Consider the following 56,181-nt stretch of genomic DNA (forward strand, 5'->3'; position numbering starts at 1 on the left):
ATCGATGGCACGACATCGTGCGCTTTCGCAGACCGGCTTGAGCGACGCAACGGGAGCGCCGCGCTGACGCGCTACAGCGGGGCTTGGTCGGTCAGGTTGAGCATCACGTAGGCGAGGCAGAACAGGAAGTTCAGCACCAGCAGAATCATCCCGGCGAACATCAGCGAGCGGGTGCCCTGACGCTGGAGTTGCTTGCGCTTCGCGTTGCGCTCGTCGCGCTTGATCTGGGTGGCGATGAGGGCGAAATTGACGTCGGTCATTTCTCCTTCGGTGACCGGCATGCCCGCCAGCATCTGCTGCAGACGAACCGGACCGGTATCGACGCCCACGTCCGCGAAAGACCGGCACATCCGCCGCGCCCGCCGCTGACCGACAATCTGATACTGCATATGCAACCGGTGTGGCAGCTGCCCTTGTTCGTCACCACACGGATTCGACGCGGTCGTCACAAGCCGGAAGTCTAGACCCGTGGCGGCGCTTTCGGGGGGCGCTCGCCGATTAAATTGTCGACGCGAATTTACCCGGGTTCTCCTATGCCGCCGGTCATCCGATCGGATTCCGGTAGGCCGAGGTAGCGCTCCAGATTGCGGTGCATGTTGATCACCCGACGCTCCTCGCCGGAGAGCACCAGGTGGGTGAATCCGGGTTGGTGCATGCCCCGCTGCAAACCCGGCAGCACCCGGATGTCCTGGGTGAGTACAAGGCCGGGTTCGGCTTCCCCGGCGTCCACCCGAACGTCTGTCGGCTTGGTGCGCGGGGCGCCCGGCGGCATCCGCGTCATCAGGAACATCACCAACTCGCCTGTGTCGGGGGTCGAGCCGGGATCGGGGCCGGGGCGCGAGCACATGATCGTCAGGTGGTCGGCGTTGGCCAGCAAGGTCATGTTCGGGAACACGTTGTATTGGTGTAGCCGGGTAATCCGGTCGGTGTCGGCCCAGTCCAGGTTCACTCCCCGGCTGGCCGCGAAATCCCGGCTGCGGTCCGCGATCAGTTCCTGCACCGTCTGTCCGGGCCCGCGTTCGTCGGCGGGGAACGGGGTGCCTTCGGCCGCGCCCATCAGCGCACCTTGGGTGTATACGTAAGCGTCCCAGACTTCTTCGTCACTCAGCGTGCCGTCGAAGCGGGGGCTCTGCACGCCATAGGGCTGATCGGACTTAGCCGTGTGGCCCCAGATCTGTTGTGGCGCATGGATGTCGTCGATACAGCGCAGCAACTCCGGGTGCAGGGTCTGAATGTGGTAGGTCTCGCTGTACCCGTCGGCGATCGTTTTCCAGTTTGCCTCGACGTCGACCGTGAGGGTCGCGTAGCAACGGAAGTCCGCCAAATGGCACCAGGCGATGTCGTCGGGTATCGCCTCCAGATACTCGATCAGCGGCATCGCGCTCACGTCGAGATTGACGAAGACGAGGCCGGCCCAGCTGTCGACCTTGACCGGAACCAGCGGGAAGTCGGACATGCGCAGGGCGCCGAAGCCCTTGCGGTTCGGCACCCGCTTGAGCGAGCCGGCCAGATCCCAGGTCCACCCGTGATAGCCGCATTTGAGCTCGCGCAGTCCCGACCCTGAGCCGGTGCACAGCGAGTTGCCGCGATGACGACAGGCGTTCTGGAATGCCCGCAGCACGCCGTCGTCACCGCGGACGATCAGCACTCCGTAAGGGCCGCAGCGATATTCGAAGTAGTCGCCCGGTTCGGCGACGTGGTCGACCATGCAGGCGACCTGCCACACCTTCGGCCACATTCGCTCGATCTCGAGCTGAGCGAATGCCGGCGAGTAGTAGCGTTCGGCGGGCACCAGCGTCGGGCGCTCGGGCGGGGTGCCGATCGCATCCTCGTCCCGGGTGCGCGCCGGATTGCCGGCAGCCGCGGTCACTGACCGAGTCCTTAGCGTGCTCCGCGTACCAGGCGACCGGGCCGCGCTCCGGTGTCGACGTCCTTGCGACGGGTCACGGTCCCGCTGACGATCGTCGCCGCGTATCCACTGGCTCCCTGCAGGATCCGGTTGCCGCCGGCGGGCAGGTCGAAAGCCATCGCCGCGGGATGCAGCCGCAACGCGTTCATGTCGATGACATTGATGTCGGCCTTCTTGCCGCGCTCGATGGTGCCGCGGTCGGTCAGCCCGAAGAGGTGCGCGGTATCGCGAGACTGCTTGCGGATCACGTATTCCAGCGCCAGCTTGTCGCCGCGGTGCCGGTCTCGCGCCCAGTGCGTCAGCAGGAAGGTGGGATAGGAGGCATCGCAGATCATCCCGCAGTGGGCGCCGCCGTCGGACAGCCCCAGCACACCGGCGGGGTGCAGCAGCATCTCGCGGATCGCGTCGTGGTTGCCCTCGGCGTAGTTGAACAACGGCAGCATCAGCATCGCCGTCGTGTCCCGCTCGAGCATCAGGTCATACAGCGTCGACAGCGGATCCTCGCCGCGGGCTTTGGCGATGGCCGCGACGGTGCGGTCGGCTGTGGGCTCGTAGTCGGGTGGATCGCCCAGCGCGAAGAGCCGGCCCAGAGAGTGCTGCACCAACGCGAACATGCCGTCGAACAGCAGGCTCGGGTCGGCGGGCAGGTCGTCCTCGGACAGGATCGCGGCCTTCACCGCGGGATCGGCCAGCCGCTGCGCGAGCTCCTCGCGGCCACATTCGGCCTTCAGTCGGCGGTAGGTGGGCCGGTGGCTGAAGCCGTGGTGGCCCTGGAATCCGATCATCATGCCGAACGGGCGCGCCGCGACCTGTGGGTAAAGCCGGGCGCCGTCGGCGTGCGCCTCGGCGGACAGATCCAGCATTTCGCGCCACAGGTTAGGGTCGGCGTCGACCTGGATCAGCGCGAACGAGACCGGTCGGTCGATTTCGGCGCTGAGCCGCCGCATCCAGTCGAGTTCTTTCTTGGGCGCGACGATGTCTTCGCCCGCGGACCCCTGCGGTGCAAGCTCGAACACCGCCTGGCCGCCGGCCGCCATCGCCCGGCCGAGACCGAACAGCTCATCCTCGGCCGCGTAGGTGCCTGGGACCGGTTCGCCGTCCATCGCGCGGTGCCCCATCGTGCGCGACGTCGAGAAGCCGAGCGCGCCGGCCTCGATCGCTTCGGTCACCAGCCGTCCCATTGCCTTGATGTCCTCGGGTGTCGCCGGCTCGTTGCGGGCCCCGCGCTCGCCCATCGCGTAGGCGCGAATGGCGCCGTGGGCCACCTGGCTGCCGACGTCGATCGAGAACTTGTGCTTGCCGATCGCGTCGAGGTATTCGGGGTAGGTTTCCCAGCCCCATTCGATGCCCTCGGTCAAGGCGGTGCCGGGGATGTCCTCGACTCCTTCCATCAACTCGATCAGCCACTGCTCGCTGCCGGGCCGCACCGGCGCGAAACCGACGCCGCAGTTGCCGGTCACGATCGTGGTGACACCGTGGCCGCTGGACGGCTCGAGCAGGCCATCCCAACTCACCTGGCCGTCGTAGTGGGTGTGGATGTCCACGAATCCTGGAGCGACGACATGGCCTGTCGCATCGATGGTTTCGGCCGCCGGGGCTGTTGCCAAGCCGCCCGTCTCGGGGTCGTTGGCACCGCGACGGACGACGTCCACGATGTGGCCGTCCTTGATACCGATGTCGGCGGTGTAGCGCTCGGCGCCGGTGCCGTCGACCACAGTTCCGCCGGTGATCTTGAGGTCGAACACTAGTGCCCTCCGAGTCTGTTCGGGGTCGCCATGGGGCTGGCTGGCCGGAGATGGTGGACACGAGACCGGGGAACGCCCGGCCTCGGCCGCCCATTACGCTACGCCCCGGAGCGTAAATAGTGAAGGTCTTGGCACGAGTTGAACGAAACCTTGCGCCGTGTCGTGGTCCGGATTGTGCGTCGGCAATCCCTAAGAGTTGCGCACCTCAACAGCCCCTGGATTGAATTGCCTTCAGCGCCTTAGTTCCACGCTGCGGCAGACCGGAAAGGACGGTGGGCCATGGAGCCCGCTGATCGCGATCAGGAGCCGGCGAATCGGCCCGCTGAACCACAACCCAGTCAACGTCGTTTCGGTGCGCTCTCCCGGCGCGGCGCGCTGCTGGGGATGAGCGCGGTGGCCGGCGTCGCCGCCGTGGACGTCGGCGGCTTCGCCTACGCGGGCGGCTGGCTCGGCTTTTCGGGGCCCGACACGCTGACCCCGCCGCGCTTCGCCGATCGGTTCGAACACGTCTTCGGCCACCATGACGGGTTCCGGCGAAACCACGCCAAAGGGCTGAGCGCGACGGGGTCGTTCGCGAGCAACGGCGCGGGGGCGGCGGTCTGCCGGGCGACGGTGTTCCGGGCCGGAAACGTGCCGCTGGTCGGCAGGTTTTCGCTGGGCGGTGGCCTCCCGGACCAGAGTGACAAGCCGGACACCGTCCGCGGATTCGGTCTGATGTTCCAAGTGCCCAACGGCCAGCAGTGGCGCACCGCGATGGTGAATTTCCCCGTCTTCACCGACCGCACCCCGGAGGGCTTCTACGAGCGGTTACTCGCGTCCAAACCCGTCCCCGCGACGGGCAAGCCCGATCCCCAGAAGATGGCCGCATTCCTCGAGGGCCATCCCGAGACCGTGGCGGCGCTGAAGGTCATCAAACAGACGCCGCCCAGTGTGGGGTTCGCGGACAGCGCGTTTCACGGTCTGAACGCGTTTTACTTCACCAACAGCGCCGGTGCGACTGTCCCGGTGCGCTGGTCGGCGGTTGCGCAGCAGGCGGCTGCGCCGGCTTCGTCCGGCAAGGACTACTTGTTCGACGACCTCATCCGCGCGGTCGCGCAGCGGCCGCTGACATGGAAGCTCATTCTCACGATCGGTGAACCGGGCGACCCGACCAGCGACGCCACCAAGCCCTGGCCACAATCGCGCAAGTCGATCGACGCGGGCTCCATCACCATCGACGCGGTGCAGACCGAGCAGGCCGGCAACGCACGCGACATCAATTTCGACCCGACGGTGTTACCCGACGGCATCGCCGTCTCGGACGACCCGTTACTGGCCGCCCGGTCGGCCGTTTACGCACGCTCCTTCACTCGCCGTGCCGAGGAACCCAAGTCACCCAGTGAGGTCAATGTCGGCCAGGTGCGCTCATGACCGAGGAAGTCGAAACAACCAGCACCGCAGCACGTTTCACAATTCCGTCCCGGATACTGCACTGGACGATGGCGCCGATGGTCATCGTGCAGTTGCTCATCGGCGTGACGATGATCGCTTCGCTGAGCTACTACCCGTTGCTGCTGGCCATCCACCGGCCGTTGGGCGTGGCCATCCTGATCTTCGCGGTGGTGCGGCTGGCGAACCGGCTTACGCACCGCCCGCCGGCGTTTCTGGCCACGATGAGCCACGCCGAGCGCCGGATCGCGACGTGGTCGGAGTACGCGCTCTATGCGCTGCTTCTGACACAGCCGCTGATCGGATGGGCCACCGTGTCGGCCGCGAGACTCCCGGTGACCATGGTGGGGCCGATCCGCCTGCCGGGCATCGCACCGCAGAACCTCGATCTGTATGCGGTGCTACGCGAATGCCACGGGGTGTTCGCCTTCCTGCTGTTCGCCGCGTTCACCGCCCATATGTGCGCCGTGCTGTTTCACACGCTGGTGTTGCGGGATGGTCTGCTTGATCGAATGGCACTGTGGCCCAGCAGGTTCCGTGCCGCGGACCAAGACAGTCAGACCGGTTCGTGAGTCACGCTGTGGCGCAGGAAACCGGCCGCACCGGCCTTCTCGTGATCGATCCGTACAACGACTTCATCTCCGAAGGCGGCAAGGTGTGGGATCGCCTCAAGGTCGTCGCCGAAGCCAACGGATGTGTTCGGCACATGCGTGAAATCCTGGACGCGGCAAGGGCGGCTGGCATCCGCGTGTTTTACGCGCTGCATCGCCGGTACCGCCCGGGCGACTACGAGACCTGGAAGTACATCGCGCCTATCCAGCGGGCCGCGTGGTCGCGTAAGACCTTCGAGTACGGAACCTGGGGCGGCGAGCTACATCCCGACTTCGAGCCACGACCGGGCGACCTTGTCGCCCAAGAACATTGGTGCTCTAGCGGATTCGCCAACACTGATCTGGATCTCTTGCTCAAACAACACGGTATCCATAAATTGATCGTCGTCGGCCTGATCGCCCACACCTGTGTCGAGGCGACGGTCCGATTCGCCTCCGAACTCGGATACGACGTCACGGTGGTCAAGGATGCGACGGCGAGCTATTCGGATTTGGAAATGCGCGCGGCCCTCGAGGTCAATATCCCGAACTATGCCAGCGCGATTCTGACCACAGACGAAGTCGTCGCCACCATTTCGGGGCGCTAGCTACTTCGACCTGAAAAAGTCGGGGCGTGGCGGTCCCTGAGGTGGGTGTGTTTGGACGGGAGGATGGCCTCAACCCCTTGGGCAAGAAGGGATTGAGGCCATCGTGTTCAGAACTGTAAACGATCAGCCGACGTTGTGGGATTCGATCCTGCCGCCCGAGCTGTTGGTGCTGCCAGCCGAGTTGGGTCGGGTGGATGCGCTGCTGGACGATCCGGTGTTCTTCGCGCCGTTCGCCGGGTATTTCGATGCTCGGATCGGCCGGCCGTCGATCCCGATGGAGACCTATCTGCGGCTGATGTTTTTGAAGTTCCGCTACCGGCTGGGCTATGAGTCCCTGTGCCGGGAGGTGTCCGATTCGATCTCTTGGCAGCGGTTTTGCCGGATCCCGTTGGGCACTCGGGTACCGCATCCGACGACGTTGATGAAGATCACCACCCGGTGCGGCGACGACGCGGTCGCCGGTTTGAACGAGGCGCTGCTGGCTAAGGCGGCCGCCGCGAAGCTGCTGCGCACCGACAAGGTCCGCGCGGACACCACCGTGGTCGAGGCCGCGGTGGCCTATCCGACTGATTCGGGTTTGTTGGCCAAGGCGATCGGTTCGATGGCCCGCACCGTGAAGCGGATCAAGGCCGCCGGCGGCGCCAGGCGTACGCGGTCGCGGGACCGGCGACGCTCGGCCGGACAGCGAGCCCGCTCGATCGCCGCCAAACTGAAATTGCGCGGTGAGCAACACCGTGACCAGGCCCAGGCCGCGGTGCGCCGCATCACCGGGGAACTGGCCGGGATCGCCGAACAAACCATGCGTGAGGCCACCGCGGTGATCCGTAACGCCCGACGCGCACTGCGCACGGCAACCGGGCAGCGCAAAGGCCGGCTGCACCGGGCGATCAACGACCTGAACACGCTGATGGGATGCACCAAACGGGTGGTGGCCCAAGCCCGTAGCCGGCTGGCCGGGGTGATGCCCGAGTCGGCGAGTCGGCTGGTCAGCCTCCACGACGTCGATGCCCGCCCGATCCGCAAGGGACGTCTGGGCAAGCCCGTGGAGTTCGGCTACAAAGCTCAGATCGTCGACAACGTCGATGGGGTCATCCTCGACCACAACGTCGAGGTCGGGAACCCGCCCGACGCCGCGCAGCTGGCCCCGGCAATCACACGGATCGCCGTCCGAGCCGGACGCACACCCCGCGCGGTCACCGCCGACCGCGGCTACGGCGAGGCATCGGTGGAACGCGATCTCCACGACCTCGGCGTGCGCAACGTGGCGATCCCCCGCAAGAGCAAACCTACTGCGGCACGCCGCGAGTTCGAACACCGGCGAGCCTTCCGCGAGAAGGTGAAATGGCGGACTGGGTCGGAAGGACGGATCAACCACATCAAGCGCAGCTACGGCTGGAACCGCACCGAACTCACCGGCATCAACGGAGCCCGAACCTGGTGCGGACACGGCGTATTCGCCCACAACCTCGTAAAGATCGGCACCCTGGCAGCATGAAACGGACACCCGCGAGCTCCGAGTCGCACCGACCACCATCCCCACCCGCCCCAGGGGCGGCCATTAACGGTTTTTCAGGTCGAAGTAGCTAACGGCCGACCCGGCTGGCGACCGCACTGTCGAAGGTGACCCGCACGGTGTCGGCGCGCAACCACCGCTGCGTGATCGACACCGGCCGCAACGTGAGCTCGTCGACATTGAGACTCTCGATGTACCAACCCAGGCTGGACTGTGGCGCGTCGAGTTGGTCGGCGACTTCGCCTTCGAATATCTCGGTGCTGGCGTGCACCCACGACCGTCGCGGCGAAAGGCCGGCGTTGGTAAGGACTTCGTGTAGCGAGTCGTTGGCGCGCATCGCCAGTGCGAGGTCGGGAACCAGTGTGGCCGGCACCCATTCGATTCCCCACGCTGCGGGCAAATCGTTGACGTACGACAGCCGCACCAGGCGGTGACATGGATCCGAGGACAGCTGTTGCAGTTTGGCGGCGATCTCCGCGGGCGGCAGCTGCTGGACGCAGCTGCGTACCACGCTCCGGGGAGAGGCGCCGGCCGCGCGCACCGTGGCACTCCACGAGGGCGCACGTTCCGCGTCGATCGGGTAGTCGATGCGGTGGGTGGCGAAGCTACCGGCTCCGCGCACCCGGCGGATCACGTTGCGGGCGGTCAGATACTGCAGCGCGGCACGCGCGGTCGAGCGGGCGACGGTGAAACGCTGGGCCACCTCGTTTTCGCTCGGGACCCGCTGGCCGTCGTTGAATTCGCGAATCTCTGCTTCCAGGATTCGGGCGATCGAGCGGTATTTCGGGTCGGCGACCACAGCGCACCCTAACGCCGCGCGGATACTCCCGGTTTGCCAGCGACCGACGATCGTCGAGTTGTTCGGACAACTACGACGAAATCGGCCGTCAACGTTCACCTTTCGTACACCTACGCGAAGCCGTCGCGCCAGGGCTCAGCCAGACGGTTTCAGCAACGCTCGGTGCGGTACTCAGATGCCCGGCGCCGACCTACCTGCCCCACGCCGGCGCCCAGAGGAGACGGACATGATCAGACTGGCCTGCCTGGACATGGCGGGCACCACAGTTCTCGACGACGGCGCCGTAGCCGATGCGTTCGACGCGTCCCTGTCGTCGTCAGGGTTGTCTAGCAGCAGCCCCGACTATCAGGCGGCCGTCCGCTATGTCCACGAGACGATGGGGCAGTCGAAGATCGAGGTGTTCCGGACCATCTTCGGCGGCGACGTGCAGCGCGCGGAAGCCGCCAACGCCGCGTTCGAAGCGGCCTACGTCGAAGCCATCCAGAGCAACCGGGTGACGCCCATTCCGCAGGCCGCCGAGACCATCGAAAAGCTCCGCGGATCGGGCTGCGCCGTCGTGCTCACAACGGGCTTTGCCCCAACCACTCGCGACCGCATCATCGCGGCCCTGGGGTGGGGCGACCTGATCACACATGCGTTGTCACCGGCGGATGCCGGCCGCGGACGGCCCTATCCCGACATGATCCTCACGGCTTTGCTGCGCACCGGAACCGAAGCCGTCGACCAGATCGCCGTCGCCGGTGACACCACCAGCGACCTGTGGGCCGGTTCGCGAGCCGGAGCGGCGATCGTGGCCGGTGTCCGGACCGGGGCACACGGTGATGCCGACTTCGCGACCGTGCCGCACACTCACGTGCTGGACTCGGTCGCCGACCTGGTCGCCTGTATCGACGCCCATGACCAGGCGGTGTCGCGATGACGACGCCGGACACCACCGGGGTGCGGGCGCGGCTCGACGATGCGCCGGTCAGCCGTTTTCATCTGAAGGCCGCCGTTACCGCGGGCATGGGATTCTTCACCGACTCCTATGACCTCAACGTCATTGGCACGGTGACCCTGTTGGTCAAGCCCGAATTTCATCTGTCCGCCGGACAGGTCGGGGCGCTGACCAGTTCGACCCTGCTGGCGGTCGCGGTGGGTGCATTCCTGTTCGGGCGCCTTGGTGATCTGTTAGGCCGCCGGCGGGTGTACGGGCTGGAGGCGGTGCTGATGATCATCGGTGCGCTCGCCTCGGCCTTCGCCCCGAACTTCATCAGCCTGCTGATCGCCCGTGTCGTCCTCGGGATCGGTATCGGCGGCGACTATCCGGCGTCCGGGGTGATCATGACCGAGTACGCCAACCGGCGAAATCGCGGTCGGCTGGTCGGATTGACCTTTCTATTCTACGTTTTCGGACAGGTCGCGGCCTACGTGGTCGCGCTTGTCATCGTCGCTCTGGGCACGTCGCCGGGGCTGTCCTGGCGGCTGATTCTCGGCCTCGGGGCGATCCCGTCATTGCTGGTGCTGTGGAATCGCCGACACATGCCGGAATCCCCGCGGTGGACCCTGGTCGTGGCCGGCGATGCCGACCGGGCGGCGCAGGATCTGAGCGCGTTCTCCGGAAGCGCGGTAGAAGCAGCTGCTGCCGACCGCGCGTCCGGGTCGGTGACGTTGTGGAAAGCCTTGCGCTCCCGGTCATTTCAGCTGACCCTGCTCGGCACCGCGGGGAGCTGGTTTTTCTTCAATGTTGCCGTGTACGGAAATTCGGTGAGTCAGCCGCTGCTCATCAAAAGCATTGCGCCGCACACCAGCATTGTCACCAACATGGCGATCAACGCCGCGCTGGTGGTGTGTTTCAGCCTGGTCGCCGCGCTGGTCGGCCTCGCGTTGTTAGACCGAATTGGCCGTAAACCACTGCAGGTGCTCGGATTCAGCCTCTCCGCGTTGTCGATGGCGTTGATCGCCGCGATTCCGGGGCTGACGTCGACGGTGACACCGTTCGCGGTGGTCTTCGGGTTGTCGCTGTTCGGTATCGCCGTCGGACCCAACTACACGACCATGCTGTTGGCCGCGGAATCGTATCCGACCGCGATCCGCAGTACCGCACACGGGATTTCGGCCGGGACCGCGAAAGTGGGCGCCTTCCTGGGCGCTCTGATCACTCCGGTCGCCCTCGCCCACCTGGGGCTGCGACCGACGGTGCTGATCGCCGGTGTGTGCTTTGCGCTCGGCATCGTCGCCACCATGCTGCTGGACGAGCCCAAGGACGTCGCGCTGGATACCGTCGACGTCGAGTCAGGGCCACGGAAACGGGGCGCCCGCAAGGTGATTGCGCCGACGGCGTCGCAACCGGTGTCGGCATGACGACAGTCAACGGTGCCGTGGCCGCACGGTATGCACGCTGGGACGGGGTGGGGCAGCCGATCACCGTGGTGACGACCAGTGCGGCGACCGACCCGGGCCCCGGCCGGGTGCTGGTCGCAGTCGATCTGGCCACCATCTGCGGGAGCGACCTGCACACCGTGAATGGACGCAGGGACGCTCCGCATCCGGGCATCCTCGGCCACGAACAGGTTGGCCATGTGGTGGCCATCGGTTCCGGCGGGCGGCCCCGCTATCCCAACGACACCGAGGTGGCCGTCGGAGACCGGGTTGTGTGGTCCATTACGGCGTCCTGCGGACGATGCCGCAATTGCGTGTGGGGCTTGGAACAGAAGTGTCTGCATCTCAAGAAATACGGTCACGAGGCACTCGACAGCGCCTGGCCGCTCAATGGCGGCTTCGCCAGTCACTGTGTGCTGTTGCCGGGCACCACGATTGTCGAGGTACCCGATAGCGTGCCGGATGCCGTGGCCGCACCCGCGTCGTGCGCTACCGCGACGGTCGCGGCGGTGTTCGACGCAGCCGAACTCGATCGCCACCGCGATCCCGCCCGGATCCTGATCACCGGTGCGGGCATGCTGGGAGTCACGGCCGCGGCGATGGCCGATGCAATCGGTGCCTGGGTTGCGGTATGCGATCCGGACCCGGCGCGTCAGGAAACGGCGTACAGCTTCGGTGCCGACCTGGTTGTCGGTGATCCCGAGGACGTGCCGCCGGTGGACGTGGCGCTGGAATTGTCGGGAAGCCCGTCGGCCGTCGAAGCCTGCATCTCCAGCTTGGATGTGGGGGGCCGGGCCGTCCTCGCGGGATCGGTGGCCGCCAGTCAGCCCATATCGATCGACCCGGAGTATCTGGTCCGAAATCTCATGACAATCACCGGAGTACACAACTATCGCCCCCAACATCTTCGAGCTGCCGTCGATTTCCTCGCCGCTCACCACGACCGCTATCCCTTTGCCGAGCTCGTGTCGGCGGCGGCCGATCTGGATCACCTCGACGACGCGTTGCGCAGTGCGGCAGCGTCGCGATCCCTACGCCAATCGGTTTGCCCCACATAATGATTAGTCTGCGAGCTGCCCGGGTGATGACCGGGACTACGGAACAAGTAGACCGCGACGAAGCCGTCGGGCCCCGTTGGGTGACGATCGAAGACGGCTGCATCAGCTCCGTCGACACCCAGCCACCACCCCATTCGAACCAAGTCGATCTGCGCCCATTGCAGCTTTGGCCCGCGTTCACCGACCTGCACGCGGATTCGTTGCCACGCTTCGAATCACCCCGGCCGGGAACGGTGATACCGCTCGATGCCGCGTTGGAGGACTTCGCGACAGACGCGGTCGCCCACGGCGTCGTGCGTCCCTACTTGTGCATCTCGGTGGGCGAAGGGCCCGATACGGCCGACGGATATCGTCGTGCCCATTGCGTGCTGCAGACCCTGCACCGTGTCGCGGGTGATCTCCCGGTGACGGTGCCGGTCCATCTTCGCGTCGACGTCAGTGATCCCGAATCAGTGGACGGCACAGCCGAACTGCTGCGCCAGCACGGCCGCCGGATCGGGCTGCTGTCGGTGATGGATCACACCCCAGGTCAGGGGCAATATCAAACCGAACGGGCATGGCGCCCGGCGATGGGGACCAGGCTGTGCCTGGACGACGACGAACTCAACCGCTGGCTGGCGACGTTGCATCGGCATGCCACCGGAACCCCGTTGCGCCGCAGACAGATTGCCCGGTTCGCCGCAGCACACAACACGGTCTTCGCGACGCACGACCCGGACAGCGAAGGCGCTGTCATCGAGGCGGCCGCGATGCGGGCCAGCATCTGCGAGTTCCCCCTGACCTTGGATGCTGCTGCGGCAGCGCGCCATAACGGACTTGCCGTCGTCATGGGCGCACCTAACGCGTGGCGGGGCTCCTCGCATTTGAGCAACCTGTCCGCGCGGGATGCCATCGAAGCCGGCGTGGTGGATGTGCTGACCTCGGACTACCACAGCGGGTCACTGGCCCGGGCCGCCGTGGCGATCAGCGAAGCGGGGGTGGCGTCGATCGACTCCGCGGTGGCCATGCTCACCACGCATCCGCGCCACGTCGTCGCATCCTCGAGCTGCGATGCCGGGGGGCTGACACCGGGTCAACCCGCCGACCTGGTCGCGGTCCGCACCGAGCCGATGGCCGCGGTGGTGGCGACCTGGTCATCGGGCCGGCAGGTCAGCGGTCCAGCCCTTTGGTGACGTGCCCCTGCGGATTCGCGACCCGTCAGTACGGTGAGGACTGCTGGGCCAGGTTCAGCAGCGCGTAGGCCGCGCACAGCAGGAAATTCAATGCGAGCAGCGTCATGCCGGCGATCAGTAACGATCGCGCGCCCTCGCGTCTCATCTGGCGGTACTTCGCGGTGCGGGCTTCACGGTCGAGTTCGGCTGCGATCAAAGCGAATCGGAGATTGGCCTCTTCACTCGCCGCACACGGTGCGCCGGCCAGCATCGCGCGCAAGCGGGCCGGCGAAGTTTCGACGCCGACGCGCGCGAAGCGGTGGCAAAGCCGCCGCGCGTGCCGGCGGCCGAGATCCTCACCGCGCATGTCCAACTGATGTGAGAGTTTCGCTCGCTCATTCCCCCACGGACTCGGCCGGTTGGTCATGCTCCGAAGCCTAATTCGCTCGCGCGGGGTTTGGGGTAGCCGCGTGACTACCACCCTCGGTACCGCGCCAATCGGCGATGCAGTTGCTCGGCGTAGCAGTTTGCGAGTTCGGCACCCGCTGAATAGACAGATCCATTGCAGGACTCCTGGATAGTCGTCCGATCGAAGTACTCAACGAATCTTTACATCCGGCCGGATCGAGGTCCAATCCGAATTGGTGATACCGATAATCCGTATAGATGATGCTCTATGCCAGCCACTTTCGCGGCGACCGGCGCGCAGCCACGCAACGTTTGAACGAAGCCGCAAATCTCGCATTGGGCCGCGATATGGCTCGGCGATCTAGCTATTTTTCGGGGCTCGCGGACGGCATTTCAACATGGATCCCGATCACGCGATACCGCGTCTTCAGCGTTTGCGCTTCAAGGACTCGACGATGATTTGCGTGGTCAATTCGGCTCGGTGCCGTGAATACTGCCGCGCGTCCGAGAGGATCGGATAAACCACGCCGCCGACAATGGCATCGGCCGCCGACTCGGCGGTGGCGGCATCGATGCCGTCAGCCAACAGCCGGGTGCGAACGCTGTCGTGCAGCGGCAAACTGAATCCGGCGCGCAACTTGACCGCGGTCTCCTCGTGCTCCATGCAGGCGACGGTCAACGTCCGCAGCATCGCCGAACCGCGCTCCGTCGTCAGCGTCGAGGTCAGCTTGCGCACCCACCCCAACAGGTCGGCGGTCAGGTCATCGGTGTGGTCGACCGACGCGAGGATCTTGTCGGCGTCCTCCAGCATGACGTCGGCCACCAACGCCGGACGACTGGGCCACCACCGATAGATCGTCTGCTTGCCCACCCCGGCGCGCGCGGCGACCGCCTCGATCGTCAACCCGTCGAATCCGCGTTCGAGAAGGAGCTCGCGGGTGGCGGTGACGATGGCCGTCCGCGACTTCTCGCTGCGGCGTCGTGGTGAGCCGGCCGGTGGACCCGCCTGGGTGAGATCGGTTGGCATCTGGTGATCCTCGTCTGTCAGGTCCCTCGCCGTCCTCGCCGCGGGCCGCGGGGCCCGGGGTCGCTTTGCAGATCTCGACCCGCCCCGGTAATCTTCCACAAGACGAGACGGTTCGTCTTGTAAGACGGAAGGATATCAGCCGGTGCGGCCGAAGCCCATGTTCGCCACTGCGCGGACGCGGTCATGACCCTGGGACTGACCCCCGAGCAGCAGGATCTCAGCGAAGCCGTCGGCCAGTTCGCCGCCCGGCACGCACCGATCGCTTCGACACGAGACACCTTCGACGCGCTGGCGGCCGGTCAGCTTCCCGAATGGTGGGACGCATTGGTCGCCAACGGTTTCCACGCCGTGCATCTTCCGGAGAATCTCGGTGGCCAGGACGGGCGGCTGATCGATGCCGCGTGCGTCCTGGAGTCGGCGGCCAAGGCGCTACTGCCCGGACCGCTGGTGCCGACGGTAATCACGGGAGCCGTTGCGCTGCTGGCCGATCCGAAACCGGCGGCGGAATCGCTGCTGCGAGAGCTGGCGTCCGGGGCACCCGCCGCAGTCGTCCTGCCCGACGGCGGAGACTTTCGGGCGCGCCCCGACGGCCAGGGTTGGCTGATCTCCGGGACCTCCGAGGTGACCGCGGGCGCGTGCTCGGCGCGGGTGCTGCTGGTCGCCGCCCGCAGCGACGGTGGTGACGTCGTATGGGCCGTTGTCCGTGGCGGAAAGCCCACGACGACAATAGAATCCGTCCCCGGTACGGACCTGGTCACCGATATCGGAATCGTGCGGCTGGCCGAGTATCCGGTGACCGACTCGGATGTCCTCACCGGTATCGACCCCGATCGCGCCGGATGCCTCGCGGTAGGACTGGTGGCCAGTACCACCGCCGGCATCGTGCAGTGGTGCGTCGAGGCGGTCACCGCGCACCTGCGCACCCGGGAACAGTTCGGCAAGGTTATCGGCACTTTCCAGGCGTTACAGCACAGCGCCGCAATGTTGTTGGTCAACAGCGAGCTGGCCACCGCGGCGGCCTGGGACGCGGTTCGTGCCGCGGACGAGTCACTCGAACAGCACCAGCTTGCGGCGGCCGGCGCGGCGACGATAGCGGTCTCGCCGGTGCCGGACCTGGTGCTGGACGCGTTGACGATGCTCGGCGCGATCGGGTTCACCTGGGAACACGACATGCACCTGTACTGGCGGCGGGCCATCAGCCTGGCCGGATCGATCGGACCCGCGAACCGCTGGGCGCGTCGGCTGGGCGAGGCTACGTGTACCGGGACGCGCGACATGTCGGTGAACCTGGGCGATGCGGAGGCCGAATTCCGGTCGTGGGTCGCCGAGACGCTGGATGCCGCGATGCAGCTGCGCAACGACACGCCGGCCCCGCACGGCGACTACGAGGACCAGGCCTCCGGGCCGCAGCGCACGCTGATCGCCGACGCCGGTCTGATGGCGCCGCACTGGCCGGCACCGTGGGGCGTCGACGCGGATCCGCTCAAGCAGCTCATCATCGACGAAGAGTTCGCCAAGCGACCCGGTCTGGTGCGGCCGTCGCTGAACATTGCCGAATGGATTCTGCCCTCGGTACTGGCTGCCGGTTCAAAAGACCTGCAGGAGCGCTTGATACCGGCGACCCAACGCGGTGAGATCCATTGGTGCCAGCTGTTCAGCGAGCCGGGAGCCGGTTCCGACCTCGCGTCGCTGGCCACCAGGGCGACCAAGGTCGACGGCGGCTGGAAGATCAACGGCCACAAGATCTGGACGTCGCTGGCGCAATACGCCGACTTGGGCGCCCTGTTGGCGCGCACCGACCCGGAAGCCAGCAAGCACCGTGGCATCGGTTACTTCCTGATCGATATGCGCTCGCGCGGCATCGAAATCCAGCCCATCAAGACGGCCACCGGGCAGGCACATTTCAACGAGGTGTTTCTCAACGACGTCTTCGTCCCCGACGAGATGCTGCTGGGCGGTCCGACCGACGGCTGGAGCCTCGCGATTGCCACCATGGCCGAAGAGCGTTCGGCCATCAGTGGATACGTCAAATTCGACCGGGCCATAGCGCTGCGCCGCCTCGCATCGCAACCCGGGCCGGACCGTGACGACGCGCTACGCGAGCTCGGTGAGCTTGACGCCTACACCAACGCCATCCGGGCACTCGGGGTGCGCGAAACGATCCGGCTGCTCGACGGCCAGGCCTCCGGCCCGGCGTCCAGCATCGCCAAGGTCGCGATGAACGTGCTGCTGCGGCGGACCTTCCAGGCGACCCTGCAGCTGACCGGTCAGGTCGCAATGGTCGACGACGACGATGCCGCGGTTGTCGAGCCCTACCTGCATCTGCCGGCCGAGCTGATCGGTGGCGGGACGAGGGAGATCCAGCTGAACATCATCGCGCAGATGATTCTGGGACTGCCCCGCAAGTAAAATCCGAAAATAAGGACACGCCATGGGATTACGCGGAGAGGCCGCGATCGTCGGATACGTCGAGCTGCCTCCCGAGCGGCTGAACAAGGCGTCGCCCGCGCCCTTCGTCCTTGAGCAATGGGCCGAGCTCTCCGCCGCGGCACTCGACGACGCGGGACTACCGGGTGAGGTCGTCAACGGGATCGTCGCGTCCCACCTGGCCGAGTCGGAGATCTTCGTCCCCTCCACGATCGCCGAATACCTCGGCGTGGGTGCACGATTCGCCGAGCATGTCGATCTCGGGGGAGCCAGCGCCGCGGCCATGGTGTGGCGGGCGGCCGCGGCTGTCGAGCTCGGCATCTGCGACGCCGTGCTGTGCGCGTTGCCGGCCCGCTACATCACACCGATGTCGAAGCAGAAGCCCCGGCCGATGGTCGATGCCATGTTCTTCGGCTCGTCGAGCAACCAATACGGCTCTCCGCAAGCCGAATTCGAGATTCCCTACGGAAACCTCGGGCAGAACGGGCCGTATGGCCAGGTGGCCCAGCGTTATGCGGCGATCTACGGCTACGACGAGCGGGCGATGGCCAAGATCGTCGTCGATACCCGCACCAACGCCAACCACACCGACGGCGCGATCTGGAAGGACAAGCCACTCACGGTCGAGGACGTGCTGGCCAGCCCGGTGATCGCCGACCCGCTGCACATGCTGGAGATCGTCATGCCGTGTGTCGGGGGCGCCGCGGTAGTCGTGGCCAACGCCGACGTCGCCCGGCGCTCGCGCCATCGGCCGGTGTGGATCAAGGGATTTGGCGAACACGTGCCGTTCAAGACGCCCACCTACGCCGAAGACCTGCTGTCGACACCGATCGCGGCAGCGGCTGACACCGCATTCGCGATGACCGACCTGACCCGTGGGCAGATGGACATGGTGTCGATCTACGACTGCTACACGATCACGGTGCTGCTGTCGCTGGAGGACGCGGGGTTCTGCGAGAAGGGCACGGGGATGGAGTTCGTCGCCAACCACGACTTGACGTTCCGGGGTGACTTTCCGCTCAACACCGCCGGCGGTCAGCTCGGCTTCGGCCAAGCGGGACTGGCCGGCGGCATGCACCACGTCTGCGACGCCACCCGCCAGATCATGGGCCGCGCGGGCGCGGCGCAGGTCGCCGACTGCAACCGGGCCTTCGTGTCCGGCAACGGCGGAATCCTGTCCGAGCAGACGACGCTCATCCTGCAAGGGGACTGACTGATGAAGTTCGACCGCCCGATGCCCGTCAAAACGCCTACCACCGCGCCGTTTTGGGACGCGCTGGCCCAGCACCGCATCGTGATTCAGTACTCGCCGTCGTCGGACAGCTACGTGTTCTATCCGCGGGTACGCGCCCCGCGCACGCTGGCCAACGACCTGGAATGGCGCGAGATTTCCGGAATGGGGACGTTGTATTCGTTCACCGTGGCGCACCGGCCCGTCAGCCCGCATTTCGCCGACGCCGTTCCGCAGCTGCTCGCGATCGTCGAATGGGACGAAGGCCCAAGGTTTTCCACCGAGATGGTCAACGTCGATCCGGTGGATCTCAACGTCGGCATGCGGGTGCGCCCGGTGTTCTTCGACTATCCCGAGCACGACGTCACGATGCTGCGGTACGAGCCGGCGGAGTAGACCGGCCACGTTGCCGAGTGCCCGGCCAGCCGGGCCCACACGCTCGAGCGCCCGGCTAGCCGGGCGCTCGGCTTGACCAACAGGCGGAAGTTACTTCAGCACCTCGGTCGGCACGTCGTAGCGCTCCTGGTAATCGCGCACCCGCTCCCGCACTTCGTCGGCGTCCAGGCCGGTGTCGGACCAGGTGTAGCGCCCGCGCCCGCCGTCACCGGGGTGGGCGGCCAGGAAGTCACGCATCCTCTGTTCGGCCTCGGGCTTGAGCTCGCGGCCCAGCTTCTGATAAATGTCTCCGATCGTGCGCCACGGGTCCTTCACGAAATCCGTGAACTGAACGTCGATCATCCGGCCCTCGGGCACAACACCCTTGTCGCGCATCGCCATCCCGCGCTCGAGGCCGACGACGATTTCCTCATACGACTGCGCGGCGCACTCGGCGATGTTCGTTTCGTCGCTGCCCATCCGCCGCAGGTGATTGGTCAGCGCGGCGATCGACGAGATGACGTTGAGCGGGTCGCGGTGCGTCTGCACTACCAGCGCGTCGGGGTATTCGGCCATCAACTTGTCCAGCTGCCACAGGTGTGCCGGCGACTTCAGCAGCCACTGCCCGGATACTCCAGACTGTAGGTGCTGCAGGAAGATTCGATGGAAGCGGTAGGCTCCGGTGTGGTCCGCGTCGTACATCAGCCAATGGGCGTAGCTCGGCAGGCGGTACTGCACGGGGAAGATCATGCTGGTGAATTCGCTGGCCGTGATGCGCACACACTCCTGGCCGACGAGCGCACCCATCGGGTGAAACGCCAGGAACCCGGGGATGATCTGCTCGGACATCTCGATCGTGGCCTGCGTCTGCGCAATCCGCGGATCGGTTTGATACGTCTCGGGTTGGGGAACCGGACAGGGCGCGTCGACCTCCCACGTCAACGGTGCCCGCAGCTCGGGGTCCTGGGCCAGCAGGTCGTAGAGGATGGTGGTCCCGGTGCGGGGCTGGCCGACGATGAAGATCGGCGAAGTGATTGTCTCCGCGGCGATTTCGGGGTGCTCTTTGCGCCACGCGGTCACGCCCAGCCGGCTGGTCAGAGCGCGGATGATGTCCAGGTAGGCGACCTCCACGCCGATCGCCGACAATCGCGCCTCGTTGACCAGGCCGTCGGTGACACGCTCCAGCCCGGAGCGCCAACCCTGGTCACTAGAGGTGTCACCGAAGTCGTCACAGCCGGCCTGTTCGCAGGCGGCGGCTATCAGGTTGTCCGGGTCGAACCGCTGCTGCCACGTCATGGCTGCTCCGCGGCCTCACGTACCGACACCTTCACGTCGGGCGCGTTGGGGTTGTCCAGCCAGCGCAGGACAACGAAGCCGCGATGCCGGCCTCCGGTGTCGAGCCAATGCCCAAATCCTAAGTCCTGCGCGGAGATCGCGATACGCACCCGCCCGTCGGCATCCGGGCGCACCCCGCGATTCGTCACCGAACTGTGCCGGCGGCGCGGTTCGAAGCACTCGTGCCAAACACTTTCCAGCGTGACGTTCCAGTAGCGGGTATCGGGCGGCTCGATGTCGAGTACCAGCGCCTGGCCGGGGTCGAGCCGGAAGGTGCCCAGCATGTACAGGTTGTCCGGCGTCGTGTCGGCCGCACCCAGGTCGGCGGCCTCGGCGGTCAACAGTGTGTTCGGCTGCCGCAGCAGCTCCGGCTTGATCGTGCGGTGCAGCGTGGTCAGCTTCATCAGCGACCACGCCATCGCGGTGAACTGTTCGGCCAGTTCGTCATCGGACAGCACGCCCACCGGATCGGGGTCGAGCGCCTCGATGCGCATCGTGGCCGGTTCCTCGGCGTTGCGATCGGCGATGTACTCGCGGACCACGACCGACGACGCGTCATCCGGGATCTGTATCCACTGCGCACCCCCGAGGTCGGCCGGCTCGTCGGCGGACAGCACCAGTGCGAACTGGCCGGAGTTGAGCTCCAGGTTGGTGTCGCCGAGGTAGTTCGACATTCGCCTTGGGGTCAGGCCGGTGCCCGCCAGGACCTGGAAGCCGAGGTAGGTTGTCGTGCCGCGGGTACCGGTGATGCGATAGCGGCGATCGCCTCGGATCATCGCCAGGAAATAGTTGCCGTCGGGGTTGGGCCCGCCGATCATCCGGGTGTCCGAACACATATCGAAGAACGCCGGGCGTGCGGTGTCGGCCTCGACGGCCATCTGTGAACACAGCGACGACACCCGGGCGATCACCCGTAACCCCTCGAGAAGCTCGCGCTCGGTCTCGGCGTCCTCGGTCACGATGTTGGTGACGTCGGTGATCATCTGCTGAAAGAACTGCCACGCGGCACGCGCTTGCGGCGCGCTCTCGGTCGGCGACACTGCCGGATTTTGAGACATAGTCTCATGCTAGGGCTATGGTCAGCCTCCTGAACAGGATTCACGCGAATTGCGCGGCATGGCTCACCTGAAGTGCGACTTGTCGATTTGCGCGTGCACGCCGACCGTGCGGTCGACCACCTGAGAGACACAGAAGTCGGCCGCGGCGGACAGGTATGCGTATGCCGTGGCCCGATCCATCCCCCGGTCGGATTCGAGAAAGTCCAGGGCGTTGACGACCGCCCTGCGCATCGCCACGTTGAGATCACTGATCTGTCCGTTGACGCTGGCATCGGGATCGGACAGCCCGATGGGCACCCAGAGATCGGCGGTCTCGGCGAAGGGGTAGCGGTATGCCACCGAGGGTGCATCGCCGGTTTTCGGTTTGCACACCGTGAGCCGAAAGGTTCCTCGCAGCGATCCTTCCATCGCGGTGAGCGCGACCTCGCCACTGCCCATCGCGTGGTGGGGGTCACCGACGTAAAACAGTGCGCCTTCGGCGAACACAGGTAGGTAGAAAGTGGAACCCACGCCCAGCAACCGGATGTCGATGTTGCCGCCACCCAGGGTCGGCGGTATCGAGTTGGCGCTTGCCGCCGTCAGATCCGAGTCCTGAGAAAAGGCGACGCCCATCATGCCCATGAACGGGTTGAGCGGAAATCGCACCGACGCTTTCCCGTAGCGCATCACGCCACGGCCTTCCTCGATGGACGTGAACGTGAAGGAGTCGCCGTATTTCGTCGGGTCGGGGTTGGGTCGGTGATCGTCGCTGACCGGCGGCATCACTTCCGCGAGGGTGATTCCCGCGGGTGCCTTCCCGTCCGTCGTGCTGGCCAACGCGCCCTTGCCGTGCCGACTCGAGACGACGCCGTAAGGCACTCGCGGCGTCGCCTCCAGCGTCTCGATCTTGAGCACGTCTCCTGGCTGCGCTCCTTCGACGAACACCGGACCGGTCACCACGTGGGGACCGTCCTTGTCGAAATTCCTTGGTGTGCGCCGATATTCCGCAGCGATCGCGATGGCGTCGGTGAGAACCTCGGATTGGTGGACGCCCTTCGACCCGAAGTAGGCGACGGGATTACGTCCCTGATCCTCCAGGATGCCCTCGTGTGAGACGGCGTCGACTGTGAGCGTTTCCCCCGACTTCATCTGCAGCACCGGTTTGGCATGCACGTTGGGGACATAACCCCAGAGCACCTGGTCTGGCGTGGACTGCAGGTAGTGGTTGCCCCCGATATTGCCCTGGCCTGGCTGCAGAACCTGAGTGGCACTGAAAGTCGCCGCCACCGAACGGGTTCTGGTGCAACCGGCTGCGATGCCCGCTACGCCGACACCGGCACCGATTGCCGCGACTGCCCTGACGAAATCGCGTCGGCCAACACCGTCGACGATGGTGTCACGTGCACTCTGCATAAAGGTTTGATCCATCGCTTGGTCTCCAGGAATACGAGTTGGTCGACGTGTTCAACGGATCTTCGCAGCCAGAAATAATTGAGGTCCAATACGAATTCGTGATGAGGGCCATCGGCACCGATGATGCTGTTGCACAACAGCTTTGGATACAAAGCATAAATGCCATCGCCGTGTTCCAGACAAATTAATACTCGGTTACGATAATTTGGATCGGGCCGGATGCGGTGTGTGATGTGGGCCCGGACGGGCGAACCCGCAGCGCCGTCGGCGAAACGCCCGCCGCAGCCGACTGGAGCAACGACACGATTCACCCGGATATGGTGGGCGAATGTCTGCGACGTCTTCGTCGATGTCCCTCGCGGAGCAAAAGCGCACGGCGACACGACAGCGTATCGCCACGGCCGCCGCGCAGCTGGTGATCAGCCGCGGCCTGGCGGGGGCGACGGTAGACGACATCGCCGACACGGCCGAGATCGGACGGGCAACGTTCTTTCGCTATTTCAACTCCAAAGAAGACGCCGTCGCGGAGGGCATGAACACCCATTGGCTGGATCGGATCATCGCCGCGTTGGCTGTCCAACCCGCGGGGTTGGGCGCGGCGGAAGCTGTCATCGGCGCCTTCGGTGACCTCGGCAAGGGATTCGCCGAGATCGAGGACCAGGTGCGCGAGTTGGCCACCCTGACCCGCTCGTCGGAAACCCTGGAGGCATGGACGCATGGACGCATCTACGTGCGCTATGAATCGGCGATCGCCGACCTGATCGCGCCCCGGTTACCCCGGCTGGAACCCCACGACCCCAGGCCCCGACTGATCGGTGCGCTGGCGATGGCGGCCGTGCGCATCGCACTGGACGATTGGCTCAGCGACGGGGGATCGCTGCCCGAGCGGGTGCGCGACGGCCTGGCCGCCATCGCGATCGCTTAAAGCGACGAATTATCTTCCGTCGCTGGCCATTTGAGAATTCGGCGGGCTGTCCCACCAAGAATCCAGGTCTTCTCGTCCTGCGACAGCGACGAGGAGTCGCGGATGCTGAACAGGTTCTCGGCCCAGGTGGCGCGGTGCCGCGTCATTGTGTAGTCGCTGGCCCACATCACGCGCTCGGGTCCGAAAGCGTCGATCACGCGGCGCAGTTTCGGTTCGAGGTCGCCGAAGGGGTAGGGCTCGGTCGACAATAAGGACGGCGCGTGCGCCCATTTGTAGGCCACGTTGGCGTAGCCCGACATCGCCACCGCATCGTCGATGCCGGCTTGGCCGGGTGGCGCATCGAAAGCGGCGCCGCAGTGATCGATGACGAATTGCACGTCGGGAAAGCGCTCCACATATTGCGTCAGGTGCGTCACCTTGCCGGGACACGTGACGAACACCGGCAGGCTGTGCGAGCCCGCGGCTCTCAGTAACCGATCGTGGCCGCCCTGCTCGAACACCGCGGCCTCGGCCGGGGTGAAGATCGTGGTGCGCAGGGCCTTGAACCCGGGTGCGGCGGTCAGCGTTTCAATCCAGGATTCGATGCCCGGATCCCTCGGATCTGCTCGCATCAGGAACGCGAAACGCCCGGGATGGCGTATCGACGCAGCTTCGGCATTGGGCCCCACACAGCGAAAGGCGCCGCTGGCCAGTCGATAGCCCGGCTGCAATCCTTCGTCGGTGAACGTGTCGAACTCGTCGAACAGCACGCCCGCAATGCCCAGGGCGTCCATGATCGCGAGGGTGACCTCGGTGCCGAGCATGTTGGCATGGACCTGGGCGTCGACGATGTCCATCGGATCGCTCCTCTCCGGCGGTGCGCTCAGACCGGAGTATGCCAGCGCGGCGCTAGGTCGAGGAACGCACGATCAGGCGGGCGATATCGGTGGGCTCGCCGGCCGGCGGCGGGGGATATCCCAACCGTTCGAGGAGTGCGCCCAGCGCGAAGTCGGCGACGGCGCGCGGGTCGAACTGCACGGTGGTCAGCGGCGGGCTGCTCACCATACCCATCGGACTGGCGTCGACGCCGATGACGGCGAGATCGCTCGGGCAGCGCAGTCCCGCTTCATGAATGCCGTGCAAGACGAGGCAGGCGATTTCGTCGCTCTGCGCGCACACCGCAGTTACGCCGTCGCCCACCCAGCCCCTGACCACATCCGCGGCGTTGTCCACCGTCACCTCGGCGACGGCCACTCGCGGCAAGTCCCGCGACTTGGCCGCACGCAGCACGCCCTCGATCCAGTAGTCGCCGAGGGCCCGCCATCGCTGAATTGCGGTGTAGGCGAACGCGATCCTCCGGTGGCCACGCGACACCAGATGTTCGACGCGCATTTCACCAATGGCGAGGTGCGGATCGCCGAGTGCGGGCAACGTCCCCATCTCGATGTTGGGTATGCCGGCGGCTTTGACCGCGCGGGCCGCGGCAGCGCTGAGCGGGAACAGGCTGGTGACCGCAATCGGGTCGAGGTTCTCGATCGCATCGACGACGTGCTGATCGTCCTCGGTCTCGAAGATCTGCACCTGAAGCAGGCCCAGGCGCGCCAGCTCGGTGGTCATTCGGCTGCCGGCTTGCATCGGCATGTCGCCCACGGCTACATACGGCACGATGTAGAGCACCACGCCGCTCTTGCCCCGGGCCAGGTTGCGCGCGGCCAGGTTGGGCCGGTAGCCAAGGAGCTCGGCGGCGCGTTGTACCGCCTCGCGTGTTTGCGCCGAGATTCTGCGGCCCGCAGCATTGTTGAGGACATAGCTGACCGTCGCGGTCGACACGCTGGCCAACCGCGCCACGTCCGCGTTGGTGGGCCGCGCCACCTTGTTCGCGTTCGCCTCGGGCCCAGCCATGACCCATGGTGGCATGCGGTGACCAGCGGCAACCACGATCAGGCCATCCCAGGCCGCGTCGGGCGCTGTCAACAGATGGACTATTAGTCCGTCTGTGACCATCGGGTGAGCAAACGACTGCTTGTCCACGACCCGGCGGTATGTTACCGCCGTTAAGCCGGTTTACCACCCGGAGGCAGCAATACCGGGCGTTGACGATGTGACTGGGATCATTGTCTACTAGTCGCTGTATCCAAGGAGTGCGACATGAATAAAGACGACCTGATCCTGATCAGCGTGGATGACCATATCGCCGAGCCGGCGGACATGTTCGACGCGCATGTTCCGGCGAAGTACAAAGACCTCGCTCCGCGGGTGGTCATGGAGCCCGACGGCGTCCAGCAGTGGTACTACGGCGAGGTGCGCGGGCGAAACATGGGCCTGAACGCCGTCGCGGGCAAGCCCCGCGACATGTACAACATCGACGCCTCGCGCTACGACGAGATGCGGCCCGGTTGCTTCAACGTCGACGAGCGGGTCCGCGACATGAACGCCGGTGGGCAGCTGGCGGGGCTGAACTTCCCGAACTTCACCGGATTCTCCGGCCAGGTCCTCAACCAGGGCCCCGACCGCGACGTCAACCTGGTGATGATCAAGGCCTACAACGACTGGCACGTCGACGAATGGTGCGCGGCATACCCCGGGCGGTTCATCCCGTGCGGAATTCTCCCCTTGTATGACGTCGCCGAGTCGGCCAAGGAAGTCAAGCGCCTGGCGGACAAGGGATGTCACGCGGTGACGTTCTCGGAGAATCCAGAAGCGTTGCAAATGCCCAGCATTCACACCGAATACTGGTATCCGTTGTTCGAGGCTGTGTGCGAGAACAAAACGGTGCTGTGCACCCACGTCGGCTCCGCGTCCCGGTCCCCACAGGTGTCGACGGACGCGCCGCCCAGTGTCCAGATGACGGCATCCTCAATGATGAGCATGTTCACCTTCACCGAGCTGATCTGGGCCGAGTTCTGGGCTGACTTCCCGCAATTGAAATTCTCGCTCACCGAGGGTGACGTCGGTTGGATCCCATACTTCCTGTGGCGGGCCGAGCATGTCTACAACCGTCACTCGGGCTGGACACTGGCAAAGTTTCCGCCCGGTTACAGCGGGCCGATAGACGTGTTCAAGCGGCACTTCTACACCTGCTTCATCAGCGACAAAGTCGGCGTGCACAACATGGAATGGTTCAACGCGGACATGCTGTGCTGGGAATCCGACTTCCCGCATTCCGACAGCAACTGGCCGTTCGCGCCCGAAGACATCATCGAGACGATGGGTCACCTCGACGACGCGCTGATCAACAAGATCACGCACGAAAACGCCATGGCTGCTTATTCTTTCGATCCGTTCCGGTACATCCCGAAGGAGCACGCCCGGGCCGGCCAGCTGCGCGCACAGGCCACCGACGTCGACGTGGTCACCCATGTCGGGCGGCAGGCCAGCCAGCGTGACCGTGACGCGTGGACGCGGATGACGCAATTCGCGCTGCAGGCCCAGGCCTCGGCGCAGGTACCGGTGACGGCCGAGGCGTCCGGCATCGCGGGCCGCGCGACCACGCTGGGCAATTGAGCGTGGCGGCCCGGGCACCGTTCACCGATTGGCGGGTGCTGGAGCTGTCCAACGGGATCGCGGTCTCCTACTGCGCCAAGATGTTCGCCGACGCCGGCGCCGAGGTGGTGAAGATCGAATCCCCGCAGGGTGATTCGATGCGGAGATGGTCTGCCGGCGGACCACCGGGGGCATTGTTCGGCTACCTGGCCGCGGGCAAGAAATCGGTGGTGCGCCGCGACGACGCCGAGATCACCGGACTCTTGGCCGGGGCCGACGTCGTGCTCACCGACCTGACCGACGGCTGGGCGCTCGACGACATCACCGCGCACACCGGCTCTTCGGCGGTGGTCGTCGCGGTGACGCCGTTCGGAACGACGGGCCCCTACGTCGACGACCAACTAGTCGCCAACGAGTTCATCCTGCAAGCGCTGTGCGGCTCGACCTCCGGTAGAGGCTGGCCGGGCGACGAACCGGTACAGGCGGGCGGACGGCTCGGGGAGTGGCTGGCGGCCTCGTTCGCCGCTCCGGTCGCCGCCGCCGCGGCCCGTCACGCCGCGCGGGGTGGTGGCGGTGAAGTCATCGACGTCTCGACGTACGAGGCGATGGCGATCGCGATGGGCGGGCTGTCGGCCATGTCGGCCAGCGTCTTGGGCGCGGATTCCCTGCTGCACCAACGCAGTCTGGAACTGCCGTCGATCGTTCCCACGGCCGACGGCAATGTCGGGTTCTGCACGATCACCGCCCAGCAGTTCCAGGATTTCTTGATCATGATCGACCGCGCTGATCTGGTCGACGACGCCGAGCTGGCATCGTTCGTCGGTCGAGTCGAGCGCCGCGACGAGTTCCTGGGCATGGTGACCGACTGGACTCAGACTCGGACCACGCAGGAGATCGTCGACCTCGCGGTGGCGTTCCGTATCCCGGTGGCGCCCATCGGTACTCCCGCCACGCTCTCGACCGTCGACCACTTCGTCGAGCGGGGCGTGTTCGTCGAATCCGAGTCCGGGGTGCTGCAGCCGCGGGTGCCGTACCGCAGCGACGTCATCGCGACGCGGGCACCCGGGCGAGCCCCGCTGCTGGGCGCCGACAACGGCCGCGTGCACTGGCCGCCGCGGCCCGGCCGGCCGAAAGCCGATCATCCTGATGCACTTCCGCTGTCCGACATCCGGATTACCGACTTCACCGCATTCTGGGCCGGGCCGGTGGCCACCCAATTCCTCGGCTCCCTGGGCGCCGACGTGATCAAACTCGAGGGCGTTCGCCGCCCCGACGGCATGCGGTTCTCCGCGGGCCGCCCACCCGATTGGAACCAGTGGTGGGAATGGGGTCCGGTCTTCCTGTGCAGCAACAACAATAAGCGCGGTATCAGTGTCGAGCTCAGCACCGACGCCGGTCGCGAGCTGGCGTTGCAGCTGATCGCGGCAAGTGATCTGGTGATCGAGAACTTCTCCCCGAGGGTGATGGAGAACTTCGGGCTGCAATGGGACGCGGTCCGGGCTGCCAATCCGCGCGCCGTGATGGTACGGATGCCGGCATTCGGTCTCGACGGTCCATGGCGCGACCGCGTCGGGTTCGCGCAGACGATGGAACAGGCGACCGGAATGGCGTGGATGACGGGGCATGCCGACGGGCCGCCGGTGATTCCCCGCGGGGTATGCGATCCGATAGCCGGGTTGCATGCGGCCTTTGCGGCCGTCGCGGCCCTGGTGATCCGTGACCGGGACGGGATCGGCATGCATGTCGAGTCCACGATGGCGGAGTCGGCGCTCAACGTCGCGGCCGAGATGCTGCTCGAATACTCGCGCAACGGCATTCAGATGCGCCGGGCGGGAAACCGGGGTCCCGGCGCGACTCCGCAAGGTGTGTACCGCGCTCAGGGCGACGACGAATGGGTAGCGCTCGCCGCGATGACCGATGCCGCGCGCGCCGCGCTGGCCACGCTGATCGACCGGCCCGATCTCGGAACGGATGAGGCCGGTTGGCGGGAGCGGGCCGACGAGATCGACAAGCTGCTCTCGGATTGGACGGCGCGCCACCAGGTGGACAGTGCGGTCGGCACGCTGCGGGCAGCGGGGGTGCCTGCGGCACGGGTAACGGAGGCCGCCGCGCTGCTGAACGACCCGCAACTGGTTGCGCGGGGGTTCTGGGAAACGGTCGATCACCCCGTGGCCGGCTCGTTCCGTTGTGTAGGAATGCCCTTCGTGCTCATCGGAAAACCGAGGCGCTGGATTCGCCGCTGTTCACCGTTGTACGGGCAGCACACCACCGAGGTGCTGACCGGTGTGCTGGGGAACAGCGAAGAAGATGTGGCGCAACTGCGTGCGGCGGGCGCGATCAGCACCCGGCCGGCGGGTTTGTGACATGGCCGTCACGCTGTGCGTGCCGCCGCGGGCCGGGGAGCTCTGCGCGCCAGTGCGCTTCCTGGTGCGTCAGGATTCCGTTGTGATGGAACTGACTGCGCGGCACCGGATCACCAGCGTGGAGTGGGATGAGCAGGAGGGCGCGGTGGCCATGATCGTCGAGATCACCGATCCGCAAACCGCGCGACCGGTCGACGTGCGAATCGACGTCGTGGAAAAGGGCGGGACCGCCAGCCCCCCGGGGGTCGACGCCCGCACCCGGACGATCGGCACGGTGCTGCGCGGCGGACGGCAATACCAGGTCCTGGGAACCTATCTCGGGGTAGTAGCGGATGAGAACTGAAGGGCCGTAACGGATGGAACAACGGTGAGTGCGACGAAGCGCACCGCGGCGATCGTCGGGGTGCACAACACCCGGCAGGGACGACGGCTGGACGGCGAAACGTCGCGCGGGCTGGCGATCAAGGCGATTCTCGGTGCACTCGAGGATGCCGGCCTGAGCCTCGACGACGTGGACGGCATCAGTGCAAGCCCGCACTCGACCTCGTTGATCTACGACCTGCGGATCGGCCCGGCATGGCAGGGCTTGGCCTTCGGGGTCGGCATGATCACCGAGGCGGTCACCGCGATCGAGCACGGCATGGCCGACGTCGTGGTCCTGGTCGCCGCCCAGGCCGGCGAATACCGCGACCACGAGGCGACGGCGCCATGGACCAGGCCGGAGAACGAGTTCGTCGCGCCGTGGGGCATGTTCACCACTGCCGAGTTCGCGCTGATCGCCCGGCGGCACATGCACGTCTACGGCACCACTCGCGAGCAGTTGTCGATCGTGGCGTCGACAATCCGTAACAACGGGTCGCAGAACCCCGAAGCTGTTTATTACCAACGCGGTCCGTTCACCCCGGACGACATCACGGCATCCCGGCCGATCGCGGACCCGTTTCACCTGCTCGATTGCGCCACCACCTCCGAAGGCGGCTGCGCGCTGGTGGTGGCGAACATCGACAAGTTCGATGTGGCGAGCCGGCCGATCTACGTGCTGGGCAGCGGCGCGGACTTTCACGGGCCGTCGTATCAGCATCCACCGGCCTGGGACCTCGCCGGGCGGCGCGGTGACCACGCCCGGTACGTCAATGGCGTCGTCGGGCGACGGGCGGCCGAATGCGCGTTCCGCCACGCCGGACTTCGGCCCGACGACGTCGACGTGCTGGAACTCTACGATCCTTTCTCGTTCGAAATCATCCGTCAGCTCGAGGCTTTCGGCTTCTGCGGCGACGGCGAAGGCGGACCCTTCGTCGCCGACGGCCACATCGCCATCGACGGCAGTCATCCGATCACCACCGATGGAGGAACCATGTCCTTCAGCCATGCCGGAGCCAATCCGCAAATGATGCAACGCGCCATCCGCGCCGTGCAGCAACTGCGCGGCGAGGCCGGTGCGCTCCAGGTGCCCGCCGCGCATGTCGCGTTTTGCAGCAACGGCGGGGCGGGCGCCTTGTTCACCACCGTGCTGATCGTCGGAGACGAGCCACGATGACCGAGCTGCAACCCCAGTCCGGGCCGCTGCCGCACGCAAGCAGCCACCTGAGCGTGCCGTTCTGGCAGGGCTGTCAATCGCGGGAACTGCGCTATCAGCGCTGTCAGGCGTGCGGCCAGGCCAACTTCCCCCCGACCGAACACTGCCGCCAATGTCTCTCGAGCGAATTGCACTGGGCAACCAGCGCCGGCTGCGGCGAAATCTACAGCTGGACAGTGGTTTCCCGCCCCGTCACGCCCGAGTTCGAACCGCCTTACGCGCCGGCGATCATCACCCTCGACGAGGGCTATCAGATGCTTACCAACCTCGTCGGGGTTTCACCCGACGAGCTGGCGATCGGTATGCGCGTGCGGGTGGACTTCCAGGTCGTTGACCCGGACTTGACGCTGCCCTACTTCACCAGCCAGAAGTAGCCAGTCGTGAGTCCCCGGCGCAGCACCGATGGCCTACCGGTAACGGCCTACCTGGTGCTGGGCGTGCTGGCGGCAAACGACGAACAACTGACCGCCGGTGAGATCAAGATGCGAGCCGAGCTGACGGTGGGCCACTTCTATTGGTCGCCTTCGGTCAGTCACGTGCGACGCGAACTGAATCGGCTGCTGGAGTGGGGGATGGTCAAAGAGATCGCCGCCCAATCCGGCAAGCGTGCGATCACGTTGTACGAGACCACCGCTTCCGGGCTCGATGCTCTTCGCCGTTGGGTCCAGCACTTTCCGGGCGAAGATCAGGTGGTTATCAAGCACCCGGTCATCTTGCGGACCTGGCTGGCGCGGGGCGAGGATCCCGAGCGAGTCGTCGACACGCTGGACCGGCACCTGGAAGCCACCCGGGCCCGCCTCGACGAGGCACTGTGGTCGCGACAGCGTTCCCGCGAACTCGGCATCACCGACGACCCGGACCAGCGCTTCTCGTTTGCCGTGCTGGACTACGCCATTCGCGGGTTGTATGCGGAGATCTCCAATATCGCCCAGCTGCGCGACGAGATCGCCAGCGGTACAGGCAGAGATCCGGTTAAGCGGGTGCCACGGGCGAAGGGGCAGATCCGCCGCCGGGCACCAAGGAACTAGCCGCGTCCCGGTAGGCCGTGCCGCGCGGTTCGCGTACCCACAGGGTTTCGTCCGCGCCGATCGACGTTCCCTGGGTGATCAATTGGCGTTTGAGAACCTTGTGCGTGGCGGTGCTGGGCAGGTCGGTGGCGATCCGCACATAGCGTGGCCGCGCCTTGGGGGACAGGTCGGGTTGCTGGTCCAGGAAGGTTTCGAACTCCTTGGGCTTAAGCGTCCGGCCCTCATTCAGCACCACGGCGGCCATCACCTGATCGCCGACACGCCCATCCGGCACGGCGTACACCGCGGCCCGGTTGATCGCGTTGTGGCGCAGCAGAATTCGCTCGATCGGGGCGGCGGCCATGTTCTCGCCGTCGACGCGCATCCAGTCCGCGGTGCGGCCGGCGAGGTAGATCCATCCGTCGGCGTCGCGGTAGGCGAGGTCCCCGGACCAGTACATGCCGTGGCGCATCCGTTCGGCGTTGGCGTCGGGGTCGTTGTAGTAACCGGTGAAGAAACCCGATCCCGCAGTGTTGACCAGCTCGCCCACCGCCTCGTCGGCATTGGCGAGCGCGCCGCTGGCGTCGAAGCGCGCTATCGCACATTCGGTGACGGTGTCACTGTTGTAGATCGCGATCCCGTCGATGCCCTTGCCGATCGAGCCCTTCGGCGTGCCTTCTTCGCGAATCACGATGACCGCGTTCTCGGTCGAGCCGAAGCCGTCCTCGACCTGAACCCCGAAGCGCCGGCCGAATTCTTCGATGTCCTTGTCGTTGGCCTCGTTGCCGAACGCCACCCGCAGCGGGTTGTCCGCGTCGTCGTCACGCTCGGGCGTGGCCAGGATGTAGGCCAGCGGCTTGCCGACGTAGTTCATGTAGGTCGCACCATGGTGGCGAACGTCGTCGAGGAAGCTGGTCGCCGAAAACTTCGCCGGCACGATCGCGGCGCCGGAACAGACCGCGGGCGCCCAGCCGGCGACGACCGCGTTGGAGTGGAACAACGGCATGGACACATAGCAGGTGTCCTGTTCGGTGAGGCCGAACCGCTGGACCAGATTGGTGCCGGCGAACATCGCCATCAGGTGAGACACCTGAACTGCCTTGGGATTTCCGCTCGTGCCCGAGGTGAAGATCATCATGAACGGGTCCGTCGCGGCGACTTCCCGGCACGGAACGAGTTCGCCTGCGGCACCGATGAATTCGGTCCATTGCGGCGTCGAGATGTCGAAGATCCGCGTATTCCCGAGTTCCAAGCCGTCCAGCAGCGGCCGATGTTCGGCGTCGGTCACGACGAACTGGCAGTCGGCCCGCCGGATGTCGGCGGCCAGCGCCGCACCGCGCCGGGTGTTGTTCAGTCCGCACAGCACGTAGCCGCCCAGCCCGGCGGCCGCCATCTGGTTGACCATCTCGGGGGTGTTGCCCAGCAGCGCACCGACGTGCAGTGGCCGCTGGGGGTCGGCGGCACCGATCAGGGCCGCGGCCCGCGCGGTGGCCTGCGCCAGGTGCTCGCTCCAACTCCATTGCAGATCGCGGTGTTTCACGGCGATATTCGGATCCGAGAGGCGGCGGCGCAGGAATGCCTGCATGGTGTCGTCAGCCATCGAGATTCACCTTCACCTTACGAGACGAGACGGTCCGTCTTATATTAGCCGGTCGATCTCGGCGATCACCGCCGCGGCTTATCCGCCCACCATCATCAGGCCGCCGTCGACGGCGAGTAGCTGCCCGGTGATGAAGCCCGACCCCGGGCCGGCCAGGAAAACCAGCATCGGGCCGAGGTCGCGCGCCGGATCTCCCAAGGTCCCACCGAGCGGAATCATCATCTGCATCTGCTGGTCGATCAGCGCGGCGGCGTCTGGACCGAGGAATTCGCGCAGCCGGTCGGCACCCGCCGTCTGCACCGCGGGCGCCAGCGAGTTGACGGTGATGTTGTCGGAGGCCCAGGCCTTGGCCGCTGATCGTGTCCAGGCCTGCACGGCTCCCTTGGTCGCGGCGTAGACGGCCGAAATCGGGCTGCCCATAATGGCTTCGGAGGATCCGAAGTTGATGATTCTGCCGCCCTTGGGACGCTGCTCTTTCATCACGGCATACGCCGCCTGATTGGTGAGGATGGTCGCCTTGACGTTGGTGTCCAACAGGAACGAAATGTCGTCGGCGCCGACGTAGCCGGGTATTCCCGCTTGCCAGAGTCCGGCGGCATTGACGAGGACATCGAGGCCGCCCAGCTGCTCGGCGGATTGTTGGACCATCGCCGAGACGGCGTCGGCGTCGCGCACATCGCACTGCATCCAGTTGGCGGCGAGGCCCTCGGGCGGCGGCGTCTGGTGATAGGTCGCGGCGACGTCACCCCCCGCCGCGGTGAGAACTTCGACGGCGGCCGCACCGATTCCGGTCGCCCCGCCGGTCACCAGGATTCGTCGGCCGTTGAGCACCTGTGTCGACTCTGACATGGGCGAAACGCTATACGGCCAGGGTAACGGCCCCCACACCGCCTTACCTGACAGCGCCGTGGCGGGCGTCAGTCCTTCTTCAGCTCCTCGGCGAGCATCACGATGATGCCGCTGGGGCCGCGCAGGTACGTCAGCTTGTAGGTGTCCTCATATGTCGCGACGCCGCGCAGTGGGTGGCATCCGTGCCGGGCGGCTACCTGAAGGGCGTGGTCGATGTCGTCGACGGAGAAGGCGACGCGGTGCATACCAATCTCGTTGGGAAGCGTGGGCTTCGAGTCGATCGCTGTTGGGTGGACGTACTCGAACAGCTCAAGGCGACCTCGACCGTCTGGTGTCTGGAGCAAAGCAATGTTGGCGTGGTTGCCGTCGAGGCCGACGGCGGTGTCTGCCCACTCACCGCTGACCGTGTCACGGCCCACGACCGTGAGACCGAGATCGGTGAAGAAGGAGATCGTTGCTTCCAGGTCGCGAACGGCGATGCCGACGTTCTCAAGTTTGATAGCCATGCGTTGCACGCTACGAGAACCTGCGTGCGGGCCGCGGGGCCCCTAGGCGCGCACCGCGATCGTCGACAACAGATCGGCGAGCCGGTCCGGTTGGTCCACCATCGAGAACGTCCGGGCGCCATCGATGACCTCGAACCGGGCGTTCGGGATGACGGCAGCCAGCTTTTCGCCGTCTGCGAGTTCGAAGAACGTGTCGTCGCCCGACCATGCGATCAGTGTGGGCTTGTCGAATTCCGGTAACCGGGCCGCGACGCCCGTGGTCACCTCGGTGCGCAGCGAGAGCGAAAACTGGCGCAGGTCTTCGACGATGCCGGGATCGGATAGCCCTGGGCGCACCCAGATCTCGGTGAGATCATCGATGTTGCGATGCGCCAGGCCGTCAAACGCGCGCTTGCGCGCCGCCGGGACCCGCATCGCCTGGGCCACCGCTTTGAAGGTCGTCTTCGACTTGGCCGCCAAGATCACCGGCTTGAGGATCGGCGGCGGAAAGTGTTCGAACGCATCACAACTCGTCAGCACCAGCGCACCGAGTCGCTCCGGGTAGTGCACCGCGACGAGTTGCGTCACAACTCCGCCGGTGTCGTTGCCGACCAGCACCACGTCTTCGAGGTCGAGGGCGGCCAGCACGTCGGCGACCATGCGGGCCACACCATAGATAGTCCGGTCGGCCCCCGGGCGCAGCGGTTCCGAATGCGCGCCGAGCGGCCAGGTCGGGGCGATGCACCGCAGCCCGCGCGCGGCGAGCTTCTCGCTAACCCTGCGCCAGAGTTCTCGGCCCATCATGTAGCCGTGTACAAAGACGACTGGCCTGCCGTTTTCGGGTCCGGTTGCTTCGTAATGGATGGTCCCGGCACTAATGTCGATCGTCGACATGGATAACTCCTACTCAGCGATGGGCATTTACAAACAGGCTGTCTGTTCGTAAGTTACCAACAGGTTGTATGGAAAGCAAGAGACGGACTCAGGAGGAGCGCTCCGCGGCGACCCGCGAGGCGCTGATCTCGGCTGCCCGCCGGCTGTGGGGCGAGCGGGGCTACGCCGACGTGGGCACGCCGGAGATCGCCGCGACCGCCGGTGTCACCCGCGGCGCGATGTATCACCAATTCGCCGACAAGGCAGCACTATTCGCAGAAGTCGTCGAAGTGGTGGAACAGGACGTGATGGCCCGGATGGCCACCATCGTGGCCACGTCCGGTGCGACGACACCGGCCGACGCGATCCGCGCCGCCGTCGATGCCTGGCTGGAGGTGTCCGGCGATCCCGAGGTCCGGCAGCTGATCCTGCTGGACGCGCCCAGCGTGCTGGGCTGGGCGGGATTCCGCGACGTGGCTCAGCGATACAGCCTGGGGATGACCGAACAGATGCTGGCCGAGGCCATCAAGGCGGGCCAGCTGGCGCGCCAGCCGACCCGGCCGTTGGCGCACGTGCTGATCGGCGCGCTCGACGAGGCAGCGATGGCCATCGCCACGTCCGACGACCCCAAGCGCGCCCGGCGCGAAACCCGCCAAGTTCTACACCGATTGATCGACGGGATGCTGCACGACCCGACGCGGTGACGAGTGTTCAGCGGTGGCTCTGGGTGAAGAACTGCCAGATGGTGCCGGTGGCGTCGAGTGCGGTGGACGGTGCCGGAATGCCACCGACCCGCTCGGCGAGTGGACTCGGCTCGCCGCCGGGCCACTGATGTCCCGCGCCGGCCACCGAGATCAACTCCACGGTCCGCCCGTCCGCGCATCCGGCCGTTTGAGTCGTCACGTCCCCGGCCGTCGTCGACGTCGGCGCGCCGCAGCCGTCGATGGCACGCCAGGTGGCATTGACCGCCTCCGCCGAAGGTCCGTCCACTCGTGGAATTCCGCTGGCGCCAAATGCTTTGCCTGGCCCACCGTTGTACGGCACCCGGTCGTCGGCCGTGCCGTGAATCTGCAGCACCGCCGTCGGTCGGGCCGCGCCACAGTCCGTCAGCAGGGTCCCCGCGACGGGAGCGATCGCGGCGAAGGTGTCGGTCTGACAACCCAGCCGCAGCGCCATCATCGCCCCGTTCGACATTCCGGTGACGTAGACGCGGGCGCGATCGATCGGGATCTCTTGCGCGATGGCTGCGACCATCGCGGTGAGGAATGCGACGTCGTCGACGTTGTCGCGCTGTGGCTGGCCACAGCAAGTGCCGGCATTCCAGGCCCGGTTGAGACCGTCGGGGTAGGCGACCAGGAAATGCCCACCGTTGGCCGCGTCGTCCCAGTGGTAGGAGCGCTCGGCCTGCGCGCCGTTGCCGAAGCCGCCGTGCAGCATCACCACCAGCGGAACCGCTTCGGTCAGGCCTTGCGGCCGATAGAGATGGAAGGTCCTGCTCACCCCGCCCGACTCGATACTCTGCGTGGATTGCCCGACCGGGACCGACTGAGAACCCGGTGTTCCCAACGCATGCCCGCCGCCCACACAGCCGCCGAGCACGACGATCAAAGTCGCGAGAACGCACACCCGCAGCGCGCGGAGGTAGCCGGATTGCATGACGCCATCGTGGCACCCGCGGCAGAATTTGACAAGCAACTTGTCAATCCGGCCACGAATGGCACACTCCTTGTCATGCGACGTGTTGTGGAGGGCGAATGGCAACCGACCGTTCCGGCGCTGGTCAATCTGGTTGCGGCATCGGGCGCACCGCAATTGCGAGCGGCTTTCGCCGCGGCCGGGCTGGACGGGATCCGGCCCGCGCAAGCGATCGCCTTGGTACCACTGGCGCTGGGCGGACTCCATGCGTCGGCCTTGGCCGAGCGGCTCAGGGTGAGCCGGCAGGCGGTGGCCCAGGCGGTAGCTGCCCTGGAGCGGCACGGATACGTCACCCGGGTACCGGACCCGGCCGACGCGCGCGCCCGAACAATCGAGCTGACCCCACGCGGTCGACAGGCTCTTCAGGTAATGCGCTCCCACGCAATCGAATTGGAGCGGCGATGGCAACAGGTGCTGGGTAAGCAGCGGCTGGGCGAATTTCGCGAGACGTTGGTGATGCTGTTGACGGCGGAATCCGGCTCGAACTGACGGCCGGTGAACTCCTGCCGTCGGGCCGCGCGGCCGTCATACTGTCGAATCGGGGCCCGTTCAACGAGAGGGCGGCGGTTGTGATAACTCGTGATGTCAACGTGGGCGCCGTCGCCGATTTGGCGCTTTCTCCACCACGCGCCGCATTGGCCGCCGTCGACGACGGTGAGATCCTTTTGCTTCCGGTGCACGTCACTCTCGAGGAGCCGCCCGATCCAGCGTCATCGACGCGCATCGTGCAGCTGCCCGCCGGCAGCGCAGACCTCACCGATCGGCCCGTCGTGGTGGTCGCCGACGACGGGCCCCAATGGTTTCGACTGCGCTCGCTCACGATCAGAGGGACAGCCCGGGCCTTAGGCAATGACACCTATCGGGTCACCCCTGATCGGATCGTCGCGTGGGATTACGGCGCGCTTCGCGAGGTACCGGATCGGCCCGCAACCCCGGATCGGCAACCCGCAGCGGTTTCGGCCGCAGCCGAACAGGAGGACGGCCCCGCTCTGGACTCCCCGAAACTCCAAGCGGCGGTGGATAAATCGCGGGTCATGGTGCTGGCAACCCGATCACGCAAGGGCACGGCGTTCGCGGTACCGCTCTGGTTCGTTCCCCATCAAGGTCGGCTTTATGCGACAACCTCGGCGTCGTCCTGGACCGTGCGCAATCTGGCTGCTACGTCCCGGGTGGCCCTCTTACTCGGTGGCGAAGGCGGTGACAAAGGCAGTCGTCTTCTGGTGCACGGAAGCGCTCGAGCGGTCCTCGCCATGCCACCGCCGGAGGTGCTCGCCCGGATCGCCTGGCGCTACTATCTGCGACCGCGATTCGCGGCGGTCGAGCTCAGTCACATCGGGCTGTGGCTGCTGCGAATGCGGTATTACGGCCAGTCGCGGCCGGCATACATCGTGATCACGCCCCAGACCGCGACCGAACACGGATTGCCGCAGGCCCAGGTTTAGAGATGAAAACCTTTGTCCGGCAGGCTGTTCCACGATGAGGTGGGGGGTTGCTTCGGCTATCGGGCTGGTCGGCTATGACGTGTTGATCCGGCCGACGCAGTTGGACTGGGGCGCTACAGCTTCCGAGCGGCTGATGCGATTGCCCGGCGATGACATCGTCGGGGACGTCATGAGCCATCACACCAAGGCCGTGACGATCAATGCTGCGCCGGCGCAGATCTGGCCGTGGCTGGTGCAGATCGGTGATTACCGAGCGGGCTTCTACAGCTACGACTGGGTAGAGCGTTGGGTGTTCGCCGGCACCGTGCATTACATCGAAGGGCGCCGTTCCGCGACCCGCATCCACCCCGAACTCCAGGACCTGCGTGTCGGCGACCGGATCGACACCGGGTCGATCGGATCGGTACGGATCGGCAGTGTCGTGACGGTTCTCGAGCCCCAGCGTGCTCTGGTCATCGGAACCTGGGCGTTCGTCCTCGTGCCGATGAGTGACAACCGCACCCGCCTGCTGGTTCGCGAGCGGGACACCGGATGGTTGCGATTGCTGGCCCCGCGAGGCTCCGGGCTGCTTCGCGCATTCGGCGCGGTCATCGATTACACGGTGGGGGAGCCGCTGCATTTCGCGATGGTCCGCAAGATGATGTTGGGCATCAAGCGACGCGCCGAGTCCGCCGCGGTGCCCAGTGTCCCTCGGGAAAAGGACAAGTGACCCTAGGCCCCGGGCCCCGGCCGAATCGACAATCGCACCATGTCAACCATGGGCGCCGAACGCATGCTGATCGAATCGGCGGTTCCGGCTTTCGACGCGATGCTCGATGAGCACGTTGTCGTAGCCGCTGACCCGGCGACCACTTACCGGGCCGCGAGAGGCCTGGACCTGCTCACCGTGCGCACGCCGCTGCTGGCGGCATCGATGTGGCTCCGGAACCTACCGGCCCGCCTGTCGGGTCGGGCCGTGCCCACGCCACCACGCCTGGTGCTTGGTGAGAACGAACTGCCCGGCTGGCTGGTGCTGGGCGACCGGCCGAACCGCGAATTCGCGTTCGGCGCGATCGGAAAATTCTGGCAGCCGGTGATCGAATGGCGCGACGTCACGCCGGCAGATTTCACCACCTTCGCCGAACCCGGGTGGGCAAAAATCGGGGCTAACTTCTCGGTGGCAGCCTACGGGGACAGCCACTCCCTACTCAGCTACCAATGCCGCACTGCCACAACCGATCCCGCTGCACGCCGGAACTTCCTGCGGTACTGGTGGCTGATCCGGCCCTTCGCCGCGCACATCATGCGCGCCACCCTTAAGACGATCAGGGCTAACGCTGAGGCAGCGGCCAGATCGGCTGGCGACCACCCACCCGCGGTGACCTCAGGAGTCGAAGGGCGCCATCCGCACCGCTAGCGGCAATCCGCAGCGGACCAGGAGCCCAAAGCGTCCGCGCGGCACCGCCGCTGCCTCGGCGCGCATCATGCCCACGAGCTCGCGTTTGAAATCGCCTCGCGGGTAGCGTCGCAACACCTCGGCAACGTTGCCCGGGGCGATCTCCCAGATGCGCAGTCCGGCGCCGTCGACCATCGCGCCCCACTGCAGGTAACAGCCCATCGCGCCGTCGACCTCGACCGTGATGCCCGGTGTCGTATGCACACAGATGCCGTCGGCCAGCAGGTCCGCGCGCTGGTCATCCACTGCTGCCGCCTGGGCGCAGGCGAACATCCGTTCTGCGCTTCCGAGCGTGAAATCGCGCTCCGGCGTCGGCTTTACGATGCCGTAGTCGTGCAGGAGCGCCCCGCAGTAGAAGAGTTCGTCGTCGAGCTCGCAGCCGTCGACCGCCGCGAGGGCATGCCCGAACAGCCAGGTGCGGTAGGAGTGACCCAGCAGCGTCGGCGGCAATTCCGCGCACGCCTGTTCGGCCTCGCGCGCGAACCTGGAGTCCGGTACCCGCAGTGTGTTCAGATCGACGCGCGCGGCCGCCTCCGGAATTCGCCCCAGCGCCAGCTTGACCCGGCCCACCGCGTTGGTCCATTGGCCCGCCGCGGTAGCGAGCAGCAGACGCCGTCGCTGTGCTCCAGACAGCCGCCCGCCGGTGCGACGCGCCCAGCCGAGCCCGCCAAGCCGCTGCGGATCAGGCATGGTCGCGGCCAATTTCGTTGTCGCTAAGGTGTTCTCAAGAACACGTCGTTGAGCGTGACGGTACGCAAGTTTCGATCACGGATCGTGTCGATGAGTTGCGGATACACATGCGTGACCGGCAGGTGGTTGAGGTGACCGATCACAATGGACTGCGGGACGAAGTACTCGTCGATCATCTTGAGGATGTACTCCTCGGTGATCAGTGTGGAGTCCGACAAGGATCCTGACCAAAGGGTCGGCACGGTGTAACCGAGCTCGTTCGCCACGGCGTCGACGGCGGCGTTGTGTTTGCCATACGGCGGCCGGTAATACGGTTTCGCCCCGACGCCGTAGGTCTTCTTTAAGAACTCGTCATTGCGCTTGAGCTCTTCTTCGATCTTGCTCTGCGGCACGGTCGTCAAGTCCGGGTGCGACCAGGTGTGGTTGCCGAGCTGGATCTGCCCGGACTCCACCAGCGGTCGCAGCAGATCCAGGTTGTCGGTCCACGAGTTGTAGATCCCATTGACGAAAAACGTCATTCGCACGCCGGTGTCCTTGGCGAGCTGCGTGTAGGCGCGCACCACGTCGCTGTTCACCCCATCATCGAGGGTCAACGCGAGCAGGTCGCCGTCGCCGGGAAGCTTCATCAGTGCGCCGCCACCCGGTAGCGGGATCCGCGCACTCAGCGGCGGTGGCGGCAACAAGCCCGCCGGTGATGGCGCCGCGGGTCCCGGGGTCGGCATCGAATCCAGGGGCACCTGAGCAAAGGTTCGCGGTTGCGGATCGACGATCAGCCGTGCCGCACCGACGGCCGCGACCGTAGCTGCGGCGAGCGAGCCGAGGAAACGGCGACGCTTCATCTCCGATTCGTTTGCGGTGCTGTGGCGACGAGGCGACCGGGCGTACCGGTCCCCTCTCCTGCCAAACTCCGCATCCACAGCAGCGAACCGTACCACTACCAGCCCAAATATGTCCGTTTCGGGGCGGGAGGGTCAGCTGTGAATTCCCGGGGAAAACGGCGTAGAGCTGCGAAGGTCACGGGTTGGTGACGACGCGCTGTGGGATCAGTTCGGCTGCCCGCTGCCACGCTGCGGTAACGGCACCGGTTCGACATTCGGGGTGCCCAGCGTCGAGGCCAGCCAGGGCAACGATGCCTCGAACGCCTCCGCGGCGAATGGCCAGTCGTGTTTGCCTGGTTGGGTCACCACCGCGCAGTTGATGCCGTTTGCCTCGGCGATCGTGCACAGCGCGTGGGCGGCCGCGTCCTGTCCCTCCGGATTGGCCGCGGCGGTACTCACCAGGGCGGGGTTGGCGCCATGCGCGACGCCGTGCCCACCGGGTGGCGCGGGGATGTCGAACCATCCCGACAGTCCGGTGTAGTGGCCGTGCCGGGTCATCACGGTGAGCGGGTCGTAGTCGGCCCAGGCGGCCGGGTTGCCGCCGAACAACTCGGCGATGGTTTGTTCCTTGCTGCCGATGTTGGGCCGGAAGTCACCGGCGATGTCCACGAAGGCGCTGAACAATTCCGGATGCATGACGGCCAGGGTGACGGCGCAGGTCCCGCCCATCGACCACCCGGCGACGCCCCAGTTCGCCCGGTCGGCGCTGACGCCGAAGTTCGACACCATGAATGGCACCACATCTTTGGTCAGATGATCGGCGGCGTTGCCGCGGCTTCCGTTGACGCATTCGGTGTCGTTGTCGAACGCGCCGGTGGGGTCGGGAAACACGAAGACCGGGGCGAAACCGTGGTGGCGGGCGGCGAAGCCGTCGATGGCGGTGAAGGCACCGCCGGGCCCCAGCCAGTCGCGAGGCAGATTGAACGCCGAGCCGAGCATCATGACCGTCGGTAGCCGGGGCGGCGGGTTGGTGTTGAACCAGGCCGGAGGCAGGTACACGAGTTCCTGGCGGTGCGGGAAGTGCGATGCGTTGGAGTCGATGTTGACCGGCACGACGACACCCTTGTCCGGCTTGGTTCCGGCGACTTGCATCGCGGTGACCTGCAGCCGGTCGATCTGATCAGGAAGCGGCTCGGACGTCAGCTGGTTCCACGCGGCGAGCACGGTGGGGAAATAGCCAACCCAGAGGTTCAAGGACATGCCCGCGCACAACACACACAGCGGGACCGACAGGAACGCGAGTCCGCGTCGCCACCAGCGGGCGCCCTTCCAGCCCAGCACCAACACCGCGGCGGTCAATCCGCTCAGCGCGATCCACAGCCACAGGGACTTGGGTGCCGGGTCACCGGCCACCCCGAGCGATGCGATGTACCAGTAGGCCAGCGCGGCGACCGCGGCCGCGACGACCAGTGCCACGGGCAGCGCGCGGCGAAGCCAGCTCGGCCTGCGCCAGTCGATCACGATCAGCGCCACCAGCAGCGCAAATACTTGCGTCGCGAGGGGCAGCCAGCCGTGCAGCAACGACAGTTGTCCGAGGAATTGGGGCAAACGTGCAGACCTTAAAGCTATGGAACCCGGTAGGCCAGACCAACTATCCCATATCGCCCGGACGGATCGCGCTCGTGAAGGAGCGCAGTCGCAGGCTGTTACCGACGACAAAGACGCTGGAAAAGGCCATCGCGGCGCCCGCGAGCATCGGGTTGAGCAGGCCCAGCGCGGCCAGCGGGATCGCGGCCGCGTTGTAGCCGAAGGCCCAGAACAGGTTCATCTTGATCGTGGCCAGCGTCTTGCGGGAGAGCCGGATCGCGTCGACGGCCGCACACAGGTCGCCGCGGACCAAGGTCAGGTCGGCGGCCTCGATCGCCACGTCGGTGCCGGTGCCCATGGCGATGCCCAGATCGGCGGAGGCCAGGGCCGCGGCGTCGTTGACCCCGTCGCCGACCATCGCGACGACCTTGCCGTCGGACTGCAGACGCTGCACCACGGCGACTTTGTCGGCGGGCAGCACCTCGGCGATGACGTGCGCGATCCGCAGCTCTCCGGCGATCCGGTCGGCCACGATCTGGTTGTCCCCGGTCAGCAGGACCGGTGTCAGTCCGAGTCGCTTGAACTGCCGGATGGCCTCGGCGCTGGTGGGCTTGACGGTGTCGGCGATCACCAGGATGCCGCGGGCGCTGCCGTCCCAGCCCACGGCGACGGCGGTCTTGCCTTCGCTCTCGGCGCGAAGTTTGGCCTCGCAAAGGGTGGGGGTCAGGCCCGCGTCGAGGTACTGCCCCCAATCGGCCAGCAGGCTTTCGCGGCCGACGACGACGGCATGACCGTCGACGGTGCCTTGTACGCCTTTGCCTTGCACGTTCGTGAAACCCTCGGGCGCCGGCAGCGAGCCCAGTTCCGCGGCGGCGGCCTTGGCGATCGCTTGGGCGACCGGGTGTTCGGAGGCGTTCTCGAGCGCTCCCGCCCAGCGCAGCACCGCGGCCCGGTCGGTGCCGGGCGCCGCGATGACGTCGACGAGCGTCATTTTGCCGGTGGTCACGGTGCCGGTCTTGTCGAGAACGATGGTGTCGACCTTGCGGGTGGACTCCAGCACCTCGGGCCCCTTGATCAGCACGCCGAGTTGGGCCGCGCGACCCGTGCCGACCAACAGCGCGGTCGGCGTGGCCAGGCCCAGTGCGCATGGGCAGGCGATGATCAGCACCGCGACCGCGGCCGTGAACGCCGCGGCGACCGGGAATCCGGCGACCAGCCACCCCACCAGGGTGACGACGGCGATCGCGATGACGATCGGCACGAAGACCGCGGACACGCGGTCCGCGAGTCGCTGGACCTTGGCCTTGCCCGATTGCGCGTTCTCAACCAGCCTGGCCATCTGCGCGAGCTGGGTGTCGGCGCCGACCCGGGTGGCGCGCACGACGAGGCGCCCGCCGGCGTTGACGGTGGCGCCGGTGACGACGTCGCCCTCGCCCACCTCGATCGGCACCGACTCGCCGGTCAGCATGGAGGCGTCGACGGCTGACGATCCGGAGACGACGACCCCGTCGGTCGCGATCTTCTCGCCGGGACGCACGACGAACTCGTCGCCGACCTTGAGCTGCTCGACGGGGATGCGGATCTCGATGCCCGCACCGTCGGGGCGCAGAAAATCGGGACGCAGCACCGCGACGTCCTTGGCGCCGAGCTCCACCAGGGCGCGCAGCGCCGCGCCGGCCCGCCGCTTGGACCGGGTCTCGAAGTAGCGGCCGGCCAGAACGAACAGCGTCACACCCGCGGCCACTTCGAGATAGATGTCGCCGGCGCCGACACTCGGCGTCACGGTCAGCGAGAAGCCGTGATGCAGATGGCGGTGGCCGGCCGTCCCGAAGAACAGGGCATACACCGACCACAGGAACGCCGACAGGGTCCCGATCGACACCAGCGTGTCCATCGTCGCCGCGCCGTGCTTGAGGTTCGTCCAAGCGGCGGCATGAAACGGCCAACCCGCCCACAGCACGACCGGCGCGGCCAGGGCCAGCGATGCCCACTGCCAGTTGCGGAACTCCCATGCCGGGATCATCGCCATCGCGATCACCGGGGTGGCCAGCACGATCGCGGCGATCAGGCGGTTACGCAGCGAAGCCAGCTCGTGGTCGTCACCGGCGGCCTCCGCATGCGATTGCGGCATGACGGCGCTATAGCCGGCCTTTTCGACCTCGACAACCAGCGACTGAGGGTCGTATCCGGCCGGCACGGTGACCGAGGCTCGTTCCAGGGCGAAATTCACGGTCGCCGTCACGCCGTCGAGTTTGTTCAGCGCCTTTTCCAGCCGGGCCGCGCAGGAGGCACACGTCATCCCGGCGATGTCCAACTCCAGGTTGCTGACCGCGCTTGTGGTCATGACGCTCCTTCCCTGTACCCCGTGGGGGTATTTAAGCCATACCTCACGTATATACCCCTAAGGGGTATTGGCGTCAAGACGTGTCATCGTGAGATTCTGCCTGTTCGGCGAGGCGAGGGTCGGTGGTGGGGCGTCCGTCCGCTACGGCTGCGACAACAACAGCATGACCCGGCCCTCCGCCGGCGCCTCGGGGAAGGCGCTGAGATCGAAGCCGTAGTACTTGCGCTGGATGTCGGTGATGGCGTCGACCACTTTGCCGCTGGCCGTGAGCTGACCGCCGCGGACGCCGGCCATCATGCCCCTGAAGTCGGGCACCGAGAGCGATTCGGCGAGCAGGAGTGCCTCGCCACCGGATGCCAGAGTGACCAACACCCCGGCGCCGGCGTAGTTATTGCCGCCGCGGCCGGTGCCTCGCGGCGCCCAGTAGACGGGCTGGGACGCCACGGTGCCTTTCACCCGCCGGTACTCGCCCGGGTGGTCGGTGTCGGCGACGGTCACGACGGGCAGCGCGGCGATCGTGCGTTGTTCTTTCAACCACATGGCGCCCAGCGGGATGCAGACGATCGCGTACATCATCACCAGTAGCACCAGCACCGGCTTCCACGCGATCTCCCACCCGAGCCGGCGTTGCGAGATCGGCGAGCCATCCAGCCGCGCATCGAGTTTGTTGCGCCCGAGGCGAAAGACGTACCACGCCAGAATCCGGGCCAGCGCCATGCAGCCGAGGATGACCAGGCCGACGATGCCGCAGACCCGCCAATAGAACGTGCTGTCACCCTGATTGGTGGTCGCGGCCAGCATCACCGCCGGGATCGGCGCGGTGATCAACAGCAGCAATGCGTACGACGGGTGACTGGTCAGGAACGGGTAGGTCACCGTCCACGCGCGGTTGCCGCCGTAGACGGTCATCCCCCCGATGTCGGCGTGCACCGTCGGAGTCCACGAGCCCTCCACCACCCGGGGCCTAACCAGGCAGCGTACGAAGAAGAATCCGAAGACCACCGAAACCACCAGCGCGCCCCAGAACACCCCGCCGAGCCGTTCGCCCGTTCCGGGCACGCCGAATGCCCCACGGATGTCGATGACTTTGCCGATGAAGAACGTCAACGGCATGACGAAGAAAAACTCGGTGAGCCAAATCTGGATCAGCTGCGGGATGCGCGAGCCGATCCGATCGAACGCCAGCACGCGTTGCCAGATGAAGCGCAGCACGCCCATGGCGGGGACTCTACCTGGGAATTATGTCAGCGATGGTCAGTTGAGCATCATTGCCTTGGGTGCGATCCGCCGCCGATGTACCAACCCCTGCTCGGCGCTCCATCCGGCCTCCTGGTAAGAGCGGAACGTGGTGCGCGCGGCGAGGTCGTCGGGTTTGCCCAGTCGGCTCCCCGGTGAGGACCCCGGTCTGGTGGGCGGACCGGCATCGATCCCTCACCCGCGATCCGGGGTGACCCCAATATCCCGGAGCCACCAGACCGGGCGGGTTTAGGCTTCCGGCTAGGCGAAAGGAGACATCATGACTGTCACCGTTGTCGACGCAGGACCCCGACAAGTGAGCCGATCGGTCGAAGTGGCCGCCCCGGCCTCGGAGCTGTACGCCCTTGCGGCCGATCCCAGGCGCCACCGCGAGCTCGACGGGTCGGGCACGGTTTGCGACAACATCTCCACACCGTCCGAAATGGTTGTCGGGTCCAGGTTTTCGACCAAGATGAAGATGTTCGGGGTGCCCTACCGCATCACCAGCACGATGACCACGCTGAAGCCGAACGAAGTCGTCGAATGGCGACACCCGGTGGGCCACCGCTGGCGTTGGGACTTCGAAGCGCTCTCGCCGACCCTGACCAAGGTCACCGAGACCTTCGACTACCGCGACGCGGGTCCCATCAAAAACAGCCTGAAGTACTACGAGCGGATGGGGTTCGTGAAGGGCAACGCGTCCGGCATCGAAGCGACTTTGGCCAAGCTGCGCGCCCGGTACGCGGGGAAATCGTGAACGCCATCGCAGCCTGAATCGTGGTCCCTTCGGAAGACCAGCCCGCCCACCGAAGGACGTACATCGATGACCCGCAGCGCCGCCCCCATCGCAGCAACGCGCCACCAGCTCTCGGAATCACTGATTCGCTTGGGCCACCTGATCAGTCGGTACGGGCTGGCCGTCGTCTTGGCCTGGATCGGGTTCGGCAAGTACGTGAAGATGGAATCCCGGGTGCTGATCGAACACAACCCGCTGATGAGTTGGGTCTACGACGTGTTCAGCGTCACGACCGTCGCCCGCGGGCTGGGGACGATGGAAATCGTTGCTGCCCTACTCATTGCGTTGCGTCCGGTATGGCCGCGGGTGTCTGCGATCGGCAGCGCCCTAGCGGTGGTGCTGTTCTTGGGAACCTTGAGCTTTCTGTTCACCACCCCCGGCGTGGTCTCGACGCACGCCGCCGGTCTGCCCGTGCTGTCGGCACTGCCGGGCCAGTTCCTGCTGAAGGACTTGGTGCTGATCGGGGTGGCGCTATGGACGCTCGGCGACGCGTTGCGTGAACAGCGTTCCCCGGATGAGGCTTTTGGCTGAAGCGAGGGCGGCTCGGTAGGTCTGCGGCGCCAAGCTGTCCGCCTGCTCCGAGAGGCCCCGGGTCAGCGCGCAGATCGCTTCGACGGTCGACCGGGTGTCGGTGTCGCCGGACAGTGTCCCGCGTTGCGCGGCGTCGTCGACGATCTCGAACACGACGTCGTGCAACGCCTTGGATCCCGGCGATCTCGTTGTGCCCGCGGCGCGCAGTGCTCGCAAAAACCCGGTCAGGTAGGGATAGTCGCGGACCAGGTCCGTCGACTCATCGAGCACCGCGTCGAGTCGGTCGGTGACGTTCTCGTGCAGCGCGGCGGCCGCCCGCAGCCGAGGCGCGACGATGGCTTCGATCTCCTCGCCGGTCGCGCTGAGCAGTTCGGACTTGTTCGGAAAGTAGTGATAGAGGCTGCCGCTGGTCATCTCGGCGGCCCGGGCGATCTGGCGAATGGTCGCCTGCGAGTAGCCGACTTCGGCGACGCAGCGCATTGCCGCGGCGATGATCCGGCGGCGCGTCTCCTCGCTGTCCGCGCCCACCGGGCGCCCGAGCTGAGTCACTGGTCGTCGGGGCGGGGCGCTCGTCTGCCGATCCGGATGCGCCACGCCCGCTTCCGCCGTGTCAAGTAGTAGTCGGTGGTCAAACTCTCTGAAAGTCGCCAGCCCCGCCACCGGGCCAGTAGACACAGGCCCGAGCCGACGACGATTCCCGCCAATTCCCCCAGCGGCGCCTGACCGTAACGGGAGAGCAGCACCACGGTGCCACTGGCCGCCACCGCGGGTGTCGCGTAAAGCGTGTTACCCCCGAAGATGGCCGGAGTGCGATTTACCGCCAGGTCTCGCAGCGCCCCACCGCCGACAGCACTGATTGTCCCTAGCAAAATGGCTGGGAGCCAGGACAATCCGGCTGCTAATGTCTTCTCCGCGCCCGCCACCGCCCAAGTGCCCAACGCCAGTGCATCGACGACCGGATAGGTCAGCGACCAGATCCGCGCTCGCAGCGGTATCAGAAAAGCGACCGCCGCTCCGGCCAGCGCAACCACGACGTAAAGGGTGTCTGTCAATGCCACCGGCGGCCCGTGCTGCAACAGGGTGTCTCGGATCAAGCCGCCGCCGAGTCCGGACAGAATCGCGAGCGCAACGAATCCCACAGGGTCCATGCGGAATTCGCGCGCCACGACGCCACCGAGTACGGCGTTGACGAATACGCCGGCCAAATCGATAGCGCGCGAGAACTCCCCCAACGCGAGGTTCACGGCCGCTCACCTCCGGATTCATCGGTCGGTCAAATATATTCGACGTTGAACTGCGCCCGGGGTCGAAGGGTGGGCAACCATGCGAGCGAAGACACAGCTGGGTCGCCCTGTCGGCGCCAGCGGCGAAGAGACCCGCCGCCGCATCATCGTCGCGACGATGAGATGTGTGGCGCGGGCCGGCTACGCCAAGGCGACGATCCGTGAGATCGCCCGGATGGCCGACATGACCAGCGCCAGCCTGTACAACTACTTTCCGAACAAGTCCGAACTGATCAAGGCAGCCGTAGCGGCCAGAACCGACACGGCCATGCCCCGGCTGCGCCGGGCCGCGGAAGGACCGGGCAACATCGTCGACCGGATCGAAGCGGTGCTCGACGAATCCGGTCAATTGATGCGTGAGTATCCGGACCTGGCCGCGTTCGAATTTGCGATCCGGGCCGAAACCGGTGCGGCGCCGCTGCGGCCGAAGGCCCGCGGGAAGCCGAAAAACCCGGGGTTCGAAGCATTTCGCGAGATCATCGAGGGCGTCGTCGAGGACGCCTGTCAGGGCGGCGAGCTGGGTGGTCAGCCGGATTCGCGGGCGGTGGTCGCCGCGATCTACGCGTTGGTCTATGGCCTGACGGAGCTGGCAGCCACGCTCGCGCCGCAGGACTACCACGCGGCTTTGAGCTCGGCGAAAGTACTGGTCAGGGGCGCTTTGTTCGAGGAGCAACCGACGAGTCCTTGATACGATCAAGCGATTGATTATAGAGTCGACGCACGAAGAGCGGAGTCGGGTCTTGACCGAAACTGTTGGGTACGCGTTCGACGTCGATGCGCTGCGGCGCAAGTATGCCGAGGAACGCGCGCGCCGGTTGCGGCCCGACGGGATCGACCAGTACGTGGAGATCGCCGGCGACTTCGCTCATTTCGCCGAAGATCCTTGGGTAGACGGGGAATTCACCCGTGAGCCGCGCACCGATGAGGTCGATGTGGCGATCGTGGGAGCCGGCTTCGGCGGCTTGCTGACCGGGGTGCGGCTGCGCGAGCTCGGCGTGAAAAGTGTCCGGCTGATCGACCGGGCGGCCGACGTCGGTGGCACCTGGTACTGGAATCGGTATCCGGGGATCGCCTGCGATGTCGAGTCCTACGTCTACATCCCGCTGCTGGAAGAACTCGGCTACATCCCGGTGGAGAAATACGCCCAGGGGGCCGAGATCTTTGCGCACTGCCAGCGCATCGCAAGAGAATACGACCTCTACCGCGACGCGTGCCTGCGCACCGACGTACAGGAGATACGTTGGGAGTCAGGTGAATCCCGCTGGATCCTTCGTACCAACCGGGGTGACGAGATGCGGGCCAAGTTCGTCTCGATGGCCAACGGTTATCAAGCCAAACCCAAACTGCCCGGCATTCCCGGAATCGGAACGTTTCGCGGCCACACATTCCACACCAGCCGCTGGGATTACGGCTACACCGGCAAGAAGCTGGAGAACCTGGCCGGCCGGCGCGTCGGCATCATCGGCACCGGCGCGACCGCCGTCCAATGCGTGCCGCATCTGGGTGCCGCTGCGCAGCACCTCTACGTCTTCCAGCGCACCCCCTCGTCGGTCGATGTGCGCGCCAATGCGGCTACGGATCCGCAGTGGGTCAACACATTACAGCCGGGCTGGCAGCGTCGGCGCATCCAGAACTTTCAGATCCTGACCGCGGGCGGGCAGGCGCCCGAGGACCTTGTCGCCGACGCCTGGACGAGCATCACCCGCAAGCTGCCGGTGATGCGCCACGACGGAGACGGGTCGGTGGACCCGGAGCAACGTGGCCGCGATATCGAGCTCGCGGACTTTGCCAAAATGGAGGAAATCCGCGCCCGAGTCGAGGGGATCGTCACCGACCGCGCCACCGCCGAGGCGCTCAAACCCTGGTACGGCTATTTCTGCAAGCGCCCCTGCTTCCACGACGACTACCTGCAAACTTTCAACCGGGACAACGTGACACTGGTCGACACTCGCGGTCTCGGGGTGGAGCAAATCACCGAGTCCGGCGTCGTCGTCGACGGCGTGCCCTACGAGTTGGACTGCCTGATCTTCGCCACGGGTTTCGAAGTCGGCACCGATTACAGCCGGCGCACCGGCTTTGAGCTGATCGGGCGCGACGGCGTGAGCCTGACCGAGCGCTGGAGTGACGGCGTGCGAACCTTTCAGGGTCTGTGCGCCAACGGTTTTCCGAACTGCTTCATCGAGAGCATCTCGCAAGCGGGATTGACGGTGAATTTCCCATACCTGCTGGACGTGCAGGCCACCCACGCCGCCTGGATCATCGCGTGGGCTCTTGAGCACGGCGCTACCGAGGTCGAGGCGTCGCCCGCCGCCGAAGCCGCGTGGGTCGACACGGTGGTCGCGCGCTCGACCGCGACCGCCGAGCGCGCCAGGACGTGCACGCCCGGTTACTACAACCGCGAGGGTAAGGCCGACGCGAAGACCCGACAGGGCAGCTTCTTCTTCGGCACGCCAACGGAATACGCCGACATCCTTACGGCCTGGCGGGCACAGGGCGATCTGGCCGGGTTCGACATTCGCCGAGCCGGCCCGTGAAGTACCTGCTCGGTCGGGCCCGCGCGGCGACCCGGCGGCGACGCTCGCCCAGGGTGGCGATCATCGGCGCGGGATTCGGCGGGCTGGGAGCGGCGGTGGCGTGCCGCCGGGCCGGCATCGACGACCTGGTGATCATCGAGGCCGGCGACGGCGTCGGCGGAACCTGGCGGCGCAACACCTATCCCGGCGCCGCCTGCGATATCCAAAGCCACCTCTACTCGTTTTCGTTCGCGCCCAACAGATCCTGGAGCCGGACCTACGCCCGGCAGCCCGAGATTCTCGCCTACCTGGAGTCGGTGGCCGACGATTTCGACCTGCGCCGTCACCTACGGCTCGAGACCAGGGTGCGCTCGGTGGAATGGAATGCGGATACCTGGAGCTGGCAGTGCCGGCTGGAACGCGATGGCCGCGCCAGCACGCTGACCGCCGACGTGGTGGTCTGCGCCGTCGGACTGTTCGGGTCGTTGAAGCTGCCGGATATAACGGGCCTCAAAGATTTTCGTGGCTTCGTCATGCACACCGCACAGTGGGATCACGACTTGGCGGTGGCGGGCAAGAAGGTGGCGGTGATCGGCACCGGCGCCAGCGGGATCCAGGTCGTCCCCGAACTGGCGAAGGTCGCCGGACAAGTGACGGTCTTTCAGCGCACTCCGCCGTGGATGGTTCCCAAGGACGACCGTCCGTACAGCGCATCCGAATTGGCGGAGTTCCGGCGCAACCCATTGGCGGTGCCGCGGACCCGCTGGAAGATCTGGAAGTTCCAGCATGACAACACTGCGACGTTCGCCGACGACCCGGTGGTCGCCGCGCGCACTCAGATCTCCATCTCGTTCCTGGAGCGCACCGTGGCCGACGAACAGCTGCGGCGCGCCCTGACGCCGGATTATCCGTTCCGCTGTAAGCGCGTGCTGCTCGGCGACGACTACTACCGGGCGCTGCAGCAGGACAACGTCGCGCTCGTCACCGACCCGATCGACCGGATCACCGAGACGTCCATCGTCACGACGGCGGGTGGAGTCGTCGATGTCGACGCGATCGTGCTGGCCACCGGATTCGAGACGTCGCGCTACCTGTCGGGGATTGACGTGATCGGCACCGGCGGGCAGCACCTGCACGAACGCTGGGGGGAGGACCCCAGCGCGTACCTGGGCGCGGCAGTCGCCGGCTTCCCGAACTTCTTCATGCTGTACGGACCCAACACCAACCAGGGCGGCAACTCGATCGTCTACATCCTCGAGGCCGGTGCCCGGCTGGTGGCCAGCGCGGTCACCCGGTTGGCGCGGCGCGGCGGCTATCTCGAGGTGCGTCCCGAGGCCGAAAAACGGTACAACGACCTGCTTTCGGCCGACTTGGAGCGCACCATCTGGACTCAGTGTGACAGCTACTTTCGGTCACCTACCGGCCGGATCGTCACGCAATGGCCCTACACCGAACTGGAATACGCGCGCCGGACCTGGCGGCTGCGAACCCGCGACTGGCTGCACCGCACCGGCGTTGCTCCGCGACGGCTATCCGGGGCCGAAATCGATTACGCCGCAGATCAATTCACCGGCGGTTAGGTCACGGTAGGCTTCGTTGATATCGTCGAGGCCAGGCGCTATCGCGCGGGATCCTCGGCAACCTCGATCTCGCCGGCCGCGGCCGCCGCGCGCAGTTGATGAAAGTCGTCGAGGGACTTATCGGCGTAGGCGTACGACCATTCGGCGACCGCTTCGTGCACCCCATTGCTGGTGCCGACGTAGCCCCGCAGGATCGAGGCATTCGCGCTCTGCGCGTGCGCCCGCGCCAACAGCACCGCGCACGCGGTCACGTAATCGGTAAACGTGGACGGCGACATGCCCTCGGTCTCGATGGTGCCCTTCATGTCGTGGAACTGGCGGACGTAATAATCGCGGCCGTCCTTGCGGGTCGATCCGAGGAAGACGTCCGACATGGCCTGCAGGATCAGTTGCCCATCGGTGACGCGCACCCCTTGGCCATGGGCCTCGATCGCCGCGGTCAGGCTCTCGGGCTGAGGCCACCCGCCGTGTTCGTCGAGCACTGAACGGGTGGCCTCCTTGATCTGCAGGATCAATGGCGTGTCGTTCGGGCCTACCAGTATGACCAGGTAGCAACGGGTCCCGACGCTGCCGACACCAACCACGCGTAGTGCGACGTCGGTGACCCGGAAGTGTGACAGCAGCAGCGCGACGTCGGCAGGCACCGCGGTCAGATACTCCTGAATCGACTCCACCAGCGGGGCCTCGACGTCCTCGTCGACATGTTGCAGCACGGGTGGCGCCTCCCGCAGGCGCGGCGTCCCGTCGGGCCCAATCTCGGTGATTTGCTTGAAGACTCGCGCCGACGTCCGGGTACGCGCCCGCGATATCGTCTTCTGGATCACCGCCTGCAGGCCCTTGGACATCGTCCCGGTGTAGTGCTCGGGCTCCACCCGCAAGTAGTAGCGCTCCAGGACGTCCATCTCCTCGAGCATCGCCTCCAGGCTGCGCTGGTAACCCACCAGCGCCTGCTCGACGCAACGCCGGATGGCCTTGCCGGAGTATTCGGCGTGACGGCCCCCGATGACCGCGCTGGTGATCAGGCGCTTGACATCCCACTCGGCCGGGGCGACGGCGGCCTCGTCGAAGTCGTTCAGGTCGAAGACGATCGAGCGATGCGGGGCGGCATACAGGCCGAAGTTGGAGATATGCGCATCACCGCAGCACATGATCTCGATCCCGGTCGACGGGCTCGCGGCCAGATCGGCCGCCATGACCGCTGCCGAGCCCCGGTAGAAGGCGAACGGGTCGGCGAGCATTCGGGCGAACCGCAGCGGAACGAGTTCGCTTATCCGCCCGGCATTTTGGGCGACGAGAATTTCGGTCGCGGATTGCGAGGCGGGAGTCAGCTGCGCGAGGGAGCGTCGTGGGACGGACTTGCGCAGCGCCCGGCCGCGGGCCACATCTTCGCCCGGAACTTCGAGGTCGATCAAGCGGTCGCGCAACACCCGTTGCGGCATGCGCTCAGCATACGTAGGGGGTCGTGGCCGCGATAGATCTGGTGATCGCGAGTCTGCGGCGATCGAACACCAAAGGGCTCCTCGCGTCCCCGAAAGCTCCGTACCGCAACACGTTTCGTCTACTCCGGAGGCCTCTGACGCGGCGAATGGCGCTCCCGCACCCCGTTCGCGCACCGCGGGGTGCGGTTCAGTTCCCCAGCGCGAGATTTATGCGCGTCACCGACGTTGAACCCCGTGGTTGATGGCGTGCTCGATTCGTTGCGCCGCCCGCTCCAATTGGGATTTCTGGTTGCTGTCGAAGTCGGAGTGCGCGATGTCGGCCCACAGGCGGTCCCGTTGCGCGCGGATCGGCGCCGTGTCGTCGAGGTGGTAGGCCAATTCCTCAAGCAACCGGAACAGCCGCAACATGACCATGAGGTCGGCCGATCCGTAGTGGCGCGGTTGGGTGATCGAGAGATCGAGCAGCTCCGCCAGGTCGGGCCGGTTCAGCACCACTCTTACTCGGTCTTCGTCGCGCAGTAGGGTGGGGCCAAGGTCGCGGGCGGCGAGCTCACACAGCAGCGCGGAGATGTGCCCGAGTGCGTGGACGGCGGTGGTGGGATCGTTGATGCCCGGAGAGAGCGCCTTGTTCGCAACGTCAGCGAGCTGCCGTAGGCCGTAGCCGACGTCTTGGGCGGCAGTCCGTTCATGACCGGTTTTGATTGCACTGTCAACGGCGTGCTGCAGTTGTTCAATTACCGCGTCGTCCAGCGTGTCGTGGTCCGCCCATGCCATCCCGATCGGTACCCCTTGCACGAGAGAGCTACCCGGGTAACAGTCGATCACCACGTAGGCGTCCGCCTTAATCGCCGCAGAGCGCAGTTCAGCTTGGTCGATGCGGGTCAAGAAACCCGAGGACGGTGCACTCAGGCACACCGCCCGCTCCGGTGTCTTCGGTATCGACGGGCGGCGGTTGGCGTCGTAGTCGCGAGGGGTGGTTGCCAGCCGCAGGGTCGCGCGCGCCTCCTGATGGACGTCACGCAACATGGTCTCCACGCGGATTTTGCGGGCGAGATGAGCCAAAAACAGCACCAAGCACAACATGCTGGCGATCCCGAGAACAAAGGCAACCGTCACCGAGATCCTAGGTACTCCGTCGTTGTTCCGTACCCCACGCAGCACGGTCAGGGCATAGGTGAATGTGGCCAGGAACACGGCGAGCGTTGACTGCACGAAGATGTCGCTGGTGAAGGTGCGC

Annotated in this window: 55 protein-coding genes (2 of these 55 cut by a window edge); 29 read left to right on the forward strand and 26 right to left on the reverse strand. The window is 66.2% G+C overall.

The genetic code is table 11. The annotated features are described in order from the left end of the window. Positions 1-41, forward strand: the end of a protein-coding gene (locus tag AC5Y5O_RS05960; protein ID WP_500024437.1) for a class I SAM-dependent methyltransferase. The gene continues 544 nt to the left of window position 1, outside the view; 41 of the gene's 585 nt are visible here — the last part of the coding sequence; its start codon lies beyond the left edge, outside the window; its stop codon occupies positions 39-41. 30 nt (positions 42-71) lie between these two features. On the opposite strand, the gene AC5Y5O_RS05965 is transcribed toward AC5Y5O_RS05960, so the two are convergent. From AC5Y5O_RS05965 to AC5Y5O_RS05975, 3 genes are all read right to left on the reverse strand, one after another. Beyond that, positions 72-449 carry a hypothetical protein gene (locus AC5Y5O_RS05965; protein WP_500024209.1) on the reverse strand — a complete coding sequence of 126 codons (378 nt, stop codon included), beginning with the start codon at positions 447-449 and terminating at the stop codon, positions 72-74. A gap of 68 nt (positions 450-517) precedes the next feature. Further along, positions 518-1,870, reverse strand: a complete 1,353-nt coding sequence (locus tag AC5Y5O_RS05970; RefSeq protein ID WP_500024211.1) for an aromatic ring-hydroxylating oxygenase subunit alpha — start codon at positions 1,868-1,870, stop codon at positions 518-520. Between the two features lie 11 nt (positions 1,871-1,881). After that, the gene (locus tag AC5Y5O_RS05975) at positions 1,882-3,654 is read right to left on the reverse strand and encodes an N-acyl-D-amino-acid deacylase family protein (RefSeq protein ID WP_500024213.1); all 1,773 of its coding nucleotides are present in this window, start codon (positions 3,652-3,654) and stop codon (positions 1,882-1,884) included. A 279-nt stretch (positions 3,655-3,933) separates the two neighbouring features. On the opposite strand from AC5Y5O_RS05975, the gene AC5Y5O_RS05980 reads away from it, so the two are divergent. The 4 genes from AC5Y5O_RS05980 (at position 3,934) to AC5Y5O_RS05995 (ending at position 7,775) form a co-directional block, all read left to right on the forward strand. After that, positions 3,934-5,064 (forward strand): catalase family peroxidase, encoded by a 1,131-nt coding sequence (locus tag AC5Y5O_RS05980; RefSeq protein ID WP_500024215.1) that lies wholly within the window; start codon positions 3,934-3,936, stop codon positions 5,062-5,064. Continuing rightward, a complete protein-coding gene (locus AC5Y5O_RS05985; protein WP_500024217.1) occupies positions 5,061-5,654 on the forward strand; it encodes a cytochrome b in 594 nt (197 codons plus the stop codon). Before AC5Y5O_RS05980 ends, AC5Y5O_RS05985 begins: the two co-directional genes overlap by 4 nt. Next, positions 5,651-6,280: a cysteine hydrolase family protein gene (locus tag AC5Y5O_RS05990; protein ID WP_500024219.1), complete on the forward strand. Its 630-nt coding sequence runs from the start codon at positions 5,651-5,653 to the stop codon at positions 6,278-6,280. Before AC5Y5O_RS05985 ends, AC5Y5O_RS05990 begins: the two co-directional genes overlap by 4 nt. A 103-nt stretch (positions 6,281-6,383) precedes the next feature. Further along, complete coding sequence (locus AC5Y5O_RS05995; RefSeq protein WP_500024221.1) at positions 6,384-7,775, forward strand: ISNCY family transposase; 1,392 nt, start codon at positions 6,384-6,386, stop codon at positions 7,773-7,775. Positions 7,776-7,863: 88 nt separating this feature from the next. On the opposite strand, the gene AC5Y5O_RS06000 is transcribed toward AC5Y5O_RS05995, so the two are convergent. After that, positions 7,864-8,592: a GntR family transcriptional regulator gene (locus AC5Y5O_RS06000; protein ID WP_500024223.1), complete on the reverse strand. Its 729-nt coding sequence runs from the start codon at positions 8,590-8,592 to the stop codon at positions 7,864-7,866. A gap of 226 nt (positions 8,593-8,818) precedes the next feature. On the opposite strand from AC5Y5O_RS06000, the gene AC5Y5O_RS06005 reads away from it, so the two are divergent. From AC5Y5O_RS06005 to AC5Y5O_RS06020, 4 genes are read left to right on the forward strand one after another with little or no spacing between them, the layout of a single operon-like run. Then, complete coding sequence (locus tag AC5Y5O_RS06005) at positions 8,819-9,511, forward strand: HAD family hydrolase (protein WP_500024225.1); 693 nt, start codon at positions 8,819-8,821, stop codon at positions 9,509-9,511. Beyond that, complete coding sequence (locus tag AC5Y5O_RS06010) at positions 9,508-10,935, forward strand: MFS transporter (RefSeq protein WP_500024226.1); 1,428 nt, start codon at positions 9,508-9,510, stop codon at positions 10,933-10,935. The genes AC5Y5O_RS06005 and AC5Y5O_RS06010 overlap by 4 nt, the downstream gene beginning before the upstream one ends. Next, a complete protein-coding gene (locus AC5Y5O_RS06015) occupies positions 10,932-12,011 on the forward strand; it encodes a zinc-binding dehydrogenase (RefSeq protein ID WP_096283476.1) in 1,080 nt (359 codons plus the stop codon). Before AC5Y5O_RS06010 ends, AC5Y5O_RS06015 begins: the two co-directional genes overlap by 4 nt. Before the next feature lie 26 nt (positions 12,012-12,037). Continuing rightward, entirely contained in the window at positions 12,038-13,183 is a 1,146-nt protein-coding gene (locus AC5Y5O_RS06020) for an alpha-D-ribose 1-methylphosphonate 5-triphosphate diphosphatase (RefSeq protein WP_500024228.1), read from the forward strand. Between the two features lie 25 nt (positions 13,184-13,208). Here the strand turns inward: AC5Y5O_RS06020 and AC5Y5O_RS06025 are convergent, their stop codons facing one another. Beyond that, positions 13,209-13,589: a hypothetical protein gene (locus AC5Y5O_RS06025; protein WP_243393722.1), complete on the reverse strand. Its 381-nt coding sequence runs from the start codon at positions 13,587-13,589 to the stop codon at positions 13,209-13,211. A 408-nt stretch (positions 13,590-13,997) separates the two neighbouring features. Next, positions 13,998-14,597 carry a TetR/AcrR family transcriptional regulator gene (locus AC5Y5O_RS06030; RefSeq protein WP_500024230.1) on the reverse strand — a complete coding sequence of 200 codons (600 nt, stop codon included), beginning with the start codon at positions 14,595-14,597 and terminating at the stop codon, positions 13,998-14,000. Between the two features lie 183 nt (positions 14,598-14,780). Between AC5Y5O_RS06030 and AC5Y5O_RS06035 the strand changes: the two genes are divergently transcribed. The 3 genes from AC5Y5O_RS06035 to AC5Y5O_RS06045 are packed head-to-tail and all read left to right on the forward strand — an operon-like array spanning position 14,781 to position 18,651. Then, positions 14,781-17,006: an acyl-CoA dehydrogenase family protein gene (locus tag AC5Y5O_RS06035; RefSeq protein WP_096283484.1), complete on the forward strand. Its 2,226-nt coding sequence runs from the start codon at positions 14,781-14,783 to the stop codon at positions 17,004-17,006. 22 nt (positions 17,007-17,028) lie between these two features. Further along, complete coding sequence (locus AC5Y5O_RS06040) at positions 17,029-18,237, forward strand: thiolase family protein (protein ID WP_096283486.1); 1,209 nt, start codon at positions 17,029-17,031, stop codon at positions 18,235-18,237. Then, positions 18,238-18,651, forward strand: coding sequence for a Zn-ribbon domain-containing OB-fold protein (locus AC5Y5O_RS06045; RefSeq protein ID WP_096283488.1), 414 nt, complete (start codon positions 18,238-18,240; stop codon positions 18,649-18,651). It abuts the gene before it with no gap. A 90-nt stretch (positions 18,652-18,741) separates the two neighbouring features. Here the strand turns inward: AC5Y5O_RS06045 and AC5Y5O_RS06050 are convergent, their stop codons facing one another. The 4 genes from AC5Y5O_RS06050 to AC5Y5O_RS06065 form a co-directional block, all read right to left on the reverse strand. Beyond that, positions 18,742-19,926, reverse strand: a complete 1,185-nt coding sequence (locus AC5Y5O_RS06050) for a sulfotransferase family protein (RefSeq protein ID WP_096283489.1) — start codon at positions 19,924-19,926, stop codon at positions 18,742-18,744. Then, positions 19,923-21,023: a DUF1214 domain-containing protein gene (locus tag AC5Y5O_RS06055; protein WP_243393723.1), complete on the reverse strand. Its 1,101-nt coding sequence runs from the start codon at positions 21,021-21,023 to the stop codon at positions 19,923-19,925. The genes AC5Y5O_RS06050 and AC5Y5O_RS06055 overlap by 4 nt, the downstream gene beginning before the upstream one ends. Before the next feature lie 63 nt (positions 21,024-21,086). Beyond that, a complete protein-coding gene (locus AC5Y5O_RS06060; RefSeq protein ID WP_500024234.1) occupies positions 21,087-22,430 on the reverse strand; it encodes an acetamidase/formamidase family protein in 1,344 nt (447 codons plus the stop codon). After that, complete coding sequence (locus tag AC5Y5O_RS06065; RefSeq protein ID WP_500024467.1) at positions 22,325-22,726, reverse strand: hypothetical protein; 402 nt, start codon at positions 22,724-22,726, stop codon at positions 22,325-22,327. Before AC5Y5O_RS06065 ends, AC5Y5O_RS06060 begins: the two co-directional genes overlap by 106 nt. A 17-nt stretch (positions 22,727-22,743) precedes the next feature. Here AC5Y5O_RS06065 and AC5Y5O_RS06070 point away from each other — a divergent pair, with 17 nt between their 5' ends. Further along, a complete protein-coding gene (locus AC5Y5O_RS06070) occupies positions 22,744-23,340 on the forward strand; it encodes a TetR family transcriptional regulator (RefSeq protein WP_096283493.1) in 597 nt (198 codons plus the stop codon). On the opposite strand, the gene AC5Y5O_RS06075 is transcribed toward AC5Y5O_RS06070, so the two are convergent. Further along, positions 23,337-24,176, reverse strand: coding sequence for an amidohydrolase family protein (locus AC5Y5O_RS06075; protein WP_096283495.1), 840 nt, complete (start codon positions 24,174-24,176; stop codon positions 23,337-23,339). The two genes, AC5Y5O_RS06070 and AC5Y5O_RS06075, sit on opposite strands and share 4 nt — an antisense overlap. A 52-nt stretch (positions 24,177-24,228) precedes the next feature. Next, positions 24,229-25,221 carry a LacI family DNA-binding transcriptional regulator gene (locus AC5Y5O_RS06080; protein ID WP_096283497.1) on the reverse strand — a complete coding sequence of 331 codons (993 nt, stop codon included), beginning with the start codon at positions 25,219-25,221 and terminating at the stop codon, positions 24,229-24,231. Positions 25,222-25,467: 246 nt separating this feature from the next. On the opposite strand from AC5Y5O_RS06080, the gene AC5Y5O_RS06085 reads away from it, so the two are divergent. Genes AC5Y5O_RS06085 through AC5Y5O_RS06110 form a run of 6 tightly spaced genes read left to right on the forward strand, consistent with a single transcriptional unit; the run spans position 25,468 to position 31,769 of the window. Further along, entirely contained in the window at positions 25,468-26,823 is a 1,356-nt protein-coding gene (locus AC5Y5O_RS06085) for an amidohydrolase family protein (protein WP_096283499.1), read from the forward strand. Positions 26,824-26,825: 2 nt separating this feature from the next. Further along, positions 26,826-29,165 carry a CaiB/BaiF CoA-transferase family protein gene (locus AC5Y5O_RS06090; RefSeq protein WP_500024440.1) on the forward strand — a complete coding sequence of 780 codons (2,340 nt, stop codon included), beginning with the start codon at positions 26,826-26,828 and terminating at the stop codon, positions 29,163-29,165. A gap of 1 nt (position 29,166) precedes the next feature. Continuing rightward, entirely contained in the window at positions 29,167-29,508 is a 342-nt protein-coding gene (locus AC5Y5O_RS06095; protein WP_096283503.1) for a hypothetical protein, read from the forward strand. Between the two features lie 24 nt (positions 29,509-29,532). Continuing rightward, positions 29,533-30,702: a thiolase family protein gene (locus tag AC5Y5O_RS06100; protein WP_096283505.1), complete on the forward strand. Its 1,170-nt coding sequence runs from the start codon at positions 29,533-29,535 to the stop codon at positions 30,700-30,702. Beyond that, positions 30,699-31,115: a Zn-ribbon domain-containing OB-fold protein gene (locus tag AC5Y5O_RS06105; RefSeq protein WP_096283507.1), complete on the forward strand. Its 417-nt coding sequence runs from the start codon at positions 30,699-30,701 to the stop codon at positions 31,113-31,115. The genes AC5Y5O_RS06100 and AC5Y5O_RS06105 overlap by 4 nt, the downstream gene beginning before the upstream one ends. Positions 31,116-31,121: 6 nt before the next feature. Further along, positions 31,122-31,769, forward strand: a complete 648-nt coding sequence (locus AC5Y5O_RS06110; protein ID WP_500024238.1) for a MarR family transcriptional regulator — start codon at positions 31,122-31,124, stop codon at positions 31,767-31,769. Here the strand turns inward: AC5Y5O_RS06110 and fadD1 are convergent. The 4 genes from fadD1 to AC5Y5O_RS06130 all read right to left on the reverse strand — a co-directional run bounded on the left by fadD1 (position 31,714) and on the right by AC5Y5O_RS06130 (position 35,576). Beyond that, positions 31,714-33,348 (reverse strand): fatty-acid--CoA ligase FadD1, encoded by a 1,635-nt coding sequence (fadD1, locus tag AC5Y5O_RS06115; RefSeq protein ID WP_096283511.1) that lies wholly within the window; start codon positions 33,346-33,348, stop codon positions 31,714-31,716. The two genes, AC5Y5O_RS06110 and fadD1, sit on opposite strands and share 56 nt — an antisense overlap. Before the next feature lie 78 nt (positions 33,349-33,426). Beyond that, the gene (locus tag AC5Y5O_RS06120) at positions 33,427-34,197 is read right to left on the reverse strand and encodes an SDR family NAD(P)-dependent oxidoreductase (protein WP_096283513.1); all 771 of its coding nucleotides are present in this window, start codon (positions 34,195-34,197) and stop codon (positions 33,427-33,429) included. 68 nt (positions 34,198-34,265) lie between these two features. Further along, complete coding sequence (locus tag AC5Y5O_RS06125) at positions 34,266-34,703, reverse strand: VOC family protein (protein WP_096283515.1); 438 nt, start codon at positions 34,701-34,703, stop codon at positions 34,266-34,268. 42 nt (positions 34,704-34,745) lie between these two features. After that, complete coding sequence (locus AC5Y5O_RS06130) at positions 34,746-35,576, reverse strand: alpha/beta fold hydrolase (RefSeq protein ID WP_096283517.1); 831 nt, start codon at positions 35,574-35,576, stop codon at positions 34,746-34,748. A 68-nt stretch (positions 35,577-35,644) separates the two neighbouring features. Between AC5Y5O_RS06130 and AC5Y5O_RS06135 the strand changes: the two genes are divergently transcribed. After that, positions 35,645-36,259, forward strand: a complete 615-nt coding sequence (locus tag AC5Y5O_RS06135) for a TetR/AcrR family transcriptional regulator (RefSeq protein ID WP_096283519.1) — start codon at positions 35,645-35,647, stop codon at positions 36,257-36,259. A gap of 7 nt (positions 36,260-36,266) precedes the next feature. Here AC5Y5O_RS06135 and AC5Y5O_RS06140 read toward each other — a convergent pair whose 3' ends face one another. Next, positions 36,267-37,211 (reverse strand): CE1 family esterase, encoded by a 945-nt coding sequence (locus AC5Y5O_RS06140; protein WP_096283521.1) that lies wholly within the window; start codon positions 37,209-37,211, stop codon positions 36,267-36,269. Positions 37,212-37,286: 75 nt separating this feature from the next. On the opposite strand from AC5Y5O_RS06140, the gene AC5Y5O_RS06145 reads away from it, so the two are divergent. The 4 genes from AC5Y5O_RS06145 (at position 37,287) to AC5Y5O_RS06160 (ending at position 40,088) form a co-directional block, all read left to right on the forward strand. Continuing rightward, the gene (locus AC5Y5O_RS06145) at positions 37,287-37,739 is read left to right on the forward strand and encodes a MarR family winged helix-turn-helix transcriptional regulator (protein ID WP_096283523.1); all 453 of its coding nucleotides are present in this window, start codon (positions 37,287-37,289) and stop codon (positions 37,737-37,739) included. An 80-nt stretch (positions 37,740-37,819) separates the two neighbouring features. Further along, entirely contained in the window at positions 37,820-38,692 is an 873-nt protein-coding gene (locus AC5Y5O_RS06150; RefSeq protein WP_133160810.1) for a pyridoxamine 5'-phosphate oxidase family protein, read from the forward strand. Between the two features lie 34 nt (positions 38,693-38,726). Next, the gene (locus tag AC5Y5O_RS06155) at positions 38,727-39,401 is read left to right on the forward strand and encodes an SRPBCC family protein (RefSeq protein WP_096283527.1); all 675 of its coding nucleotides are present in this window, start codon (positions 38,727-38,729) and stop codon (positions 39,399-39,401) included. 39 nt (positions 39,402-39,440) lie between these two features. Then, positions 39,441-40,088 carry a hypothetical protein gene (locus AC5Y5O_RS06160; protein WP_500024244.1) on the forward strand — a complete coding sequence of 216 codons (648 nt, stop codon included), beginning with the start codon at positions 39,441-39,443 and terminating at the stop codon, positions 40,086-40,088. Here AC5Y5O_RS06160 and AC5Y5O_RS06165 read toward each other — a convergent pair. The 5 genes from AC5Y5O_RS06165 to AC5Y5O_RS06185 form a co-directional block, all read right to left on the reverse strand. Continuing rightward, positions 40,056-40,817: an HD domain-containing protein gene (locus tag AC5Y5O_RS06165; RefSeq protein WP_096283531.1), complete on the reverse strand. Its 762-nt coding sequence runs from the start codon at positions 40,815-40,817 to the stop codon at positions 40,056-40,058. The two genes, AC5Y5O_RS06160 and AC5Y5O_RS06165, sit on opposite strands and share 33 nt — an antisense overlap. A gap of 23 nt (positions 40,818-40,840) precedes the next feature. Next, the gene (locus AC5Y5O_RS06170; RefSeq protein ID WP_096283533.1) at positions 40,841-41,656 is read right to left on the reverse strand and encodes a polysaccharide deacetylase family protein; all 816 of its coding nucleotides are present in this window, start codon (positions 41,654-41,656) and stop codon (positions 40,841-40,843) included. Between the two features lie 204 nt (positions 41,657-41,860). Continuing rightward, entirely contained in the window at positions 41,861-43,243 is a 1,383-nt protein-coding gene (locus tag AC5Y5O_RS06175; protein WP_096283535.1) for an alpha/beta hydrolase, read from the reverse strand. Between the two features lie 43 nt (positions 43,244-43,286). Then, the gene (locus AC5Y5O_RS06180; RefSeq protein WP_096283537.1) at positions 43,287-45,566 is read right to left on the reverse strand and encodes a heavy metal translocating P-type ATPase; all 2,280 of its coding nucleotides are present in this window, start codon (positions 45,564-45,566) and stop codon (positions 43,287-43,289) included. Between the two features lie 141 nt (positions 45,567-45,707). After that, positions 45,708-46,784, reverse strand: coding sequence for a hypothetical protein (locus AC5Y5O_RS06185; protein ID WP_500024248.1), 1,077 nt, complete (start codon positions 46,782-46,784; stop codon positions 45,708-45,710). 298 nt (positions 46,785-47,082) lie between these two features. Between AC5Y5O_RS06185 and AC5Y5O_RS06190 the strand changes: the two genes are divergently transcribed. Next, a complete protein-coding gene (locus AC5Y5O_RS06190; RefSeq protein ID WP_500024250.1) occupies positions 47,083-47,559 on the forward strand; it encodes an SRPBCC family protein in 477 nt (158 codons plus the stop codon). A gap of 66 nt (positions 47,560-47,625) precedes the next feature. After that, complete coding sequence (locus AC5Y5O_RS06195; protein WP_096283541.1) at positions 47,626-48,129, forward strand: YkgB family protein; 504 nt, start codon at positions 47,626-47,628, stop codon at positions 48,127-48,129. Here AC5Y5O_RS06195 and AC5Y5O_RS06200 read toward each other — a convergent pair. Further along, the gene (locus AC5Y5O_RS06200; protein WP_243393724.1) at positions 48,070-48,678 is read right to left on the reverse strand and encodes a TetR/AcrR family transcriptional regulator; all 609 of its coding nucleotides are present in this window, start codon (positions 48,676-48,678) and stop codon (positions 48,070-48,072) included. The genes AC5Y5O_RS06195 and AC5Y5O_RS06200 overlap by 60 nt on opposite strands. Beyond that, complete coding sequence (locus AC5Y5O_RS06205; protein ID WP_500024253.1) at positions 48,675-49,373, reverse strand: trimeric intracellular cation channel family protein; 699 nt, start codon at positions 49,371-49,373, stop codon at positions 48,675-48,677. The genes AC5Y5O_RS06200 and AC5Y5O_RS06205 overlap by 4 nt, the downstream gene beginning before the upstream one ends. Before the next feature lie 79 nt (positions 49,374-49,452). Between AC5Y5O_RS06205 and AC5Y5O_RS06210 the strand changes: the two genes are divergently transcribed. The 3 genes from AC5Y5O_RS06210 to AC5Y5O_RS06220 are packed head-to-tail and all read left to right on the forward strand — an operon-like array spanning position 49,453 to position 53,505. Beyond that, positions 49,453-50,100, forward strand: a complete 648-nt coding sequence (locus tag AC5Y5O_RS06210; RefSeq protein WP_096283545.1) for a TetR/AcrR family transcriptional regulator — start codon at positions 49,453-49,455, stop codon at positions 50,098-50,100. A 52-nt stretch (positions 50,101-50,152) separates the two neighbouring features. Beyond that, positions 50,153-51,946: a flavin-containing monooxygenase gene (locus tag AC5Y5O_RS06215; protein WP_096283547.1), complete on the forward strand. Its 1,794-nt coding sequence runs from the start codon at positions 50,153-50,155 to the stop codon at positions 51,944-51,946. Beyond that, a complete protein-coding gene (locus tag AC5Y5O_RS06220) occupies positions 51,943-53,505 on the forward strand; it encodes a flavin-containing monooxygenase (RefSeq protein WP_500024256.1) in 1,563 nt (520 codons plus the stop codon). Before AC5Y5O_RS06215 ends, AC5Y5O_RS06220 begins: the two co-directional genes overlap by 4 nt. A gap of 38 nt (positions 53,506-53,543) precedes the next feature. On the opposite strand, the gene AC5Y5O_RS06225 is transcribed toward AC5Y5O_RS06220, so the two are convergent. Together AC5Y5O_RS06225 and AC5Y5O_RS06230 are read right to left on the reverse strand one after the other, a co-directional pair. Continuing rightward, entirely contained in the window at positions 53,544-54,944 is a 1,401-nt protein-coding gene (locus AC5Y5O_RS06225; protein WP_096283549.1) for a DUF2252 domain-containing protein, read from the reverse strand. Between the two features lie 216 nt (positions 54,945-55,160). Then, positions 55,161-56,181, reverse strand: partial view of a DUF2254 domain-containing protein gene (locus tag AC5Y5O_RS06230; RefSeq protein ID WP_096283551.1) — the 3' portion only. The gene runs 296 nt beyond the window's last position; the window shows 1,021 of its 1,317 coding nt (coding positions 297-1,317); the start codon falls outside the window, past its right edge — the gene reads right to left on this strand; its stop codon occupies positions 55,161-55,163.

This window comes from Mycobacterium sp. NGS40 (assembly GCF_059812735.1).

Excerpts from the sequence above, each read along its gene's own strand:
- AC5Y5O_RS06225 (WP_096283549.1), bottom strand. The coding sequence starts at position 54,944 with ATGCCGCAACGGGTGTTGCGCGACCGCTTGATCGACCTCGAAGTTCCG.
- AC5Y5O_RS06010 (WP_500024226.1), top strand. The coding sequence starts at position 9,508 with ATGACGACGCCGGACACCACCGGGGTGCGGGCGCGGCTCGACGATGCG.
- AC5Y5O_RS06080 (WP_096283497.1), bottom strand. The coding sequence starts at position 25,221 with ATGGCTGGGCCCGAGGCGAACGCGAACAAGGTGGCGCGGCCCACCAAC.
- AC5Y5O_RS06025 (WP_243393722.1), bottom strand. The coding sequence starts at position 13,589 with ATGACCAACCGGCCGAGTCCGTGGGGGAATGAGCGAGCGAAACTCTCA.
- AC5Y5O_RS06140 (WP_096283521.1), bottom strand. The coding sequence starts at position 37,211 with ATGCAATCCGGCTACCTCCGCGCGCTGCGGGTGTGCGTTCTCGCGACT.
- AC5Y5O_RS06095 (WP_096283503.1), top strand. The coding sequence starts at position 29,167 with ATGGCCGTCACGCTGTGCGTGCCGCCGCGGGCCGGGGAGCTCTGCGCG.
- AC5Y5O_RS06120 (WP_096283513.1), bottom strand. The coding sequence starts at position 34,197 with ATGTCAGAGTCGACACAGGTGCTCAACGGCCGACGAATCCTGGTGACC.
- AC5Y5O_RS06210 (WP_096283545.1), top strand. The coding sequence starts at position 49,453 with ATGCGAGCGAAGACACAGCTGGGTCGCCCTGTCGGCGCCAGCGGCGAA.
- AC5Y5O_RS06055 (WP_243393723.1), bottom strand. The coding sequence starts at position 21,023 with ATGTCTCAAAATCCGGCAGTGTCGCCGACCGAGAGCGCGCCGCAAGCG.
- AC5Y5O_RS05985 (WP_500024217.1), top strand. The coding sequence starts at position 5,061 with ATGACCGAGGAAGTCGAAACAACCAGCACCGCAGCACGTTTCACAATT.
- AC5Y5O_RS06015 (WP_096283476.1), top strand. The coding sequence starts at position 10,932 with ATGACGACAGTCAACGGTGCCGTGGCCGCACGGTATGCACGCTGGGAC.
- AC5Y5O_RS06030 (WP_500024230.1), bottom strand. The coding sequence starts at position 14,597 with ATGCCAACCGATCTCACCCAGGCGGGTCCACCGGCCGGCTCACCACGA.
- AC5Y5O_RS06185 (WP_500024248.1), bottom strand. The coding sequence starts at position 46,784 with ATGGGCGTGCTGCGCTTCATCTGGCAACGCGTGCTGGCGTTCGATCGG.
- AC5Y5O_RS06040 (WP_096283486.1), top strand. The coding sequence starts at position 17,029 with ATGGGATTACGCGGAGAGGCCGCGATCGTCGGATACGTCGAGCTGCCT.
- AC5Y5O_RS06035 (WP_096283484.1), top strand. The coding sequence starts at position 14,781 with ATGACCCTGGGACTGACCCCCGAGCAGCAGGATCTCAGCGAAGCCGTC.
- AC5Y5O_RS06160 (WP_500024244.1), top strand. The coding sequence starts at position 39,441 with ATGTCAACCATGGGCGCCGAACGCATGCTGATCGAATCGGCGGTTCCG.
- AC5Y5O_RS06070 (WP_096283493.1), top strand. The coding sequence starts at position 22,744 with ATGTCTGCGACGTCTTCGTCGATGTCCCTCGCGGAGCAAAAGCGCACG.
- AC5Y5O_RS06085 (WP_096283499.1), top strand. The coding sequence starts at position 25,468 with ATGAATAAAGACGACCTGATCCTGATCAGCGTGGATGACCATATCGCC.
- AC5Y5O_RS06105 (WP_096283507.1), top strand. The coding sequence starts at position 30,699 with ATGACCGAGCTGCAACCCCAGTCCGGGCCGCTGCCGCACGCAAGCAGC.
- AC5Y5O_RS06165 (WP_096283531.1), bottom strand. The coding sequence starts at position 40,817 with ATGCCTGATCCGCAGCGGCTTGGCGGGCTCGGCTGGGCGCGTCGCACC.
- AC5Y5O_RS06135 (WP_096283519.1), top strand. The coding sequence starts at position 35,645 with ATGGAAAGCAAGAGACGGACTCAGGAGGAGCGCTCCGCGGCGACCCGC.
- AC5Y5O_RS06155 (WP_096283527.1), top strand. The coding sequence starts at position 38,727 with ATGAGGTGGGGGGTTGCTTCGGCTATCGGGCTGGTCGGCTATGACGTG.
- AC5Y5O_RS06195 (WP_096283541.1), top strand. The coding sequence starts at position 47,626 with ATGACCCGCAGCGCCGCCCCCATCGCAGCAACGCGCCACCAGCTCTCG.
- AC5Y5O_RS06125 (WP_096283515.1), bottom strand. The coding sequence starts at position 34,703 with ATGGCTATCAAACTTGAGAACGTCGGCATCGCCGTTCGCGACCTGGAA.
- AC5Y5O_RS06060 (WP_500024234.1), bottom strand. The coding sequence starts at position 22,430 with ATGGATCAAACCTTTATGCAGAGTGCACGTGACACCATCGTCGACGGT.
- AC5Y5O_RS06020 (WP_500024228.1), top strand. The coding sequence starts at position 12,038 with ATGACCGGGACTACGGAACAAGTAGACCGCGACGAAGCCGTCGGGCCC.
- AC5Y5O_RS06005 (WP_500024225.1), top strand. The coding sequence starts at position 8,819 with ATGATCAGACTGGCCTGCCTGGACATGGCGGGCACCACAGTTCTCGAC.
- fadD1 (WP_096283511.1), bottom strand. The coding sequence starts at position 33,348 with ATGGCTGACGACACCATGCAGGCATTCCTGCGCCGCCGCCTCTCGGAT.
- AC5Y5O_RS06075 (WP_096283495.1), bottom strand. The coding sequence starts at position 24,176 with ATGGACATCGTCGACGCCCAGGTCCATGCCAACATGCTCGGCACCGAG.
- AC5Y5O_RS06145 (WP_096283523.1), top strand. The coding sequence starts at position 37,287 with ATGCGACGTGTTGTGGAGGGCGAATGGCAACCGACCGTTCCGGCGCTG.
- AC5Y5O_RS06180 (WP_096283537.1), bottom strand. The coding sequence starts at position 45,566 with ATGACCACAAGCGCGGTCAGCAACCTGGAGTTGGACATCGCCGGGATG.
- AC5Y5O_RS05980 (WP_500024215.1), top strand. The coding sequence starts at position 3,934 with ATGGAGCCCGCTGATCGCGATCAGGAGCCGGCGAATCGGCCCGCTGAA.
- AC5Y5O_RS06170 (WP_096283533.1), bottom strand. The coding sequence starts at position 41,656 with ATGAAGCGTCGCCGTTTCCTCGGCTCGCTCGCCGCAGCTACGGTCGCG.
- AC5Y5O_RS06190 (WP_500024250.1), top strand. The coding sequence starts at position 47,083 with ATGACTGTCACCGTTGTCGACGCAGGACCCCGACAAGTGAGCCGATCG.
- AC5Y5O_RS06050 (WP_096283489.1), bottom strand. The coding sequence starts at position 19,926 with ATGACGTGGCAGCAGCGGTTCGACCCGGACAACCTGATAGCCGCCGCC.
- AC5Y5O_RS06130 (WP_096283517.1), bottom strand. The coding sequence starts at position 35,576 with ATGTCGACGATCGACATTAGTGCCGGGACCATCCATTACGAAGCAACC.